This window comes from Microvirga sp. KLBC 81, from assembly GCF_003075415.1.
Classification (GTDB): Bacteria; Pseudomonadota; Alphaproteobacteria; order Rhizobiales; family Beijerinckiaceae; genus Microvirga.
In genome coordinates, this window is the sequence record NZ_QDAH01000023.1 from 1 (window position 1) to 57167 (window position 57167).

The following is a 57167-nucleotide window of genomic DNA, read 5'->3' on the forward strand; positions in this document are numbered from 1 at the left end:
CGGCTGGCGGCTCGACATCGTCAGCCCCCGGGGCACCCTTCTGCACTCGCTCCCCCTCAGCAAATCCCTCCATTGATAAAGACCAGATGCGAGAGCCCCTCGGCTCCGATCTCTTCTGGAGTTACTCGGCCTCACGCGAGGATTTCAGAGCGCGAGACTTGAGCCGGGTGAGGATGGCGCGAACATGCTCTCTGACCCGTGCGGCTTGTGCATCCTGGACGACGCTCCCAGCGCTCTGAATGTCGAGTGAAGGGCTGTCCTTCTTCTCCTCCATCGCCGCTGCTCTCAGATTGTAAGCACCAGTAAAAGGTGCAGGCAGGACGTTTAGCTCGGCTTAACCCGAGGCGTACGTCCCGTTAGGACCATCGGATGCTGGCCATTAGCGTCGGGCTCATCTGGCATGATAAGAATGGAGACGGCGTGCCCTTGAGAGGCCAAAGCGTCTGCGGCATCAAAGGCCGAGGTCTCAGCTTCCTCTCGCGTCGAGTAGGACATCTGTGTCCGATCTCTGTATGTGACCAACCACTCATTCTGCACCTGGAACACGACGAAACGCTCTACGGGCGTTAAGTGCATTGTTGCCTCCGGTGTTGCCTCCGGTTCGGGCCGGTGATTGCGACATTAGCATGCCACTCCACCGAGGCAGGCGGCTGAATGGGATAGCTTGCCGACTACTAATAACAAGGTGGTTATGCTGAAGGGAGTAGTTCTCCTAGAGCATCGTGCGGAACCGAAAGGGCCGCGTCAGCGAAAAGGGGACCCGATTTTTCGCAATCAACGATGGGCTCATCAAAGAAGAGAGCATCGGATCGGTCCCAAAAGTGCAAGTCCACTTTTCACGTCCGAGGCTCTAGCGTTGCAAGTGCCTTCACGCTGAGTTCAGGAAAGGCTCGGGTGGCTCGGCGAACACCTTCACTGAAGTGTTGCGCTCGCTGAAGCCAAGGGCGAGCCAGGTCGGGCGTTTCCTGCGCGAGGCCGGTTTACCACGTACTCCTGTACATTCTTGTCGGATGTGCCTCTCCTGGCAGTGAACCATCCTGACGTTCAGATGTCTGTTGAGCGCTACGGCCTCAAGTTAGGTTGCGCCTTATGGTACAAACGACATGGGAGCGTCCTCGGCTCGGATGCCGCTGTCCTGATCAAGTGGTACAGCAACACCAGTCTGACCCGAGAGGGGCTCCCCGAGCAGTTCATCAGCTTGCGAAGCCAAATGAGGGCGTGTCTTATAGACCATCTCACCCGTTCCCTTGCGGCGCTAGAAGGGCGGGCGCGATCGGACTGCCGCGGAGAACCTCTGGCCTATGCTCGCTGGTGCTCATGATAGGCACCGCAACACCCTGAAGCAGAGGCATTGCAACGATGCCCGCGACGAGGACAAGCACCGTAATGATGAGCTCAGCCCGTCCATATGCTGCCCTTCTGGTGTGGAAAGCGACGGTGCTTTTCGCGTGTCTCGACTGAACGTCGTTGTCGTTCACTGCGTCTAGCGGCCGGAGCTTCAGGCGAGCCAAAGGTATTGGTCCGTACGAGAATACCTTGTTGGTACAGGCGGAAATCACGACACTCATTCGTCAGCCTCCCTGTGAGGTTTTTCGTGAGTGTACGTTCCTTGTCCAATTCAGGCTCTTGCCCGAAGGGGTAACTCTGGCGCTCCAATGGGGTATAGTTTCTCAGAGCGTCAGCAGGAATGGTGCGGGCAGAGGGAATCGAACCCCACGACTTGCGTCGCTGGTACCTAAATCCAGTGCGTCTATCAGCTCCGCCCGCCCTGGCTCGGGATTGGAACTCGACTCGATAAGGAAAAATATCCAGGACGGATGTTGGTCTTAGAGCATCGTGCGGAAAAGTGGATCCGGTTTTCGCTGACGCGGACCTCCGGTTCCGCTCTCAACGATGCTCTGCTTGAAAGAGGAAGCATCGGATGGGTCCCAAAAGTGCAAATCCACTTTTGGGACCGATGCTGTAAGCAACTTGGAACACTTGGCGAACTCTCTCCCGGCTCTCATCCAACTCCTCGAGGGGTAAACATTCCGGAGTGATATCCTGACGGCAAGGAGGTCCCCGGACCTTTTGAGCACCAAACTTGGCGCAGTATGAGCATTCCCTGTCGGGCTGAGAGCGAAGCCTCATCCCGTCCGCGTGAGCGGATGGCGAGGCGTGGTGGAGCGGTGTTGTTGGACTACCCGGCCATCTTCTCTTGCGTGGCCGTGACCTGGAACAAATAGAAGCCGTTATACCGCACACCCGCATATGCCGCTCTGTCGTGGAAACCTGGCGGCCGCACATTCGACGGACGTAGAGGACGTTCAAAAGTCCACTGCCCAGCGTCGAGGAATTTAGGTACCGGGCGGTCCTCCGGCACGGCACAGAGGATTGCAGGCAGCTGCTTGTTCCTGAACAGGTTGTAGGTGCAATCGCGTGCGGACGACCTGGCGAGAGCCAGTTGCTGAACGGACGTCATGATGTCCCCTCCCACGGCTGCGCTGCTTTGGTTGTTGGTGCGCAGCGTCTTTGAAGCAAGGCTTACAATACGCCGACGTGATTTTGCATCACCCTGACGAGGTATTCGGGAGCAGGCTGCATCCCCGCCGGCGTCAGCGAAGGCCGGTGTGGGAAGCAACCCGATCCAAGGCTGACGGAGTTTGGCAACCGTGGAATTAGGGTGTGACGGTAGCGAGCACCTCTCCCAGAGTGATTTCAGGCTCTCCGTCGACCACGTCGATCAAACTTGCCCCGATCCAGGCGAGTGCCTTCTCGTTCGCCGCAAAGGCGGCCTCCTGACACTCGAACAGGGTCACCGATCCGCCCACGCCATCACCTGGGCCAGATATCCCTGCTCCGCCGCAACCTGACCTCCCAGCACCAGACCCTGAGCCTGGATTACGACCGCCAGAGCCCTCCGAACCGCCTGGCGATGATGTTCCGAAGGTTGGCTAGAAGAACCGCATCCCTGCCTGCGCCAGCAATGGCAGGGTGTGGTGTAGCGGTGCGGCTCAATTGCGCCGGGATTTCTCCCCGCGATGAAGTCGACAAGCTCACTGGTCCTTTCACTGTTGAACTATTGAGCTTCTCCTTCTCGGCCTCGTCGATGTTCTCCATGGCCCTCGCGAGTGCTCATGGACCATCTCGCGGCGCTCGCCTGAACTCGGGATCCATGAGTGAAAAGTGGATTCCACTTTTGGGACCCATCCGATGCTTTCTCTTTCAAGCAGAGCATCGTGCGGAAAACCGGATCCACTTTTCCGCACGATGCTCTAACCCCGTTAAGCGTAGATTTGCCTCATGGAGCAGAGGTATGGTGTCTGTTCGCCGACACTTACTCTGCTCGATCAGCGAACTGGCTTCTGACTTCCGGTCGCTGCGTTCGTGGTTCCTAACACCACAGGTATGATGCACAACGAAAGCCCCGCGAAGCTCTTGCAACGCGGGGCAGACAAACTGCAGGGCTGAATTCACGCCTCTGGCTTACCGTTCGATCACCGTGACGACGCGGCGGCTGCTGCCTTCGACGATGTAGTACCGGTCGCCCACCAGCACGACCTTGCAGTCACGCACGCCGGTAATCAGGCTCTCCAGTGTGGTCGGGCAATCGACCAGCTGGGTCACTGTGGTCGGCAGAGTCTGGCCCACCGAGATGCTGATGTTCTCGCGCACCGGACTAATGTTCACGCTGCGGAGTGTCTCAACAGCTCGGGTGCGCTGCTCGCCCGTAATGTTGACGGTCGTCGAGCTGCTTGCACCCGCCGCCGCGCCACCACTCGTGCCCGCCGTGCCTCCAGTCGTACCGGAGGCAGTGCCGCCGGAAGTCGTCCCGCTCGCCGCGCCTGCCGCTCCACCGGCGGCGCCACTGGACGTGCTACCCGCAGCCCCGCCCGATGTGCCAGACGTCGTCCCACCGGAAGTGCCGCCGCTTGTTCCACCCGAGGCTCCTCCAGAGGTGCTCGGCGCAACGGTTGTACCGCCCGACGAACCACCTGACGTGCCGCCGCCCGTCTGCGCCACTGCCGCAAGGCTCAAGGAGAGAGCAGCAGCGGTAACCGTTGTCAGCAATGCTACACGCATTCGTAACCTCCTATACATGACCGAGCTCACTTGAGCCCGCGTCAGCGGGGATTAACGGCAAGTATAAGGACAATGTTCCGTAGCGGCTCATGCTGGCGAGAGAGAAAAAATGATCAAAATGATAGAGAGCCCGGCTCGGGTCAGGGCTCTCATGAAAGGTCTCAATGTGTGTAGCCTGACAGACTTCATCGATCGGAGAGGCGAGAACGCAGCCTGCCAGCATGAACAACTGTTCATAATCGGGCTCGCTCCGGATGTTTGCCAGGAAAGCTGTTCGGGATGTTCCCTTCAGAACCCTGCTGCATTCTCCGTCCGCCGATGATGCTCTGTCCGTCGCTCGCGACCTTGCGGCCCTTGGTCCGTGAGAGGCGCGATATGCAGCACCGTGAAGAACTCGCGCTCTGCCCTTCTTCGACAACCTGGCGCATCGTGTGGAACCGAAGGGCCACGCCAGCGACCCGAAGGGCCGCGTCAGCGAAAAGTGGACCCGGCTTTCCGCCCTGAAAGATGGGCTCATCAAGGAAGGGAGTCTCGGATCAATCCCAAAAGTGCAAGGCCACTTTTCTCGTCCGAGGCTCTAGCGCGTGGGCAGGTTCTGCATCCAATGATGGATGAGGCGTGGACGCCTCATCCTCACCCCCGGGGAGTTCGCTGTCATCGATACGGAAGACCGCATCCCGGCCAAAGGCGAGTTGTTTCCGATCGAATGGATGGCGACCGCCGCAGAATTGTTGAGGCCTGCCTACGCACGTCATGAGCTCGGCCTGACGGTTCGATTCCCTGGTGGTGCGGGTAAGGCAACAGCCTGTTTACCCCCTTCTGCCAACACAAGGCAGACTGAGTCGTGTATCTGGCCTTCAAAGACAGGACCCCGTTTGGCTCTACCCGGGCGGGGTTTCTCTTTGCTGCCGTTGCCGTGCGCCTTGAGAACATGTGAGAGCCGGGATGTGACAACCCGGTGCGGTTCGATGGGCACCTCTTCTCCCGTCATAGGATTGCAGCCTGTCTATCTAAAGCATCGGACCCACAAGTGGATTTGCACTTTTGGGACCCATCCGATGCTTTCTCCTTGAATGAGAGCATCGTTGAGAGCGGAAAACCGGATCCACTTTTCACGGGCGTGGCCCTTCGGGTCGCTGACGCGGACCTTCGGTTCCGCACGATGCTCTAATAGACTGTTCGTCCTAATTGACTTCCTGCGATGGCGATGAATGCTGGCCCAGTAGCCCTTCGGATGGCGCAGGTTTTGCTGGGAGCGACCATGATTGAGAGACGTTTCATAGCCAACGATGGGGACGCTTGCCAAGTTTACCGCGCTTACCTGGTCAATGCTGAGGGCCACTTCATAAGTGTCCACGAACTTTATTGCAGGAACGATGATGAGGCAATTGAGCAGGCTCGTCGTCTTTCAGGCGAGAGTGCAGTGGAACTCTGGGCCCGAGACCGGAAAGTTGGGTTCATTCCGGCACCATAACCTGTTCACCCTCTCTGATCAGGGCGCTATGCGCGTCGGGATTACGCGTCGTCCGGAGGGTTGTCTCGCCCTCCCTGGCAAGATGTCCAAGAGACACGGGAAGCCGATAAGCGCCATTGGTACGGGCAGGAGAACAAGCCAATTCATCCTGGTGCTGCGCATCAGCATGTCCGGGTGCATCTCTAGAACGCAATCCTATTTTTGGAGAAAGAACCTATAGGCACCCAAAGCATTCCTATTCTAGCGTAGGTAATTCTTCAGAGGTATAACAGGAAACTACCAGGAGTTCTTGGCTGGAACGAGAGTCTTTTGAGGAGGCAGCACATGGCACGCTCGGAAAGCTGCGGATTGGCGATAGCTGCGCTGCTGCTCGCCACGCTCGAGCATTCATGTTCGGCTCAGGCGATGGCAAAATCCGAGAAGGTGTCGCGATCCTCGCACGTCGTCTTGACGGCGCAGCGCCTGGCCGTGCTGCGGCAGGTCAATCAGCATGTGAACAGCACGATTACGGAAGTGTCCGATCTGGAGCAGTATGGCCGAGAGGACGTATGGACCCTTCCCGCGAGTGGCAAGGGGGACTGCGAGGATTTTGCTCTGCTCAAGCGCAAGCTGCTGGCAGAAAGTGGCTGGCCCACCTCTACGCTTCTCGTGACTGCCGTGCAAACTGCAGCGGGAGAACCGCACGCGGTTCTCATCGCCCGAACAGACAAGGGCGATTACGCTCTGGACAACAAGACGAGCGCAATTCGCCCTCTTGCAGCAACAGGTTATGTGATCCTGTCGCAGCAGTCGCAGAAGTCCCCCGGCAAATGGATCTCGGCGGGCACAGGCGAGAAGACGGATGGGCCGGTTGCTGATTTCCCGGTGCGGTAGAGGGTTCTCTTCTCGTGACAAGACGACAGAAACTCATGGGCAGCCCGCAACAGATTCCGGTAGCCGATCGTCTGGTTTGCCGCATGCCAAGTGCTGGGCAATATATTTAGAGACCGAGGATTACTATGCTCTTTCGTGCCATTCCGATTTTCTTCCTGTCGTCCACCGTTTTCGCTGCTGATCTATCGCGAGTTCCAGCTGACCAACCGCCGATGGCTGAGGTCGAAACCTTCTCGGGCGGCACGATCACGATGGCGCCGGGCATCACCAATATCCTGCGCATCACACATGCGGTGCGCACAGTCCTGATCGGCAATCCCGGAGTTCTCGACACCACCCTGGTCGATGACAAAACACTCGCTCTGACCGCAAAGGCCGCCGGCACGACCAATTTGATCCTTCTCGATGAGAAGAATGCCGAGATTCTGCAGGCTACAGTGCACGTTGGGCTCCGCCCGCACCAGATCCAGGCGTTCTATGGAGAACAAGTGCAGACCTACTCTTGCACTCCAGGATGCATCGGAGATCCAAGGCCTGTGCCGACCAGTCAGTATGTAACGACTTACGAGACCCGTGACGCTCAGGGCAACGTCGTCAACACCACGCGATCCAGCACCAACGTCACTCCTCCGCTACCTGGTATGCCACCTGCCTCGCCCCCGGCGCCGGGAGTTCCCGCTAGGTGATCGATAGGACCGGCCTGCCGAACTGCTGCGGGGTGTATCCGAAGTTGGACCCATCCCTCAAGTGCGGAGCAATCGCCATGGGAGGCACCGCTATGTGGGGCACGGGCGCAGATCCGCACGACACGCGGCGATGTTGGTGAGATCCTAACAGCTGAAGGCCTCGCCTTCCCCTGGCAGGATAGCCGGGAAGCAGGGAAGAGCGCGGGCATCATTGGTGCAGGTGGCATCCTGAAAACACCACGCCCAGTTAAGGACTCATTCACTATCGAGTGCAGCCTCCGTCTCACGGTATCCGTTGCGTCACCCTCGCCGAGTCTAATTCGAGGTGCTGCAATCATGTCGAAGCCTGACAGAACCAACCTGACTAGCAGCAAGCGCATCGTTTGAGGCAAACCGGAGGGCCGCGTCAGCGAAAAGGGGACCCGGCTTTCCGCACGATGCTCTGCTTGAAAGAGGAAGCCTCGGGCGTGAAAAGTGGAATCCACTTTTCACGCCTGAGGCTCTAAGTGCTTGAAAGGTTTGGTAAACGCACGGGGGCTCGAACCCGAGACCCTCTGAAAAGTTAGATGCTATCAGTCTGCTGCGCTGCCACGCTCGGCAGGCCTGTTCGGGTGAGCACTGTAGGGAGCCTGTTTCTCGCCATCACGTTCTCCAGTGACTTCCTGTTTTTCGGTCGGCTTCCCATGTCGCACCCGCTGCCTCACAATCTGGCGCATGCGAGCGAGAGCCTCCTGGACCTCAGGACGATCAGACACATCCCTGGACGAGAATTCGTGCCGGCATAGCCGGCAAACAAGATCGGCCCCGAATTGTAGCTTCCGAAGCCGGACCTTGAACAACTGCTGGCAGTGGGGACAGGCCAGATCGATCCGTGTGCTTCCGTGATCCTCGAACAAGCTGCGTCCTCCGTATAAGGTTCGCCCGGCAACCCTGAAGCATCGCAGTACGGCGATAGAGAGGCGTCACCGGTGCGGGCAGGCGGGCTCTAATGACGCCCTGATGCGACAGTCGAGAGCCCGGTCACAAAAGATGGTAAACTGGCCCTCGGTGTCGGGGTAGACATCGACCTCGACAATATTGGCGCCAGCGGGAACGGGAGAGGTCGATCAGTCGCGAAGCACCTTTGTGGTAACTGGTCCGAATCTCTACTCCAGCGTCCACCCAAGAGAAGATCCCGAAGTATATCCGACCTGCCGTTCTCCGCTCTATAGCCCTGTGACGACCGGGTGAAGCGGGTCGCCTTTCACGAAGGCTTTAAGGAGTGCGCTCAGTTTCTTGTTATCTCGCAGATACGGGAATGTTCCGTGATCAGAGTTCAACGCAATAACTTCTGCAGGCGTTAGCGCAGCGATCCCCTCGGCCATTGAGACATCAAAAAGATTTCTTGATCCTACGAGAACCGTGATCTGACTTTGAGTATTCTGCGCCAGTATCTTGCTCAAGTCGCCGCATTGGATGCTGATCTCGCTCATGTGGCGGGCGCTGAGGCTGCCTGGACGCTTCAGAATGTACTCGGGAACAGATGCCAGGATTCGGTCGGCCCCAATATGAAGGCCAAAGCCCAGCGCTGCAAAGCCACCCATAGAGTGACCGAGACAGAGAATCTTATGGTCCGGGTGTGCTGCTTTGACATCGACTAGGAGTGCCGCAAGTTCGGCGTAGCTTGACGCAATACCAGGGACTCCTGTCTGGTACCAGGCGTTTTGACCTGGGTTGAGGAACAGCTTCTTGCAATCTATCTCGTTCAGAAACGACGAGTGTGAACGCGTCCCAACTTTTTGATTGATATACGCAAACACGATGAGCAGAGTCTTCGTTGAAGATGCTCCCTCATAAATCAGGTGCCCCTCCTCCGATCTCAGAGCCCGGATAAGGTTCAAATGACGATTCAAAGCAGAGTCGGAGACGTTCATATGATCGTGCGCTTGTGTAAGGATAATGGAGATAGTTGAGCTGAATTATCTGACGCCTAATGCAGCTCGGATCAGTCGTCCAAGCAGTCTTTTAGAGTGACTTGCTGGGAACGCTATTCATCGATCAACGCCTCTCCATATCGCACGGCGTTGCTCCATGCCTTCTCGAGCCGCATCAGCGTCTGAAAGGTGATTTCCAAATCCCGAGTCTCCTCTTCACTGCGCGTAACAAGTTGGTGGTACGTCCTGTCGATCCTCTTGATCGTCTCGCAAAGAGCAATGCCTTTTTCCGACAGGCGAACACGGGCGGAGCGTCGATCCCTCTCAGACGTTGTTCGAACAATGTATTCACCTTCGACAAGTCGCTTCAGGATGTAAGAAGCATTCGACCCGAGGTAGTAACCGCGCTCGATCAGTTCACGGACCGATAGATCCGCATTCCCGATCGTGAACAGCATCATCACCTGAGATGGGCTTAGATCAATAATTCCTGCCTTGATGAGGTCGGTTCGCATGAGATCGAGCGAGCGCCGGTGCAGCCGTTCGACGACCCTGACGATATCGAGGTGCGTAGTCCCTGCCTTGAGTTCTGGCTCAGGCGGCAGTTGATCTTCCTGCCAATCGGACGGTGACATAGCCATCCTTTGAATGGCTGGTAGCGGAGTGGTGACGTCGAAGTCCAGCTCGTCATGAATGGGATTCCTAGATTGCGAATTCGAGTTGCCTTGCATTGTCGTTCCCGATTTTCGAGGAGATGAAATAGTTCGAATTTCGAACTACTTTCGGGTGAAATCATTTTTCGCATAATTAAACAGTTTCACCTCAGGGTTCTGTCGCCCTTCTTTACTCGGGATTTTCCTCCGCGACATTTTTTGTTGTTTTTCGAATCATACTTTGTGGGTAGACGCTCCGTTATTCATTGCTCATATTTCTCCTGTAAGAACTTTAGGGCCAAATTTAGGTTTTGCCCAGTGATAGCCACTTTGGAGCCATTCCTGTATGCAACAGACGGCCACGAAAAATCCCGCGGAAATCATCCATCAAGGTAGGAAGGCGTTTGTTTCAGGGCTCGTCTATGCAGCCATTCTCAGTGCCATCATCAATGTCCTTCAGCTCACCGTGCCTTTGTTCATGCTTCAGGTGCATGACAGGGTCGTAAACAGCCAGAGCACTGACACGTTGACGATGCTCGTCATCATCGCGGTTATCGCGCTTACGATCTACTGCATCCTCGATTACGTGCGCGCGCTGACCTATCAGGTCATGGCGAGCAAGCTCGTTCGGAAACTCAATCTACCGGTTCTTCAGGCTGCCGTGTCCGCTTCGGTCACGAAGGGTGTCTCGCAGTCCGGGCAGGCTATTCGAGAACTCAATGACATTCGGACATTTGTCACCGGAAATGCCATCAGCGTTCCTCTAGAAGCCCTGTGGTCACCCATTTTCCTTGTGGTCCTGTTCGCCCTTCACTGGCTTTATGGGTTGGTCGCATTGGTCTCGGCCCTCATCATCATCTCTCTCAGCTTGTTTTCGGACTTTCTGATCCGCAGGGGCATGAAGCGCGCCAATGAAACTGCCGTTCGGAACATTGGTGAAATTAGCGGCAGTTTGCGCCATGCAGAGGCAATTGAGGCCATGGGTATGCTGCCGGCTCTTGCCCGCAGGTGGCGTCAGTCGCAGCTGCATACGCAGGACCTTCTGGACATCACAACCCGCCGTAGTCGTGCTTTGACGTCGGTTACACGTACCTGTCGTTATGCGATGCAGATCGCTGTCCTTTCCACGGGTGCTGTCCTGGTCATCAGGCAGGAGGTCAGTGCCGGTTCGATGGTCGCTTCGAGCATCATCATGGGGCGCATGCTCCTGCCATTCGACTCCATGGTGGACGGCTGGCGGCAATGGGTTCTTGCAGCCACAGCATGGAGCAATGTCCGAGACCTTCTTGAGAACCAGTCTCCCAAACGTGAGACCAAGCCAACGCCCCGGACACAGGGTGATCTTACCGTCGACCGGCTGGTCTATGCGCCGCCTGGATCGGATGTTCCGGTACTCAAGGGCCTCTCCTTCACTCTCTCTCCCGGTGAAGTTCTTGGGATTGTCGGTCCCTCGGCCGCCGGCAAGTCGACGCTGGCCCGGCATCTCATCGGTGTGACCAGGCCAACGGCCGGCGGTGTCTACCTGGACGGGAACAACGTCTATCTCTGGGAGCGCGGCTCGTTCGGGGACATGGTTGGATACCTGCCTCAAAGTGTGTCGCTGCTTGATGGAACGATCCGGGACAACATCGCGCGCATGCGGGACGTCGATCCGCGTCTCGTGCTTGATGCAGCTCGCCTCGCCGATGTCCATGACATGATCGGGCGCTTGCCCCTTGGCTATGATACCCATCTTGGCGAAGGCGGTTATATGCTGTCTGGTGGTCAACGGCAGCGGATCGGGCTGGCGCGAGCGCTTTATGGCAGGCCGCGCTTTATCGTGCTCGATGAGCCTAACGCGAACCTTGATGCGGATGGCGAGCGAGCTCTCATCCATGCGATCGAAGTTATGCGGGCTGACGGCGCAATCGTCATTCTCATTGCCCATCGCCCATCTATCATGCAGACCGCCGACAAGCTCATGGTGCTGCAGGACGGCAAAATCAGCCAATTCGGGCCACGCACATCCGTTGTCGGCGCAATCGCTCCTGGTGAAAAGGTCATTACTACAACAAGGGGGAAGGCATGAAGAAGGCCGTTGCCGCCATCAGCCGCTCGCCATCCGCTCCGGTGAGATATGAACCTGCTGAGCTCAAGGATTGGACCGAACAATATCGAGACGAGGATTCGACCGAGCCTTCCTACCGAGTTCCCCTGGTCGCCGGGCTGGCTACGATTTTCCTGGGTCTAGGTGGGTTCACGGCGTGGGGATATACGGCCCACCTCGACAGCGCCGCCATTGCGACAGCAACCGTCGTGGTCGATTCCAAGCGCAAGACAATCAGCCATTTGGAAGGCGGCATTCTCAAGACCTTGCTGGCTCATGAGGGCGAGATCGTAAAGGCCAACCAGCCCTTGTTGCGTCTGGATGATACCCGAGCCAAGGCGGAACTTGAGCAGCTTCGCTCCAGACGCATTGGACTTGAGGCTCGCCTCGCTCGCCTTCGTGCCGAACAGGCTGGTTTGAGAGAGCTGACTTTCCCCGAGGATCTGCGGCGTGCGGGGGGGCCCACGACAGCGGAGATCCTCAATGCGGAACAAAATTTCTTTCATGCTCGACGCGAGATGTACGAGCGAAAAATCGATATTCAGCGGAAGGTGATTGCACAGCAGGTGGCGGAGCTGGATGCTGTCAAATCTCAAACCGACGCCAATGCCCGCCAATCCGAACTGCTGGACCGGGAGCTCAAGGCAATTGCCAGCCTCGTCGAGAAGGGGTATGCACCCCGTCCACGGCTCACTGAAATGCAGACGCGTGAAAGCGTTCTTATTGGTCAGGCCGGCGAACTCGCCTCCAGAAAAGCTAAAGCTGAGCAAGCAATGGCTGCGGCGGAGCTCGAGATTCTCTCTATCGGCACAGATTTTCAGCAGCAGGTGGCGGCGGATCTCCAGGCTGCACAGCTCGAGTTGGCCGACACGACGGAACGCATGACCGCGGCAGCCGATATTTTGCGCCGGCTCGTGGTGACCTCTCCGGAGAGCGGCGTCGTCACGAACATCCGATCACATACTCCGGGAAGTGTCGTTGCAGCAGGTCAGCCGATCCTCGACATCGTTCCGGAAAATGAGCCGCTGATCGTCGAGGCGAAGGTTGGCTTGCGCGATATTGATTCTGTTCACGTCGGGGCTCCGGTTCAGATCAGGCTCACGGCTTACAACCATCGCAGCACGGCTCCGCTCTCGGGAAAGCTGACCTATCTATCCGCCGATCAGCAGATGGATGAACGAAACGATTATGCCTATTTCGTTGCCAGAGCTGAGATCAATTCGGAGAGTCTCAAGGCAAATCCGAGCACGACGCTCTATCCCGGTATGCCGGCTGAGATCCTCATCCTCAATAAGCCCAGGCGTGCCATCGACTACCTTTTGGATCCGATTACTGAAAGCTTCGCTCGCGCATTCCGCGAAGAATAGCCGGAATATGCCTCTGTTCTACTAAACTTCTTAAGGCACGCTCTCAGCGCCAGCTTCCTGGCGGGACGACAGCGATACTTTCAAATGAATTTACTTCGAAAATAAAAGTAAAATATAATAGTCTTCGAACCTAAATTTATTGAATACGTCATAATTAGTAGATGGCGCAAAAATGTGCGACAGGAGTGCAGCTTTTATACAAGCCAATATTTACAAACTACGATTCGACATCTACCACTCTGTTGCCGTGCGCGGCCTAGGGCATTTGGAGCCACGCATGGTTTTCCTCCCTGCGCAATCAGCGCTTCAAACGGTTCGAAACAGCGACCAGACGCGCGGCCGCTCGTTCGGTCGAAACATGAGAGGTAGACGACATGGCGACAATTGGAGGCGGAGCGTACAACGACTCCTTACAAGGCACTTCCGATGCGGACGTGATCTTCGGGAATGGTGGCGACGACCTGATCTTCGGTGGCGCGAACAGCGACCTGCTTTCCGGTGGCGACGGCAGCGACGTTTTGTTCGGAGGCAATGACGATGACTGGCTGTCTGGCAGTGAAGGCCAAGACCTCCTGTTCGGAGGCAACGGCACGGACGTCCTGCAAGGTGGCGACGCTGGCGATGTCCTCTTCGGCAACAATGGTGAGGATGTTCTGCAGGGCAATGCAGGCGATGACTACCTCCGCGGGGGTAACAGTGCCGACGTCCAGATGGGTGGCGCTGGCGACGATATCCTCGACGGCAACAGCGACAATGACATCCTTCAGGGTGGCGCTGGCGACGACGTTCTCCGGGGCGGCACTGGCAGCGATATCCTGAACGGTGGCGAGGGTGACGACGTGCTGCATGGCGGCTCAGGCGGCGACACATTCGTCTTCACCGGTGGTGGCGGCAACGACGTCATCCTCGATTTCAAAGTCGGTGAGGACATCCTGCAAGTTTCGAAGGGAATCAACGGCACCGACGTCGAGTCAGCCGACGATCTTGCTGCTCGCGTACAGCAGGTCGGGCAGGACGCAGTCGTCGATCTTGGAAACGGCGATACGATCACGCTTCGCAACGTGAATGCCGACGAAGTCAGCAGCAACCCGTCGGACTATTTCTCCGTCCAATAAAGTCCGCGGTTTGGCTGAAGGAACAACCGATGCCGCGGCTCACAACCGCGGCGTCGTCATTTTGAAGGATAGCTTGGCATTAAGAGCATGTCAGAGGTTGCTGAATACACACCATCGAAGGAAGCGTCTCGCAATCTCCAAGTGTCGCATCTTGGTCGAGATGTCATTCTCATCATGTGGGATGTGCCGGAGATCCTGCGCCTCTCCTCGCCCAAGCTGACGTCTGATACGGACGTCATTTCTCCTCTGGCGTCGCTGCGTCTGCCACATTCCGGTGGCGGTTCCCGTCTTCTTTGGGTTTTGTCCAGACCCGAAGGAAAGCCACTCGATGTCGAGTTATCCACCGGCCTGCTCGGCCTTCGAGCGCATGTGGTAATCGATCCCGAGACAATCGTTTCGATCCTTGATCCGAAGGCTTTGTTCGAGGGCATCGATAGCTCAGGACGTCTCGCACTGATCTCTGCGCTGTTCAATGTGTGGGGCGTGATGTTTCATCTGCAGAGAAATCGGACATTTATTCGGATCCTTCGCGATGTCCTTGCCTATGTCACCCCACATCCTGGACTGGCGACCGCAGTCGCTCAGGTCGCTAATGATCTTCTTCTACTGCGGACACCCATATCCGCATCTTTCGACAAGATCGACGCTATCTATGTTCTGGGCGATGGTGGTCCTGCTCGGGTCTCTACCAGACCTTACAAGGTCACAATGGGCAATGGCGAACGCGAGATCATTCATTTTCTCGTTTCGTACTCGGAAGTCCCGTCCGGAGAGTCTCATCTCGTTCTCATCGGGCCCAGTGGATTATCAATACGCAAGCTCCTGCTCCCACGCGCTGCGCTGCCGCCCATCGAGCGTTGGCTTAGCAAGAATGCTCAGTCGGCTCCGGGCCTGCGCGAGCATATTCTGATTGACGTCGCTGACCGCTTGCCGTCCGGACAGGCTCTTGCGCTCGAAGCCCAATTACGATCGCCATTGCCTTTTAAGCGTGCGGTAAGCAGCCTTGGCACTCCATCCGCGGAAATCGTATCTGCTCTTTCGACGCCAGCCGGTACGCTGGTGACGGGATGGTATCGTGACTCCGTCGATCTTCTTTCCGGAATCGACGCGCTCGGGCCTGGAAACGACATCAGAGATCTTACGTCCGATCTGCACCGCTTTCCTGTTGAGGTCGCTGGTCCAAAGAAGCGAACGCGCCTTCCCGCAACCGGATTCGCCGTATTGACGCCAGCCGTGGGCGTGTCCACGCCAATTCTTCAGCCGCGCTTTCGCATGCGCCTGAAATCCGGTGCCTATCATCTCTTAGTGCCGCAACTACAGCCCGCTGATCCCGTGGAAGCACGCGCCGCCGCCTTACGGGCGGTTCCGCCGCAGCATGTCGACGACACATTGCTGGCGAACGTCCTTGCACCTGTGATCGCCAATCTTCACGAGCAATCGCGCGCAAGAATAGGTCGGCCAACCGTGTGCGTGATCGGGACACCCATACAGCGCCCTAAAGTCTCAGTGATTGTTCCGCTCTACAAGGCGCTCGACTTCCTGCGCTTCCAGATTGCTGCCTTCGCGGCGGATAACTGGTTCAGATCCTATGCGGAACTGATCTATGTTCTGGACTCCCCAGAACAGGCGCAAGAGGTCGAGCACCTTCTGAGAGGTCTTCATCTGATCTATGCGCTTCCTATGACTCTGGTGACCATGGAGCGCAACGGCGGCTACGCACGTGCGAACAACGCTGGTGTGGCGCTGGCCCGTGGAGATTCTCTGGCGCTCGTCAATTCGGACATCATCCCCATATCGAGCGGGTGGCTTGCGAAGCTCGTCGCGCGTCTGGGAGGGCGCCGCCGAATTGGGGCCATTGGGCCTAAGCTCTTGTTCGAGGACGGCTCAATCCAACATGCGGGGATGTACTTCTCGAAAGATCATCGCGGACGTTGGCTTAACCAACATTTCCACAAAGGCATGCCCCGAGATTATGCACCTGCCTGCGAAGAGCGGCTCGTTCCCGCCGTCACCGGTGCTTGTCTCGTCACATCAAGGACGGTGTTTGAATCTGTCGGAGGATTCACTGAAGACTATGTGGTCGGTGATTACGAAGACAGCGATCTCTGCCTCAAAATCACCATGACAGATCGTAGGATCGCATATTCCCCGGACATCGAGCTCTATCATCTGGAGCGGAAGTCGATGTCCCTCAACGCCGAATACATGCGCGGCATCGCCTGGCAGTACAACTGCGCTCTCCATGCGGAACGCTGGGGAGATCTCATGTCCGCGACGATGCAAACGTGTGCACGCCCACGCAAGATAAGGAACGCCGCCATATGAATGCTCAGTTCGATCTCAATGCCGACTCCACCGGGATCTCACTCGAGGCATCGGACAACGCACATCTGTCCTGGCTGATGGGCGAGATCGCGCGGAATGAAGCCCTGCCGGCTCCTGCGCCTGAGAATGTGTTCGTCGGTGACGGTGACTACCGGGCGATTGGTCTTGAGTATCTTGGACACTTCGTCCGGATCGGCGGGCTCAAGCCAACCCATCGTGTTCTCGACATCGGCTGCGGAATTGGCCGCATGGCTGTTCCTTTGACCCAGTACCTCGATCCGAAGACCGGAAGTTATGAGGGCGTTGATCCGGTCAATGAAGGGATTGAATGGTGCGTTCAGAACATCACGTCGGCTCATCCAAATTTCCGCTTCTGTCGGCTTGATGTCGCACATGAGCTTTATAATCCTGGTGGAACCATGGCCGGCCGTGAGGTCGCGCTTCCTTTCGCAGGCAACAACTTCGACTTTGTCACGATGGTGTCCGTCGCGACGCACCTGCCGGCAAGGGAAATCACCGCCTATGCCCGTGAAGTCATGCGGCTGCTCGTTCCCGGCGGGCGACTGTTCCTGACGGCATTCCTGGTGGAGGCAGACGATCTGTCCCGTCCGACGGCTCGCCCACGCTTCATCAAGGGAGAGGAAGACGGCACGTGGATTGCCGATCCCACTGCTCCCCTTGGAGCCATCGGCTTCGACAATGGTATCGTCCAGGACATTCTCAAGAGCTCCGGTCTTGAGATCCAGCGGGTCAGCTTTGGACATTGGCGAGGCCTCGGGAGCATGCACTATCAGGACATCATCATCGCCGCAAAGCCGGAGTAAGTCGCTTGACCACGCGCGTCCTCGTTGTTGCTCACAATCATCCAGACTTTCATCCCGGCGGCACGGAAATCTTCGCGCACGATCTGTTCCGTGCGTATCGATTACGACCCGATGTGGAGGCCCTGTTCCTCGCCGCCACAAATCATCTCCACCGCGAGCAGCGTCCTGGAACCAGTTTCCAGTCCGTTGGCGATGCTCCCGATGAAGTGATCATGTGGAGTGGGCACTTCGACCGTTTCTATCTGAGCCAGATCGACAGCTATGGAACCGTTCCTCATCTCGTGAGCCTGCTTGAGGAGTTCCGTCCTGACGTCGTGCACATTCATCACGTGCTTCTCATCGGGATCGAGTTCATCGCACTTGTGCGCCGGATCCTGCCGCATGCCAGTATCGTGATGACCCTTCACGACTATTATGCAATCTGCGCCCATGACGGTCTGATGATGCGGACCATAGGACGAGAGCGGTGCAATCGAGCAAGTCCCGGGCGCTGCAACAGCTGCTTCCCGGACATCTCAGCCGATCGATTCCTGCTGCGCGAGCAGTTCGTCAAGACCTTGTTTGGACAGGTCGACCGCTTCATCGCGCCAAGTCAGTTCATCAAGGACCGCTTCGTCGCCTGGGGGCTTCCGGCGTCCTCGATCGAGGTTGTGTCCAACGGACGTCCGCCCGTTGAGGCCGCTCCGCATCGCGTGTCCGCAGATGGCCGTCGTCCTGTTTTCGGCTACTTCGGCAATCTCAATCCCTGGAAGGGCGTTCCAGGCCTCTTGAAGGCGGCGCAGCGGCTCATTTCCAGCGGCATGGATGATTTTGAGCTGCGTCTCCACGGAGGTGCCCCGTTCCAGGCCAAAGAATTCGTCGAGGAGGTTGAGAGCCTTCTCGATCAGACGGATCCGCAGATCGTTCGCCTCGGCGCATATCGGCGTGATGAGCTGCCAGCTCTGATTGCGGCGGTCGACTGGGTCGTCATGCCGTCGATCTGGTGGGAGAACGCGCCTCTCGTGATTCAGGAGGCGTTCCTGCACCGGCGCCCGGTGATCGCCAGCAATATCGGCGGCATGGCTGAGGCTGTTCGTGACGGGATCGATGGTCTGCATGTGCGCCCGGACGATCCCATTTCCCTCGCAAATGCCATGCGCAAGGCCATGGATACTCCAGGTCTTTGGGACACGCTGGTGGCTGGGATCAACCCTCCACCGGACATCACAGCCGTAGCGGAGCGACATCTCGCCGTTTACCGCGGCATCCGTGAATCGGCCGAAATCATCGAGCTGAAAGTGAATGCCGCATGAGCACATCCCCATCAAAGAACGCAGTCGCCATCACAGAAATCCCTCAGACCACGCAGATCCAAGGGCGTCTGGATGCGATCGAAGGGCGCCGGGTGTTCGGTTGGGTCTGGGATCGTTCCCGGCCGAACGAGCGTCTCTTGATCCGCATTCTTCTGGAAGGGCGGATGGTCGCCTCTGCTACGGCCGACATGCCACGCGTCGACCTTCGGCGGGCAGGCATTGGCGATGGCGGTCACGCCTTCGAGGTCGAGCTTCCGGAGGCTGTGGCGAGCTTGTCGGACAATCTCACGGTGGTGGCGGTTTTGCCATCGACAGGGGAAGAAGCTGTCCTGCAATCGCCCAGCCAGGACGAACGGATGGCCGAGGCAGCGCTGAGCGGCCCGTTGAATCGTGTTCTCGACCGCCTCGAACTTCTTATCGAGGCTCAACGTCGATCTCAGCTCATGCAACGTGAGGCAGCCGAAACGCTGCGGAGCACATCCAGGCAGATCGATGAGATCGTCGGTCAAGAGGATGGCATCGGTGCGGCACTCGAGCTCGTTCGAGCCAATCAGACCGAGCTTTCCGAGAGGGTCTCCGGCATCGAAGTCTTTCATCTTCGGTTCGACAAGGTCTTGGCCGATTTCGATAAGCGCATCGAAGAATTGACTGCGGCGGCCGACAGACCCGTGCGCCGGGCAGTGGCACTCCTCACCCTCTTTGGTGGTCTGTCCGCTGCTTCGGCTATCGCGACATTGGTGATCGTCCTGCGTCAGGGCCTTTCGTGATGCGATCTGTCTTTCGATGATCCCATCATGATCCTGAAAAGAGGCTCAAAAGCAAATTTCGACGGGGCAGATATAGTGAAAGAACATCCTCCTCTTCCGGTTGACGGCGAGACCGCTCTAGCGACCCCGATCGGGGACGATCTGGCGCTCATCAGCGGCGTTGCCGACGCAATGCCCGACACCATTGAGGTCCTCCTCAATGGCGATCCATCGATGACCATGAGGGCAGGGATCGTCAGTTGGCGGCGCAGTGGCGCTCCGGCAGAAGCAGCCATCGGTTTCGTCGCCGTGGTCCCGATCAGGCTCGCCTCGAAGGTGCGCCTGCGCTCGATCGTCATGCGTCGAAACGGACAGCCGCTGCGCTATACCCTCCCTCGGCCCGCCATCACGGCCTCCAACCTGGTGCAAGTCCTCTCAGTCGATGCCGGTGAGCAGTTTGCCGAAGTTGCCGACAGGATCGCTCAAGCGCTTGTCAGTGGAAAGACCACCTCGGCACGATCGACGGCTGCCCTTGCAGTCTTGACGGCTGCAGCCAGGAACGATGGCTGGATCGAGGTCATTGGCCAGATCGATACTGGCGAGATCTTCCTGCAGGGATGGGCCCTTGGGCTGCCGCCGGATCACGTGCGCGTCATCGTTTCACAAGACGGCTTTCTCGTCGGTGAGTTCAAAGCCGCTACGGTCGACCGCGAGGATCTCGCCGGAAGAGGCAAAGGGTTCATCGGCATGCTCGATACGGGCAAAGCCACCATCGACCCCGAGAAGCTCCAAAAACTGTTCTTCCGGGGCAAGGACGGATGGCGAACGCTCGACATATATGAGCGACGTGTCCTTCTGCCCACGACCGATGTTCCGGCGCATATTCGTGACGGATTGGTTCGCGCGACAGCCAACTCAGACACGCTCCGAGCGCTTCGCCGCGCCGGAGAGAGGTTCGATGGCCGGGACACGGTCTCGCACCTGATGGAGCCGGTCCGTCTCGGCATGGACATGGTGGTCGAGGTTCCGGGTGGGGGCATGCTCATTGCGGGCTGGATGCTTGACCCTGAAGGTCTCACCGACTCCGTCATCCTGCGAGCCGGGGGAGAATGTGCGAGGGTGGATGACGCCTGGACCCGGCTCCCGCGGCCCGATGTTTCGGCGGCATTCCAGCAGAATGAGCTGTTCGCCGGACGTCTCGATCCGCGGCGGATCGATCATGGCTTCTTGGCCTTCGTGCCGGGGCTGTCCGGTTCTGGCGACGCTCCGGTATACTTCGAGCTCACGATCGGTGACACCGTGGTGTTCTACCCCCTGAAACCCATGCGGCACCTGTCCCGTCAGGCTCTCGAGCGGCTTGTCGCGCCCCTGGATCCGAGAACAGCCGCAGCTGGAACGGCCATCGAGTGTCACATCGGCCCGATGATGCAGGCTCTTGCGGCTCCCGCTCCTCGGATCGTCGAGACCCGCAACTTCGGCTTCGACGATACAGGAGCCTCAAAGATCCTTGTGGTTGGAGCGGGCCTTGATGCCGAGGAGCTGACCGTTGCTCTGGTTCTTCTGGCGCTCGATCCGGAAACCCGTGACGTACCTATGATCGTCTCCGCGCCCATCGAGGCATTCGGCAGGATTGCTCCCGAGGCGGAGCGTCTTGCATGCTTCTACGGTCTCAAGATCCGCGTGATCGGGTCTGAAGGTGTGCAGGATTCCTGCGATGCTTTCGATGCCGCCGTTCAGGCAACGGAAGCCGATGCCCTGGTGTTCCTTTCGGCCAGTGTCCTGCCGCGACAGGCCGGCTGGTTCTCCATAATGGAGCGTGCCTATCGCGCCCGCAACGGGAAGGCGCTGGTGAGCCCAACCATCGTCTTTGAAGACGATTCCATCCGCTTTGCCGGGACTTGGCTCGACACCGAGGAGCCGAAGCTGGTCGACCGCTATATCGGGTACCCGAGAGACGTGGTGCATGGATCAAAGCCAACGGAGGTCATGGCAGGTTCCACTGAATGCTGCATCGTCTCCAGATGCGCTATCGAGGCGGCTGGCGGCTTCACACGCTCATATCTGGGGCCGAGCGACAAGGGGCGTGATCTTTGCCTCAAGCTGCGGCTCGCGGGAACACCCTCGGTATGGTTGCCGGAGGTCGAGATGATCTCCGCAGAGAGCGACAGCGGCGGATCACATCTCCCCATGAGACGCCTGGCCCAACGAATTGATCGCTGGAGCTTCCACCGCAAGTGGTCCCTTCTCGTCAACAACATGGGATGATGACAATGTCCAAGCATTCCCCTCGCGTTCTTATCGTTTCCCATGGCCACCCGAGCTTCTCTCTCGGAGGCGCCGAAATCGCAGCCTACAATCTCCACAAGGGGCTCAATAAGATTGGCGGCGCGGAATCCCGCTTCCTTGCCCGCGTCGGCTATCCGGTCGTGCGGCATAGTGGAACCGCCCTGATGAGTCTGCGCCAGAAGGGCGGCGACATCCTCTACCATGCGGACGAGTACGATCACTTCCTGATCTCTAATCGCGGCACGGAGGAACTCGAACGGGACTTCATCCGCGTATTGCGCGATTTGAAGCCGGACGTCGTTCACTTCCATCACTTCATCGGCCTGGGACTGGAGACGATTTACTCGGTCCGCAGCGCTCTGCCGGATTGCGTGATCGTGGTGACGTTCCATGAATTCCTCTCCATCTGCCATCATCACGGCCAGATGGTAAAGACAGGCGGAACCAAGCTCTGCCATCGAGCGTCGCCCTCGGATTGCAATGCATGCTTTCCTGAGATCTCGCCGGCTCGCTTTCTGCGCAGAGAGCATTTCGTCCGCGGGTTGCTGGAAGTTGCCGACTTCTTCGTCTCGCCTAGCCAGTTCCTCGTTGACCGCTATGTGGATTGGGGGCTTGATCCTTCTCGGTTCATTGTGATCGAGAATGGCCTCGACATCGATCAGCCCACGCCAGTGCGGGAACTGGTTGCGTCAGGACGCAACAAGCGGCTCCGGAGGTCTCGCTTCGGCTATTTCGGGCAGATTACCCAGTTCAAGGGCGTTGATGTTCTTCTGGATGCCGTAACACGCATTCCGGAATCCGTATGGGGCGAAGACGCTCAACTGATGATCTTTGGCGGTAATCTCGAGCGGCAGCCGAAGCCGTTCCAGGACAAGATCGAGAAGCTCGTGGAGCGCGCCGGAAACCGAGTTCGTTTCTATGGGTCCTACCAGAACAGCGAAATGCCGCGCCTCATGAGATCTATCGACTGGACCATCATCCCCTCCATCTGGTGGGAAAACTCGCCCATTGTCATACAGGAATCGTTCTTCCACGGCCGACCGATGATCTGCAGCAATATCGGGGGCATGGCGGAGAAAATCACCGATGGTGTCGACGGACTTCACTTCCGCGTCGGGTCATCGGAAGACCTCGTCGACCGTATGACGGAAGCCCTCACGAATCCCGGGCTCTGGGAACGTCTTCGCGCCGGGATCAAGCGTCCCATCACTTACGAGGAATGCGCCCGGCAGCACCTCGATCTCTATCGATCCATCGCGTCCGAGAAAGCCCCCAGAGCACCAGTTGCCGCCCTGACTGCATGAGATGGTTCAGCAGACACCTAAAAATTGGAAATCCAGGAGCCACCCCCCAATGAAACGTATTCTTGTCATCAGCCCGTCGGGTGAGGTCTATGATCACGACAACGTGCGCTGGTACAATTACAAAGACATTCAGCGCAGCATCAATCACTATCACAATATTGGTGACGCATTTGTTTTCGACTCCTCTCTCAAGCTGCTGAATTACGACAAGCTCGATGCGCTCGAGATCGCCAACCCGAACCTTGCCGATATCGATCGGATCAACGCGGAATACGATTATGTCTTCCTACGGGGATCGAACTACATCCACAAGGATATGAAGTGGGAGCGTGCCATTGATGTCCTGAGAAAGCTCAAGATCCCGGTGATTGCCTGGGGCATCGGCGCCCAGGCTCCGGTCAAGGGAATGATCGAGATCTCCGATGAGACCAAGACCGTGCTCCGCCTGATGGCGGATTCAACGACTTCTATCGGTGTGCGGGGAGCCTACTCGGCGCAGGTCCTCTGGGATCTCGGAATTAAGAATGTGAGGATTGTCGGTTGCCCCACCGCCTTTCGTCGCAACAATCCGGATCTGGAAATCAAACTTCGGGCGCTCGACAAGGTCAAGACGGCCGGCATTACACTTCGCCGCGAAGTTTCGCCAACCTATGCGCAGGATATCAAGCAATATCTCACCTTCCATAGGGATCTCGTGAAGAGCCTTGCGGCGCGCTTTGACGTCGTCCTGATGGCGCAAGGTGAGGTCGAGGAAAAGAAAATTGTTTTCGGTACGCCGGACCAGAAGGAAGAGGCTTTTGCCGCCCTGAAGGCTAATCCGTGGGTCAAGGACTGGTATCTCGATGAGACCATGGAGAAGCTGCACCGGGAGCGACTGTTCTATTCCGATGTCGTTGCGTCCTACGAGGATCTTGTACAGCAGAAGGACATGGTTCTCGGGTATCGGCTGCATGGCAATCTAATGGCTCTCGCGAATGGCGTGCCGTCCATCTACTTCACATATGATAGCCGAACGGTTGAGTTCGCCGAGACATATCAGATCCCGAGCTTCGATGTGTTCTCGGGCAAGAAATTCTCGCTTGAGGAATATTGGGATCAGTCGCTCTTCGACAAGTTCAACCGCGCATATCGGTTCATGTATCGCGAGATGCGCCAGTTCCTGGTCGAGAATGGGGCTGAAACGAAGATGGTCGACGTGATGAAGAAGCCGGAGAAGGTTCAGCTGAAGGCGGCCTGACAGCCTTCGCGTCCGAGGGAGGATGCTCGCACGCAGTCGAATTCACAAGGCGATCGTCCCCCTGTCCACCATGCATCATGAACAGGAGCAAAAGGTAAGAACATGACGGTATTGGTAACCGGCGGCGCCGGCTATATCGGCAGTCATATGGTGTTGGCTCTGGTCGATGCCGGACAGGATGTCGTCGTACTCGACAACTTGAGCACGGGATTTGCATGGATGGTCCATCCCAAGGCTCAGTTCGTGCAAGGAGATTGCGGAGACGAGGAGCTTGTATCCGGGATCATCCGCCATCATGGGATCGACGCCATCGTCCATTTTGCAGGCTCGATCGTGGTCCCCGATTCTGTTGTTGACCCTCTGGGATACTACTTCAACAACACCGTGAAAGCCCACGCTCTGATCCGCGCTGCTGTCAAAAATAAGGTGAGCCGTTTCATCTTCTCCTCAACGGCGGCAGTCTATGGAGATGCCGAGGACTCTCCGATCTCCGAGACGACTGCCGTGAGACCTGTATCGCCCTATGGCACTTCGAAGCTGATGACCGAGATGATGCTGAAGGATACGTCCGTGGCACACCCTTTCCGGTATGTGGCCCTTCGCTACTTCAATGTGGCCGGAGCAGACCCCCGATGCCGAAGCGGTCAGTCCAGCCAGCGGGCTACGCATCTCATCAAGGTCGCGACGCAGGCAGCCCTCGGCGAACGGTCGCATCTTGCGATCTTCGGGTCGGACTATCCGACCCCGGACGGCACCTGCTTGCGCGACTACATTCATGTTTCGGATCTTGCGCATGCACACGTGCTGGCTCTCGATTATCTCGGTTCCGGGGGCGAAAGCGTCGTTCTCAACTGCGGCTATGGCCGTGGCTATTCCGTGCTTGAGGTTATCGAGGCGGTGAGGCGGGTCTCCGGTGTTGATTTTGCGGTTCGGCCGGAAGGGCGCAGGGCGGGAGATCCCGCGACCTTGATTGCGGGGGCGGACCGCATCCGCCACACTCTGGGATGGAAACCGGTTTTGGATGATCTTGAGACGATCATCGCTCATGCTCTGGCCTGGGAGACGCACCTCAAGAAGCAAAGTGTTGCGGCCGCCTGATAGCGCATCGCGCTGACAACCGAAGCGATCTCCGCCGTTGCCGTTGATCGACCGATCACCCACCGAAGCGAAGAGTTATTTCAAATGCTCGATACCATCATTCAAGAAGCGTCTTCCGAGCCTCAGGTGCAAGTGAGGCGGCAGGGTTCTCAACCGTCGAGAGTGGCGATTCTGTGGAAGTACCCATCCCTGGGCCTCTACTCCAATTCCGAGTTCGATACGCTTTATAACGCGATCGGGCATAACAACGGGAACTTGGCCTTCGTCTATGCAATCGCGAGCCATATCACGAATCCCGTCAAGTTCTTCGGCTGGAGCACCACCGCAGATGAGCTGAAGGAGAATGCCGATATCATCGTCATTCCCTGCGCCAATCAGCTCGGCCGACATACCAATTACGGCACCATGGCGGAGAACCTGGAGAAGTCCGGTCTTCCCATTGTGGCGATCGGTCTCGGCGCTCAGGCAGACAGCTATGAGCATGACATCGAGTTGACCGAAGGGACCTTACGCTGGGCTCAAGTGATCGGGCAGGCGAGAGCGTCGTCCACCGCCTCCAATATCTACACGCGCGGTGCCTACACCAGTTCTCAGCTTGACAAGCTCGGGATCACCGGATCGCTGCCCGGAGGCTGCCCGTCCTATTTCACGAATCAGGAGCCGGGTCTCGGGCACAAGATTCATAAGAACTGGACCGAGATCGATCTGCCTCGCTCCATCTCGGTCGCGGCAGGTCACCAGGCATGGATGAAGACGCGGGAAATCGAGCATCAGCTTGTCAGCCTGATGATGGATCCTGTTGCGCCTGGGCAATACGTCGTTCAGTCCATGGGTGAGATGGTCAAGGTATCCCGTGGAGTCTTCGATGGTATCGAAGAGCATGCCTTGAAGGGAATTCACAACCACACGGTTCCTCACTACTCCTTTGAGGAGTTCAAGACATGGTGCCGCAACTATGTCCGGTCGTTCTATGATGTACCTGCCTGGATGGATTCCTTGCGCCGACACGATCTAACGATCGGGTCTCGTTATCATGGCGTTGCTCTTGCCTTGCAGGCCGAACGGATGGGTCTTACCGTCACTATCGACTCTCGGACCCGGGAATTGTGCGAGAATACGAGCGTTCCCCATATCTCAGCTGCCGAGCTTACAGCTCCTATCACGCGCTTCAGTCTCAAGAAGCTGATCAAGTTCGATCCTGTCGTTTATGACAGGCATCGCAGCGAAGCTGCCTCCAGGTATCTTGAGTTCCTCACGACGAACAAGCTCGAGCCCGCGGCATTCCTGAAACGGATCGCAGCTGGGAAGTAGGCCCACTACATCATTCGTTATCCAGCGTGGGAGGCCAATCGCCGGCGGCTCCGTCGTCAAGGTCTCGGCCGCTACATGCCCTCTAAGCAGATGCATCAGATGGGCGAACTGAAAGGGACTGGATATGAAAAGTCTCGCGAAGTCGGACCGGAAAAATGCATTCCTGAGCCCTTTAGCATGGTCGGCAACCCTGATGGCCATGGTCAGCACTGCTGTGGTCGCGAAGGAGCCTGTCACATTTTCCGTCTCGTCCGAGCCTGAGGTTGTTTATCACTATCAAACGCAGCGTTGCGACTGGCGCTCAATCCCCGATTCACCAGCGAGAGCCTATCGGCGAGAGGATGGGTCAATTGTCCTCATCGCCGCTCACTTCCGCAACAGAATCTTCGAAGGCAGCAGTTTTGATGGCCTTCGGCCGAACTGCACCGTCTTGTCTCAGGGTAGTGAATCGGCAAACCCTGAGGACTACGATGATCGCTTCTGGGTTCAGAGCCTCATACCTCTCGGTGACGGGCGAATTCTCGGCCTGGCCAGCCAGGAATATTCCGGGATTCGTCACGATGGCGTTTGCAAAATGGACTTCAACAAGCCCGACTGCTGGTATCTTGCACTTGTGGGGCTCGAAGCAAACGACCGAGATTTTTCGTTCAAGCTCCTGCCCCGCCATGAAAGACTGATTGCAGGATCCAACAAGCGATTTGGCCCTTCGGTCGACGCTGCGGGTTTCCTAACCCTTACCAACACGGTTTTCGATGGAGACTATGCTTATTTCATAGCATGGACTGAAGATGCGGCAGAACCGGGAGGGCGCGGGAACTGCCTGTTTCGAGCTCACCGCAGCAATCTGGAGACAGGTTGGCGGATGTTGAGCGGTGGCGAATTTGTCTCTCCGCCAAAGCCATATCAGGTTAAGGGTGAACCTCCTGTTCAAGCCAAGTGCGATCGGCTTGGCGGATCTCATATGCTTGGCAAGATCCGGTCCCTTGTCTGGCTCGAGACCAGGAACGTTTGGCTGGTGGTCTGGTCCACGCGAGTGAACGGAGCCGGGGGTATCTATTACTCGACTTCGCACGACCTCAGGAACTGGTCGTCTGCTGCCCTGCTCACTCCTCTCGAGCCCCCGTGGGGGTCGGATGGGATCGGCACCTTCTACGATTACCCTTCAGTCATCGATCACAACAGCGAGTCCCCCATTTTTCAGACGGTCGGAGACAGCTTCCATCTGTACCTTACACGTCTGAACTGGGAACAGGACCACAGGCGGATGGACAGAGACCTGGTGCGGTTCGAAGTGACAGTGGACTGAGAGGCCATGACTGCAAAGCCATCACCGACTTTGTCTTCTACCGTCACGCCCGATGAATCACAGAACAAGTCCCTTACGGGAACGCTGTACAGCAACTGGCTTCACAGCGGAGAGGGAATCGTTATGATCCAGAGGTCGGCTGGATCGGGTGATATCCACGGCAGCAGTGGCGACGACCTGCTTCTCGGAGGCTCGGGAGACGGTCACCTCCTTGCATATGCTGGCTCGGACACATTGCTCGGCGCCTCAGGCGATGACCAGCTCCGGAGCGGAGACGGAGGCGATTGGCTTGCTGCCGGTGAAGGGAGTGATCTGCTCATCGCCGGAACCGGGAACGACTGGCTCGCCGGTGGTGCCGACGATGACATCCTCCACGGCGATGACGGAAACGATTTCCTCAGTGGCGGGAACGGCAATGATATTCTTTCTGGAGGCACGGGCGCCGATATTATCGATGGCGGCAAAGGAAATGACCTGATCGACGCCGAGGGACAGAACATCATCGCCGGAGGAGACGGCACGGATCGGTATCGTGTGAGCAACTTTCATGCCGCAATCGACGATCCGGATATCTTCCGGGATTTCGAGACTGGCTACGGCGGGGACATCCTCGACCTCGCGTGGGCCATCGAAACTGTGGATCCTCGCAATAACACACCGTATCCCTCGGGGGCTGCATTTCCAAAGACCGCCCGAGCCGCAGGTCAAGTTGGTCCGCGTTCTCAATCAACGCGAAGATCCGATGAATGCTGGCCTTCGTGGCTCCGATCGCCGCACGGAGCTTCTTCATACCTCGCCAGAGCGGCACCCGATCACATCCCGTTGATGTGACGACGCCCTCAAGGATTGGCTGTGGCGTCCTGTTTGCACCATCTGAAGCTATCCCTAACAAAGTGGCATCAATCTTGTGGCCGAAGTGAGATCCCAGCCGGTACCTTGAGCTCGCCCTCCCCATCTTCAAGATCGATGAAGCGATTATCCCTAGGAATGACCAATCCCTCCCCGATCCGCGGAAGCTTGGTCAATCCCGTGCAGGAGATGGAAGATTGGACTCCTGACGCAGTCTCGGTGCCCATCAGCTGAGCCTTGGCCTGTCCCGGGGCGGTGATGGCGCCTGCAATCCGCATGTTCTGGTCGGGAAAGCTCCAGGTGAAGCGCCGCCCTGTTTGATCCCAGCGCCCAGGCCACTCGCCCTCTTTGATGCGCGAGGCATCGAAGATGTAGGGGCTGACCTCCCCATCGTGCAGTTCGCCTCCGCCCACCCCTCCTCCAGGATAGAAGGTGATCACAAACCGAGACTGGTCCGATGCTCGGGTGCACCGCCACAAGGAGCCCGCCAGGCTCGTGCTGTCGGCCGAAGCTCCTGCCGACAAAAGGACGAGCGCGGCGCCCGTGCCAAGAAGTGCTCTCATGTTCCGGACCTCGTCATCGCAGGTGACGGAAGCAATGCTGATAGCTCAAAGACATTACCGAACCGCTGTCGCGGATCACACAATTAGGTGGAGATTTCCTGATCCATCCTGACCGATGCCCGACCGCTGGTGATGTCCGTGATCATCCTGGCGATGTGCTGGGCTTGGGCTTCGGGCAAGTCCACTGTGAGCATTGCCCCTGCCTCGGTGAAGCTCTCCTGGCGGATCCGAACGCCCGCCGCGCCGGCCAATCGCGCCTTCACCAAAGCAAGATCGGAGAAGGTCACAGTGATGATAGCTTCCTGAACGGCAATGATCTCGACCATCTTCCCTGCGTGCAGGCAGGCAGCTGCGGCACCGCCATAGGCGCGGACAAGACCGCCGCCACCAAGGAGAACGCCTCCAAACCAGCGGGTTACAATAACAGCGACATTGTCGAGGAGCAGCCGATCAATGGCCTGCAGGATCGGCTTGCCGGCAGTGCCGCTTGGCTCACCGTCATCGCTGCACCGATAGCTCTGACCCACCCGCCAAGCCCAGCAGTTATGGTTGGCGCCTCCGTCCGAGTGCGCGGCGATGAAGTTCTTAGCGTCCGGCTCGCTTGCAATCGGGCCAGCCGTCGCGACAAACCGGCTCTTCTTGATGACCTGTTCGAGCGAGGTGGAGCTTTCCAAGGTAAACATGGGGTGCGTTGAGGCCAATTGAATTGCGGTGTCAGCGGTAGACCTGATTGTTTGTAAACACCAATACCGGCCCCACGTCCGAATGCCTTTTTAATGATCAAGCCGCGGACAGGAGCGCGTACATACAATCGGCAAACATCACACGATGCCCCAGGCGCGGTAGCGGGTTCGGCCGGTGAGCTCGCGCGGGAGCGCGCCGCCGAGCTGCGCCAGCATCAGGTCCACGGCCTTGGGCGTGACCTGCAGCAGCTTGGCCCCGAGCGGCACCGTCACCAGCGGCCGCGACAGGAACAGCTCGACCAGCTCCGGCAGCTTCGAGTTGCTGCGGCACTTGGAGGTCACGCGCTGCATCAGCTCGCGGGCGAGGATGAGCCGGTCGAGATCCTTGTGGGCAATCGCCAGCGCCTCCTCGAGCACCTGGCAGAAGCCCTCCAGCCTCTCCCGCGCCCCTTCCCGGCCCTGCGGCCGGAACCTGGATTGCTTGAACCCGGCGGCGAGCGGCAGCAGGTGACTGGTCAGGCCTCTCGCGCGCAGGATGGATGCAGCCATGATCAGCCCAAGCCACGGCAGACGGGTGTAGAGGTTGAGATCGAGCCACGCATTCCATGCCACCGCTGCCGCCGCTATGGCCGGCCAATGGGCAGTGCGCTTGACCACCTCGAGCCACAGGTCCTCGGCCTCCGCCTCGTCCTGGTCCGGATCGTAGACCAGAGGCGAGCGGCGCTTCGGCAGCGGGGTCTCACCGGCGAGCACCTTGCTGGTGCGGTCGAGCAGGGCATCGATCTCGGCAAAGTGCGCCTTCCATGGATCGGCATCATTGGCGTAGGGCGGGTAGGCCTCGTCATCCTCCGGATCCGGTGGCTTGAGCTTGGACCGAACCGGTGCCTCCCCTGCACTAAAACCGCCGATGCCCCGCAGGGCTGCCAGGCCGTCAATCGACAGCGGCCAGGGCGCCTTGCGGGCCAAGGCCGTGCGTCGGGCCCGCAGGGCGGCCGCGGCCCGGGTGAGCTCGTGGGAGGGATGGCGCACGTCCATGCCGGCATCGTGCAGCACCAGATCGCCGACATCGACCAGGTGGCCGTCGAGCATGAGAGCGCGGATCGCCTCGGTCATGTCACAGCGCGACTGCCAGCCGGCCGCGAGGCCGGAGGCCTCCAGGCGGGCGTCGAAGCGCAGGATGCCAATCGTGATTGACTCCAGGCGACCGACGATCTGCTCCCACGGCAGCCCCGGCAGGTCGTAAGTGCGGGGCGTCAGGAACCGCTCGCCGTCGAAGTTCTCTCCCCTGCCTTCGAACGCCACGCTTGCACCCTACAGCTAAGTTGTTGATGTAGCAGAGCATAGCTTCTTGGTGCGAAGCAAAGCAAGCTCTAGCTACGATGGGAGGATGGACGGTGCGTCACTCTCTCAAGCAGCATCGGTATGGATCAGGCGCGTTGCTGCCTATGAGTGGTTCTGGGCCGCGCTCCGACACGCTTTGAGGGTGCCGAAGCCTCAAGTGCGTTAAGTGCGTTGATTTCAAGCCGTTTTGGCTTCCTTGTGGAAAGACCTCGCCTTTCCGGCTGGTTGACAGAATGACTTGGGAAACACCTGCAAGCAATCAGTTTAATACGATCTAGTCGATGGACAAGCGCTGCAATTTGTTGGGAGCAGAAGCGTATGCCCGGGAGGTCTTGCTCCCCCATCCACATAGGTCATCACGAACTGGGGCAGATCATTTTGCTCTACGAGCCTCGCACCCGATAGCCGCGGCGCTGCTTGCGGCGGAGCCAGGATTCCAGAGCCTCGGCTGCCCTTTCTTGTGTTTGATGAACTTCGATCCGTTGGCGATCGTGTTGGCCGATCCGACCCCGCTCCCGGACCAAGATTGGGTCGCCGAAGAGCGACGGCTCGATGCGCAGGACGTAAAAGCGCGAAACGTTCTGCGATGGATCACAGCGGTCCAGGACGACGACATTGAGCTTGCCAGACATGAGCCCAAGTGTCGTGATCCGCAGACTCGAGGTCCAATGAAAAGCAGGAATCTTTCACAAGCCGACGGATTCACGGCCGTGATGGATTGTGTCCATTGCACTGTGTGCACACGACCGGCAGAGCCTGCCTAAAGCGCGAGGCCTACTCCCCCAAACTCAATAGCCGCGCGAGCTTTGACTTCCATCCTCTCCCGTCTCCGCAATATGAGCCTCCGGCATGGCGGTTCTGTATCAGCTTTGACATCGCATCCGTATGAACGAGACTGAGGGATCATCCTGGAGGTTCATGAGGGGACATGAGCCATGGAGAGCCTTCCTTCAGGATGCCATGCGCGTGTTTCAGACGCGCTTTCCCCAGTCCCTGCAGTTGCGTCATGCTGATTTTCTCTCACCACTCACAGCGACGCGAAGGAGAGCCATGACCATGGGCCCGACCGAGAACTTACCCTCCCGCGCCCGGTTCGTCAGGTTTCGCAGGTAACCACTGGCGCTCACGATCATCTCGGACCGCTGCAGCATTGCAGCAACCACAATGGCGGCGTCTTCATCGCCCATGACGGCACAGGCGTCTTTCCAGGCGGAGGGACTGATCCCTAACGCACCTCTCACCACACCGGCCGCGGTAACGAGCTCGCCCCAGGTTGAGATCCCCTGTCCTCCCTTCGTGTACATTGCGATATCCGGGCAGGCCTGCAGGACCAGGCTCAGAGAGAAGGCCCGGATGGGAGGCTGCCTAGCCTCAGGTTGTGGCGCCGAAGTTTCTTCCAGCCTTCCTTGAAGGCCTTGTTCAGAATCTAAAAGAGGGTTTGGTTTTGAACTCTGATAGTGGCGCTCACTATGAGACTCAGTGGCGCTCATATCATCAATTTTAAGCTGCGATTTCAGCGCGTTGTCCACATCAGCCCAAAGAGCCCTCAAATCGGCTGCAATCGCCTCCAGAACCGCTGTCTCAGCGCTGCGCGGCGGTGTCTCGTTGAGGGCATCAAAACGCGCCAGGAGATCATTCCAGGGACCGGCGAGATCCTCCTCCTGCGCAACAGCGATGGTCTTGGAGATGTCGCGACGGAGCAGCGTGATTTCTTCACGCAACAGGTATCGTGCCTTTCTCTCGGCTCGCGCCTCCTCGGCCAAGCTCTCGAATTCCGCGGCCCGTGCGACGAGCGGTGAGAGATCGAACCCGAAGGCCTGCTCGATCGAGCCCCCCTCCCCTTTCCGGGCGTAGCGCTTGCCGTTCGGGCTGTCGCGCCTGATCACCAAGCCCGCTTGCACGAGAGCGGCCAAATGGCGCCGCAGTGTCGCCGGCGACATGCCGTTGGCCCGGAATGTCAGGGCTTTGTTGGACGGGAAGACGATCAGGTCCGACCCGAGCTGCAGGGTGGTGTCCTGGTGGAAGGTCAGGAGAGCGTTGAGGACGCTCAGAGCCCGGTCCGAGATGCCGAGGGCCGTTTTGGCTTCACGGAGGTTGTCAAAGACCTTCCACTTCTCGGCCATAGTGTCCTTTGGGCCGGCCTCAGAAGCCGCTCGCGCGGCCAACATAGCCAGCGACAGAGACCGCCGGCCGAAAGGTGTTGTCGATTGATGCACCGTCATGGCGTTGACCTTTTCCAGGCCAAGCGTGTCCGTTCCCAAAAGCCGTGAGGCTCTTGAGTCGATAGGCAAAGCTCAGATGTCCGGAGAAATTGGCGTTTCCCCGTTGACACCGGATTCGCTGTATGGGACTTTGAAGTTGTTCGGGTCTTCTAAGTCCCACTGATTTCTACGGCCTCCGAAGTTGGCGCTTCGGGGGCCGTTGCTTTTCCTACGTCGTCACGCCGTGGCACTTCTCCTCTGCTTGGTTCCCTGTGCGACCTGACCGGCTGGCTCATCGCTGCGCGCGAGAATCGGCCGATAGGACCTCATCCATGCCTCCACAAAGTCATCGAGGAGGCAAGAACGATAAAATCGCTGAAATTCCTCAGAAATTCGGAGCGGAAAATCGAAAATCCGGCCCGGGCTCGGTTTGCGGAAAATCGCGACCAGACTTCCTGAGGTATCGTGCGACGGTATTGCCGGCAGAGAGGCGTGCGAGATCGCTGATGCATCGGACCCAAAAGTGGCCTTGCACTTTTGGGGCCATCCGATGCTTCCTCTTTCAAGCAGGGCATCGTTCGGGGCGAACCGGAGGCCCGCGTCAGCGAATAACCGGGACCACTTTTCGCTGACGCGGACCTTCGGGTCCGCACGATGCTCTAGCCTGGCGTCGCGCCAGCTGACGGCTGCATTTCCGCTCGGAGAGCTGCCCGCATTCCTGCTGTCAGCTCTTATGATGTGCGCTGGAAGAGCCCAGCTCTTGAACGATGCTGTGAACACCGCACCCTCCTTGCGAGGGCAAAGCAAGAGCGTTCACCGGAAGCCGATGTTCATTGACTTCGGATTGTCGGGGTGGCATAAAGATTGTCGCTAAACGATCCTAGCTGCCGTCCCTCGGTAGCTCCAAGGGCCTCAGAGTTACCAGCTCTGGGGCCCTTTGCTTTGCCTGGTTACATCACTCTCTTCGTGGCATCTCCCGAAAAGACCATACGAATTGCGGCAGACATTGCTGCCTGCCGCGACGGATAAAGCCCACGCTCGACGGCCTGGTCGATTGCGGACGTAACGGACTGATCGACCCACACCGTAGCCTCTTTCAGCCCTTGGGCTCGCCGGGATTGGCGGTGGCGCTGAATGCGTTCACGGTTCGTTGGGTCGGACATGGATTGCTCCATTTCTTGTAACGACCCAACGCTGCCCGATTCTGCTTCGACGTTGGAGTCAAAATGCAAGAGTGAATCAGAATCACGTTGGAAAACTTCAAAGGCAATTTCCCGGCGTCTCTGAATCAGCCCGGTACCAGGCCTCCCCTCTGGCTACAGCCTCGGACGTGAAAAGTGGATTTGCACTTTTGGGACCGATCCGATGCTTTCTCCTTGAATGAGAGCATCGTTGAGAGCGGAAAACCGGATCCACTTTTCGCTGACGCGGACCTTCGGTTCCGCACGATGCTCTAAAGCTTCGTGCGGAATGCGTTATAGAGCTCGTCTAACTGCTCTGCGACGAAATCCGCGAACCCAGGATCCGACTTCGTGTCGAAGAGGATCTCAACGCCTCTACTGGAGCGCGTCACAGTCGCACTGGCTGGTCCCCATTCGCTCTTCCACGTTTTCCGTTGAACCTTCTGGGCTCTTGGTTGAGGTCCGGAAGCCGCATTGAGCACTCGGATAAAGCGCTCGTCACTGTCGACCGAGGCAAAGTCGTCTTCCGCTAGGGCCTTCTCAACGCGCTTCGCGGCAGCCTTATCTTCAAGGCATTTGGAGAGCTTGATCCACCGATCCCGGCCTGCTTTTGGGGCTGGGCCGATTGCTTCGATAATGGGCTCAGGGACACCTTTTGCGACGGAGATAAGCTTCGAGAGTTCCGTCTTGTCGGTTGAAAGCGCCTGCATGATTACGCTGCGATCAAAGCCACGAGCTTCGATCCGCGCTGCAAAAAGCGCTCGTTCGATATAGCTGAGATCTTGCCTCTCTGAGTTCTCGACGCCCTGCGCAACGATCAGTTCTTCGTCAGAAAGATCGCGGACGAATGCTTTGATTTTACGACCGAGTGCCGCAACCGCCTTGAGGCGGCGGTGGCCATACGCAATCTGGTAGTGTCCACTCTTAGACGGATGAGGGCGAACAAGTATCGGGACCTCCTGCCCCTTCTCCTCGATCGACCTCACCAAGCTACCAACCTCAAGGCTCTCTAGAGAGCCCAAGCGGTCGCGAATGACAGAACCCTCAATGAGGGATGGATCCAATTCCACAATCGTCAGACCAGTTGCCAAAGCCTTCTGCAGCGCCTTGGTCTCTTCCTCAATCCGACCGAGAGCAAAGCCCATGGACCGCACTGGACCCGCTGGGATGCGCTCCTGCCCAACGTTTGGCGCCGCAGGGTTTCTGACTGCATCCGGACGGGCGTCGCCCACAGGCAGTTTCATGTGCTGCTTGTCAGGCGATCGCTCCGTTAAGGTTTGTGCTGGAGCATTGACCAGTGCTGCTTTCTCTTCTGCTGATGGAATCGAGTACAGATCTTTGATGCGGTCGCGCCTGCTCATTATGCCCTCCCCCAAGCTTTGTGCACGAGACCGAGAACTTCACGATTAACGGCATCGAGGCTCTCGATTGCTCTATCAAAGGTCGCCCGAGATACTGCGCCGCGCTCGAGCTCATAGAGGCTTTGTTTAGTCAGACCCGCGTCGGCAATTGCGGTCGACTTCCAGACGCTGGCTGCCAGGACGTCTTCGCCGAAAAGGCCGCGGAGTAGTGCGACGATCTGCGATTGTGGTCCGTCATGAGGCTCGTGTCGGGTGATGACGTAGCGGATGAAATCGTGCTGCATGTTACCGCCGGCGCGACGCAGAACGGCAAGCAGATCGGCGGCCATGAGGAGGAACTGCGACATCGAGGCGATATCGACCATCTGCGGATGGACAGTGATCAGAAGAGAGGTCGCCGCCAGCAAAGCGCCGAGGGTCAGATAACCCAGCTGCGGTGGGCAGTCGATCACGACGATGTCGTAGCGGTCCTCAATATCGCTAAGAGCGTCAGCGATCCGGCGATAGAAGTATCGCCCCTCCCCTCCCCCGCTATTAATAGCCTGGGGCGTCTCATGCTCAAACTCCATAAGCTCGAGATTGCCAGGAACGAGATCGATGCCGTCGAAATAAGTCGGCCTCACGATTTCGGCGAGAGACCGGCGATCGCTGTCATACCGGATTGCGCCATATAGCGTGTCGTTTGGCTCGAGATCGAACTCCGGCTGAATGCTGAACATCGAAGTCAGCGACGCCTGCGGATCCAGATCGACGGCAAGGACCCGGTAGCCCTGCAGTGCCAGATACTGCGCGAGATACAGCGTGGTTGTAGTCTTTGCGGACCCACCTTTGAAGTTCGTGACGGCGATTGCCTGCAGCTTCTCGCCCGGACGCCTATGCGGAAGATAAAGATGCGCGTCTTTCGGTTTCAGGTCCGCGAGGTAATGACGGAGCTCGTTGATCTGTTTGAGGGTATATGAACGGCGGCCGCTTGGGGTTGTGTCAGGCTTCGGACCGGCTCCTTCTAAGGATAGCTGCCGGAGATAGCTGTCGCTGACACCAATCAATTTCGCTGCCTCACCAGACGTGAATGTCCGCAACTCTTTTGATGCCTCTGGGGGGAAGAGCTTTTCCCGCAACTGCTGGAGTTGACTGGAAAGCAGACGGGCGTGAGCGGAAATTCTATCGTCCGTCGTAAAAGATTCGTCGGAACGAATTACCTGCGCTGTCACGGTGAGATCTCCTAAAACGGTTCAGCTTGCCCTTTTGGACGAAAACCGTTTTAGAGCGCAACTGCTTTCCAATTGGTAAACAAGAATTAATAATAAGCTGTTGCACAATTGCACATGAATTCTTGTCTCAACGTGAGCGCCCGCAATGCAGCCCTCTCCGGCATAGGAAGTTGGCTGATGCCAACTTCCTATGCCGATTCAGAGATAGAGCCTCTCATCGGAGACCTCTCAACGAGGCGCAGGAGCCGTCATGCATCAGAGTAGCGTTATCTGGACCCGTCCCTAGCCGTGACGATGCTGGTTGGCGGAAGGATTGGCGACGCCAACTCCGCGATTCGTGGTGAGGTGAGTTGGTGCCGGCACGTCGCACGGCGACAACCACGTCACCTCCTGGGATCGATTTTTGGCCTCGCCCGGAGGCTTTCATCCAGATCGCAAGCGGAATTGGCTGCTAACTTTGCCTCTTGCCGCCACACGCGACCTACCCGTCCGATTGTCGCCTCAACGACATGCTTGCCCTTGCGGCAGGTGCGGGTGAAATCCGGGTCGCGAACTGGTATCGGAAGCTGCAATACGGACCGCCCATCATGTAGGTCCGAGCAAAAAGCCTGTGGTGATTTGCTCACAGGGCGAGTGTTGGCTGGGGAAGAGGCCCCAGCCAGGCAAGTTGGCGGCCGCCAACTCACCGTTCCCGATGATTCAAGCCTGGAAAACAGGCGCTACAGCCTCGGACGTGAAAAGAGGATTTGCACTTTTGGGACCCATCCGATGCTTTCTCCTTGAATGAGAGCATCGTTCAGGCGACCCGAAGGGCCGCGCCAGCGAATAACCGGGTCCCCTATTCGCTGACGCGGCCCTTCGGGTCACTGGCGTGGCCCTTCGGGTCGCTGACGCGGACCTTCGGTTCCACACGATGCTCTCGTCCACGATCCGTGCGATTACCTCGGACCGGAGGGCAGGGGTTGGACGGATATCGCCTGCCAGCACGAGCACATTGGCCTCGATGCCATTCGATAACAACGAACTGCTATAAACCGGGAACATATCTTCAGGCGTGCAGAGGAGTGAACGGTCTTCGCTCTCCTCGAGGTGGAAATCGGAAAATATATGTGGTGCGCACCATGAGCTAATCTCTCCTCACCAAAGTTTCGTGTCTAGGTGGGACGAGGGCCATAGGAAGGCTGCATCTGCGTCCGAACAGGAAAGTTGGCGGCCGTCAACTTTCCTGTCGCCTCGGAAGAGGGAGTTGGGCCACGGGCCGCGAGGACATGCCCGTAGAGAGGACATGCCCGTAGAGATGCATGGCGCGACGCCCAAGCCCGAGAGACCATTAGAACCTGTCGCGGGACATACATGACCCGATCGCCTACGGACGGTGGAGGGAGGGTTGGCTGTCGCCAACTGTCCGACAAACGTTGGCGGCAGCCAGCCTCAAACTCGTGATGGAGATTTGCCGCTTCGTCGAACGTGCCGTTCACAGGGATTGATTGTCGAGCGGCACAGCAACAGCTCAGACAACCGCCACTCCTGGACATGGATCATACCGATCACCACCCGCCGACCCGAAAATATCTATTTCCGGCGGATTGCTGAGCGGGGGCACGCGGAGAGCCAATCGTTCGGCGCTCTCATACCCTGCTGTATTGAGTTGGCGGCCGCCAACTCTGATGAAGCGCCACTGTGCTACGTTCTTTTATTGCGTCCTCTCAGCTCGCGGCGTAGCAGCCCTCCGAGGATGCCTTTTTTCATCGGACGAATCCCAGCCTCTTTGCCTAGTCGAGCTGCTGCTTAACCCAAGGGCGTTCCATCCCGTGCCGCCCCGCGGGGGCCGCTCCCGCATGCGTTCGAGTTGTGCCGCGATGTCACGAGGCGATACATCCCGGCCGGCCATGGCAATGCCCGCGATCAAAGTCATAAGGCGATCGTCCCTTGAGCGGGGAGGGGCCTTCCTGAGAACGGCTTCGTCAGCCATCCTTTGGGAGACAGGCTTCCGCACCGCCCGACGCAGGCGCTCGACCGTCCAATCCTGCCCACGGGCATTCAGAACACGGACAACGTCATCCCGCGTGTGGGCCGGCCGCCTCCGTTTCGCGGTGGACATCCACTGGTCAAGTCGACGCTATCAGGATCGAGGTAACGCTTCTCACGGGCAAGTATCAGTCGCCGGATGGTGTTTGGGCGACGCTCACGCACACCAGGGTTCCCCAGGACCTTGCCGCGAGCTTTGGCCGCCCGCACGCCTCCCTTCGTGTGCTCGCAGATCAGGGAGCGCCCCAGCTGAGCGACGACGGCGAGGACCTGCAGCGAGACCATGCCCTGCGGTGTTGAGATGTCGATCAGATCCCGCAGCGATCGGAAGTGAGCTCCGCGTTCTTCCGGAGCTTCGAGGATCTTGAGGAGATGGCTCGCCGAGCGTGCCAAAGCGGTCGAGGCGAACCACGGTCAAAACATCGCCGGGCCTGATCTCCTTGAGAAGGCGTGTAGCACGGGGCGAGAGCGGGGGCGCCGGACCGATGCTCCTGGTGGATCACCTCGCAGCCGGCATCCTTCAGATCAAATATCTGGGCATCTGCCACCTGATCTTCGGTGGAAACCCGCGCACAGCCGTTCAGGCGCCTCCGCGAGGAAGGGGGGGCAGTCAGACATCGGTATCGGGCGGAGTGTTGTCCCGTTCGCTTGCCTCTTCCAGGTCGAGCTCGAATCGGGCAGGAAGGAGTTTTCTGAAATGGTGGAGGTGTCTCAGAGCCCCTTCGTTCCTAGTCTCTCCATTGAGTTCACCCAGATCCTGGCTCTTCTCAGGAGAGGGGATCACGCGCCGGCAGGCATCCTCTGGTCGTCCTGTTTTGCCGACATTCCTTCCTCCGTGCCTCGTGCCCGCTATCACGGCACGGCGAGCCGACACCAATTATGCCCTAAACCTTCGGATCAGGGTCCGGAACCCCATGGGTTCGACACCTTTTGTATAATTCCATAAGAATCTACCAACGATCGTTTGCAGACGTTTCTCAAGTCATTCTGTTAACCAGTCGGAGAGGGGAGGGCTTTCCTGGAGCCCGGCAAAATGGCTTAAAACAACGGCTTCTGCGGCCATTCAGCACTTCACCCGCCATCAGAGAACGAGCCGGAACCGCTCACCGGCCGCACTGTGGTTGATCCATCCTGATGTTGCTGTAGCGAGCGGCGGATCGTCTGTCCCTCCATCGTAGAGATGCCTTGCTTTGCTTCTTCTCGCTAAGCTATAGCTCGCAGCATCAATAACTTAGCCGTGGAGCTGAAGCGTGGCTTTCGGGAGCAGGGGAGGGGACTTCGACGACGAGCGGTTCCTGACGCCTCGCAATTACAACCTGCCGGAGCTGCCGTGGAAGGCCATCGAGTGCCGCAGCAACTCCAGGCTGCCGGAGCTGGTCGAGCTGTTCCTGTCGCGGCCGCTGGTGACGGTGCCGCTCGGGGCCAAGCTGCTGCAGGTCACGCCCAAGGCCGTGGACCTGATGCTGGCGCGGCTCGGCGGCGCGCTCCCGCGCGAGCTCACCGGCCCAACCCGCTGCCGCGCCTGGGGCATCGTGTGAAGGGCATGCCTTCTAGGCTTTCGCCGCCTCGATCGCCTCCGGGATCATCACTTGGATGGCCTCAATCCGGTCCTGCGGTGCCGGATGGGTGGACAGGATGGCCGGGATGCCATCACCCTGCTGATCCATGCGCCGCCATAGCTCTACCGCCTCACGCGGGTCATAGCCCGCCTTGGCCATCATGAACAGGCCGAGTCTGTCGGCCTCTAGCTCCTGAGCGCGGCCATAAGGCCGCACGAGGCCGAACTCCACACCAACACCAAGCAGAGCCGCGATTTCGCGGGCAAACGCCACGTCGTTGACTTGAAGCAGAAAGCTGATCAGCCGCAATCCCCACTGCCGCAGGGTCTCGGCGGAGACCCGTTCCCGCGAATGGTCGGCCTGGAGATGCCCGATCTCGTGCCCGATGACAGCCGCAAGCTGGTTCTCAGTTCTGGCGATCCGGAGCATGCCCTCAAGCACGCCGATCTTGCGGCCGGGCAGGACGAAAGCGTTCGCCTGTGGCTCGGCGAAGGTCCGAACCTCCCAGCGGCTTGGCTCCTCACCTGCAGCCACGAGGAGCCGCCTTGCAATCTCAGCCACCCGACGCTGGGCTCCACCGTCCCGTGACACTGGCATCCGCTGGCGCAGCCTGGCCCAGGTATCGAGCCCGAGCTGCTCCACAGTCTCGTCTGACACGATGAAGGGAGCGACTCGCTCGCATCCCGCCACAGCGGCGGGCGCAAGCGTCACGCTCATGAGCAGGTGCAGGGCCTTGCGCCGGGTCAGGCCGACCGGTGCAGAGGAAGGGCTGTACGGCAGCTTGCAGGTGCACATCGTCCTCGACAACTCATCAGCCAGGGGTGGGGTGCCATTGCACCAAGCAGATACGGTGCGGCTGCTGTTCCAGAAGCGGCTTCAAACCTTGACCGACCAGACAGGAGCCGCGCACCGCAGCGGGACCAGTCATTGCGATCCGGGCATGCCGGGCCCATGTCATTGGGCAGATGAATGACAGTGCCATAGCGGCTGAGGCGCTCAGCCGTCCCATCCTGCTTGCAGCGAATGGAACGCTGCGGCGGGTCGGTGGCGAGATCGAGTTCCTGGGCCCGAGCGCCCGTGTCGCGGCGGAGGCTCTTGCCCGTGATCTGGGTGGATCTTGCGAGGCTGAGGATCCACATGCGTTCCGGATCCGCAGCACCCGCTTTAGCGAGATGATGATCGAGACCGACCTGCGGCACGTTCAACCCCGAACGGTACCCGGAGCTCGGCCTGAGACTGGATCGCCGCGTGGCGGCATGGCTCGGCACGGTGGTGTCACCCTTTGTCCTGCGGGAACTCATTACCGCACCCATGCCGCTCGCTCAGCTTCCGGAGATGAACATGGTGATCGGAAGCCTGCGGGCTGCGGGTGCATACGGCCGCGGGGCCGTGCTGTGGGACTCTTTGGGGCTCCACTTCAACATCGATCCGCCGCGTCTTGATGCCGAGACCGTGGTGGCCTTTCTGAAGGCCTTCCTCGTGCTCAGTGATCGGCTCCGGCGCGAGACCACCCGTGGGAGCTTGCGTCGGACTCTCGTTCTTCCGCCCGACTACCCGCAGGCCTACAAGCGACGTGTGCTCGATCCGGATTATTGGCCTGACCTGACGGTTCTGACGGAGGATTATCTCGCGGCCAACCCGACCCGGAGGCGGGCGCTCGATCTGCTGCCGCTGCTTGCCTACTTCGATGAGGAGCGGGTGCGCTCGGTGCTGCCACATGAGAAGATCGGCTCACGGCCGGTGTTTCACTACCGCCTGCCGCAAGCTCATTTGAGCGATCCCACTTGGAGCATTATGGCGGGCTGGGAGCGTTGGCTGAGCGTGGAGCGTCTGGCGGCGAGCCCGGACCAGCTTGCTGCAATGGGACAGATTGCCCGGAGCCAGGATCCATCTTAATCATCATCATCCTCGGCTCTGTGCCACTGACGCTTGGAACGATAGCCCTCAGGCACGCGCTCGCGCACGATGCGACGCTCGTAGATCGTTCGACCGCGGTGATCATCCGTGATGACCGTGTCAACACGGGTATGAACCCCATTTGAGGAGTTCGAGCTTGAATTCGACGAGGTATTGCCAGCCTGAGCGACCGGGGTGAGCGCCAAGACAAACAAGCTTGAAAGTGCGAGCAGACCTTTCATGAGCGGCTTCACATTCTGATCCAGGAGGCTCCAGCCTAGTAACGCACGCTGAACCGACGCTGAAGGACAATACAGTGGAAGGCAGCGTGTTTCCGCTGCCCTATGGAAGGACAAACCGATCTCCACGCTCAGAATTCGCAACAGTCCGTGCTATTTTGCCGTAGACGAAGAGGACCGTGCCACGGAGGATTGCGATGGCACGTCGGCGGAAACTCCGTTCAGTCATTGCTGCGATTGGAACGCTCGGATGCGTGGCAACTGCTCCAGTTCCGTTGAGGGCTCAGGAGCTGGTTGCCATCGACGCCGATGACATCGGTGGCGTGGTCACCGGACCGCACGGACCGGAAGCAGGCGTCCGGGTCATTGCCGAAACAACCGACCTGCCGACCAAGTTCGCCAAGATGGTCGTCACCGATGGTCAGGGGCGCTATGTCGTGCCCGATCTTCCGAAAGCCACCTACAAGGTCTGGGTGCGCGGCTATGGCCTCGTCGACTCACCCAAGACGACCAGCGCGCCTGGCAGGCAGCTCGATCTGCAGGCGGTGCCGGCACCCAGCGACAGGGAGGCGGCGCAGTATTACCCGGCCATCTACTGGTACGCGATGCTCAAGATCCCGGATGCAGGCCAGTTCGGCGGCACGAGCGACATCCCCGACCCCATCACGCAGATCGACTGGCTCAAGCAGGTCAAGAACATCGGCTGCATCGGCTGCCATCAGCTTGGCCAGCAATCCACCCGCACGATCCCGAAGCAACTCGGCGAGTTCAGCTCGTCGGAGGAGGCCTGGATCCGCCGTGTGTCCTCGGGCCAGTCGGGCGAGACGATGGTGAACCAGCTCGCCGGGCGCTTCGGCGGCGTGCCATTCCGATACTACGCCGACTGGACGGACCGCATTGCCAAAGGCGAGCTACCGCATGCCAAGCCGAAGCGCCCGGAAGGTATCGAGCGCAATATCGTGGTGACCACCTGGGAGTGGCTCAATGAGAAGAAGTACCTGCACGACCTGATCGCCTCGGATCGCCGCAACCCGACCGTCAATGCCTATGGCCCGCTGTTCGGCTCGGCGGAGTACTCGACCGACGTAATCCCCATCCTCAATCCGAAGACGCACACCGTCACCGAATTCGTGGCGCCGGTGCGCGATCCCGACACGCCGGAGGCGCTTGGGCCCGGACATGCCGCAAGCGACAAGGTGCTGGCGCCGTCACCCTACTGGGGTGAGGAAAAGATCTGGGACACAAAGGCCAACAACCACAATGGCATGGTCGACCGCCAAGGACGGGTGTGGTTTGCCGCGACCGTGCGCGGGCCCAACAACCCGGACTTCTGCAGGCGAGGCTCCGACCATCCCTCGGCCAAGCTGTTTCCGCTGGAGCGGACAACCCGCTCCATCACGCGGCTCGATCCCAAGACAATGGAGTACACCTTCGTGGATATGTGCTTCGGGACCCATCACCTGCAGTTCGGCTATGACGCAAACGATACCTTGTGGACCAGCGGCGGCGGCCCGGTGGTCGGCTGGATCAACACCAGGCTGTTCGATGAGACCGGCGACGCGGCGAAGGCGCAGGGCTGGACAGCGCTGGTGCTCGACACGAATGGCAACCGCCAACGGGATGAGTATGTCGAGCCTGATCAGGCGCTCGATCCGACGAAGGACAAGCGCATTGCCGGAGGCTTTTATGCCGTGAGCCCGAGCCCGGTGGATGGCTCCATCTGGGGATCGGTAGGGGTGTTCAGCGGGACGCCCGCCGTAGTCCGCCTGAGTCCTGGACCGAATCCACCTGAAACCGCCCTGGCGGAGATCTATCACGTGCCGCGGCCCGGCTTCGGCATCCGCGGGGCGGATATCGATCGGCAGGGGGTGGTGTGGGCCTCGCTGTCGAGTGGCCATCTGGCCAGCTTCGACCGGCGCAAATGCAAGGGGCCGCTCAACGGCCCACAGGCAACCGGCGATCACTGCCCGGAGGGCTGGTCCTTCCATCAGTACCCCGGTCCGGGCTTCCAGGGGATTGGCGAGAACAGCGCCGAGGCGAGCTACTACACCTGGGTCGACCAGCACAACACATTTGGGCTCGGCGAGGATGTGCCGATGTCCACCGCGAACCTGATGGATGGCTTGGTCGCATTCAAGGACGGTCGGATGATCTCGCTGCGGGTGCCGTATCCGCTGGGCTTCTACGCCAAGGGCTTTGATGGGCGCATTGATGATCCAAATGCCGGCTGGAAGGGGCGTGGTCTGTGGACCACCAGCGGCGACCGGACGCCCTGGCTGCGGGAGGGCGGCAAAGGCAGCAAGCCGATCGCTGTGCACTTCCAGCTCCGCCCTGATCCCCTGGCCAAGTAGTGTGAAGCGCAGCATCCCGTGAGGCGCTGAGAGGATGGGAGAGGGTGCTATTCTGGCTCTGATCTCGGCTCAGGCTGGATTTTGGGAGCGTGCCATGGATCGACGCAGCTTTCTGGCATTGACTGTTCTGATCGCCATTCCTGACCCAGCGAGGGCACAGGAACGGATCGTGCAGACCTCCTCAGGTCAAGTCAGGGTCGAGACGATCGCGCGGGGTCTGGTTCACCCGTGGGGTCTGGCCTTCCTGCCGGATGGACAGATGCTGGTGACCGAGCGTCCCGGTCGCTTGCGGCTGGTGTCCCGGGATAGGGGTGTTTCCGCACCGCTGGCGGGTGTCCCGCGCGTGTTCGCGCGAGGGCAGGGCGGACTGCTCGATGTGGCGCTCGCCCCGGACTTCGCCTCCAGCCGCTGGGTCTATCTCTCCTATGCCGAGCCTGGACCCGGCGGTGCCGGCACCGCCGTGGCGCGCGGGCGCCTTGGCGCCACTGGTCTCCAGGATGTTCAGGTGCTCTTCCGGCAAGTGCCGAAGGTGGATGGCGCCAGCCATTTTGGTTCGCGGCTGGTGTTCTCCCGGGATGGCAGGCTCTTCGTGACGCTGGGCGACCGCTTCAAGTTCAGTCCGGCGCAGGATCTGGCGTCGCATCTGGGCAAGATCGTGCGCATCAATCCGGACGGGACGGTTCCGGCCGACAACCCCTTTGTCCGCGGCCAGGCAGCCCGGCCGGAGATCTGGTCCTATGGGCACCGCAACGTGCAGGGCGCGGCGCTGCATCCAAAGACTGGGGATCTGTGGGTGCACGAGATGGGGCCGCGCGGCGGGGACGAGCTCACCATCCCGCAAGCCGGGCGCAACTACGGCTGGCCTCTCGTGAGCTGGGGCCGGCACTATGACGGGCGGGCGATCCCGAGCCCGGCAACCCGTCCGGATCTGTCCGGATCGCTGCGGCAGTGGACGCCGGTGATCGCCCCATCCGGGATGACGTTCTACACGGGGAATCTGTTTCCGGGGTGGCGCGGCAGCCTGCTCATCGGCGGCTTGGTGGCCCGAGGCGTCATCCGGCTGACGCTGCAGGGGCAGCAGGTCACGGGCGAGGAGCGCATCTCCCTCGGCCAGCGGATCCGCGACGTGCGGCAAGGCCCGGACGGGGCGGTGTACATGCTGACGGACGAGGCCAATGGCGAGATCCTGCGTCTGATGCCAGCTGGGTGAGACGGATAGCGAGAAACTGCCAGACTTGCGCGGTGCCCCGATGGTGACAAAGCTCGGCAGACTCGGGTTGCCCACCGGCGGCATTCATCGGCTGTCCATCAACAAAAAGCCCCGGCTTTGCGGCCGGGGCTTTCAGATCATGCGATCCGCTCAGCTTTACTCGTTGCGGTTGCCCAGCAGCGAGAGGAGGAACTGGAACATGTTGATGAAGTCCAGATACAGCTGCAGCGCGCCATAGACCGACACCTTGGCCGCGGCCTCGGTGTCGAAGTTGCCGTACAGGTACATCTCCTTCAGCTTCTGCGTATCGTAGGCCGTGAGGCCCGCGAAGATCAGAACGCCGATCACGGAAATGCCGAACTGCATCGCGCTCGACGCAACGAAGATGTTCACGATCGAGGCGATGATCAGGCCGAACAGGCCCATGATCAGGAACGAGCCCATGCCCGACAGGCTCCGGCGGGCATTGCCGCTTGAACACTCATGCCGCCAGCCAGGTCTCATGGCGTCCAATGGGAGTTAACGTGACAAGCTCGTTGCTTCCCGGCGGGTCTGGAGTCTTGGTGGGCAAAGCCATCGTCACCTAAGGTGCCAAGCCAACTCCATAAGGTTCAGCCAAGTCCCAGAACCAGTCCTCATCAAGACTGGTTTCCCGGTACTCTTCCTCCACAGCCGGAGGTCCATGGTCATAGAGCGCGTAGCAAAGGGCCTCGTCATCATGACGGGCGTAGTAGGCGATCCCACTCGCTCGTACCGGGTGCTCGCGAAGCGCTGCGGACCAGGTCTGAGGAGCATCGTATGGCAAGCCACCATGCACCACCTCAGCCGTCGCTCCTAAACGAGCAAGGCCGGGGCCACCAAGCTTGATCAGCACAAGCGGGCGGGTCACACGCAGCTGCACATAGGCCTTCTTTGCGAGCAGATCAGACGGGATGAGAGTGCGTCCGGGTATGCGGAGAAACGATTCGGCGAAGGCCCCCCGCGCTTCCTTGGCGGTGTAGAGCACGCCATACGATCCATCCGGCGCGTTCAAACGTCCATCGCGGCCACGATCGAAATGGATCGGATCGTATGCTGCCGTGAAGAACCGGTGGAGGATCTCGCCGGCCTCCACTGTGATAAGCACCGGATCCCGCGAAGCAAGATCCGGTGGAGGTAAGGGGGCACTCACGATCCCTGCTGACCCATTCGCCGGGCAGCATCCACGACCAAGTCGATCTCGCCAGCTTTGAGAACATCAAGGGGCTTGCGGCCGTTCAGGCGCGGGTCAGGATGAACAAGGAAGTTCAGGATTGCCCAAGGGTTGTCAGTTGGAAGGGCTTCACGCACGGCCTTCAGGCCGGGAACGACTGTACCATCAGGCGTGAACTGCATGGTCGGATATGCACGCCGGTTGCTTGGACCAGGCACAGCCAACAAGCTGCCTTCTCGCACCTTCCGATCGATCATCTGCCGTGAGATGCCGTTCATCAGGATACGGACTTGATCCAGATCGTAGGCGCCACCGGCTTTCTTCAGATCGTTCTGCGCAATCTGTACGCCTTTCAGGAGGGCTTTGGCGCGCGAGCTCGGCTCAAACGCTGCCGCGTCGATAGCCGCTTTCTTTGTGACTGAACCAGGCTTGACCCGCCTCCACACATTACGGCGACCTTCGGGCTTGATCACCAAACCAGGAAGACGCTGGATTCGTCCGGACCCAAGCCGCTGCAGTTCCTTTTCAACGGAAGCGTCAGACGGAATGAGAGCCACCGAGACACCCGCCGGCAGGTTCTTCATTTCAGTGATGGCCTGCGCGGGATCACCCACCACCTTATATGGGTGGATCGGAGACCGGGCCGCGGACTTTGAGTACCGCCGGACCCGCGAGTGACTTTTCCGCTGGGCATTACGGATCTGGGCCATTGGCTCCTCCTGCCAATAAGATGAGTTCGCCTCTCAGCCATGTCAACTTGGTAAACTTTGGAAACTGCGGAAATATTCGTTCTTGGCTTGGTCGTTGAGAGATCTCTCAGGGAAGAAGCCTATTGTGCGCTCAGCAAAACCAATCCAATCCCTCTGCAATGAAAGGGAGCGCCTTGAATCTGGCGAACACCTACTCGATCGGGTTCAGGTCGGGCGAGTACGGCGGCAGGGAGAGCAGACTCGCCCCGGCGGCGCGGATCGTCTCCCGGACACCCGCCACCTTGTGAGCCGCCAGATTGTCGAGCACCACCACGTCACCGGGCGAGAGCTCTGGGATCAGCACCTGCTCGACATAGACGCGGAACACCTCGCCGGTCATGGGCCCATCCAGCACCATCGGGGCAATCAGATCATTCTCCGCTAGCGGGGGGCGATGGCCTGCATGGACGCGACGGGATCGACCGCCGCGACCTCGACCCGACTGGGCGCGAGTTCCTGCACGATCACGTTGCAGGGCAGCATCGTGCCGACCTTGTCCTCGATCTGAAGCGACTTATAAGCTCGCGCCGTGTTCAAGCCCTGAGGATGCGATAGGGGCGGAAGTCCACGTCGATCTTGTGCTTGGGCCTACCCCTGTGTCGATCTCCGTAATAATGCCGAAGCCCTCCTGCTTCAGGGCTTCGGCCGTGCGGGCAACCGCCTCGTCGAACGGCATCCCAACGGTCTTGGCCAGGTAGTAGCTCATCGTGCTCCTCGGTCATCGGCTGTCGCGGATCCGCTGCTGGCGGCTGCCTCGAGCTGGGGCCTCAAAGCCTCCAGATTGTAGCCCGCCTCCGAAGCCGTCCGCAGGATCTCGTTCGGCGAGAGCCTGTCGCTGGCGGCCAGCGCCCAAAGGGTGATCGAGCGCGTGCCGGTGCGGCAGAAGGCGAGGGCCGGCTTCTCCGCCTCCGTAACGGCCGTCCTGAACGCCTGAACCTGATCGTTCGACAGCTGGCCCGGCACGACTGGGATGTGCCGGTAGGCCACGCCCAAGCGCTCGGCGGCCGCCGCCAGTTCATCGCTGCGTGGCTGATCCGGGGCCTCACCGTCGGGGCGGTTGTTGATGATAGTCTTGAAGCCCGCCGCTGCGGCCTTCTCAAGATCCTGTTCGGTCAGCCGCGGGGCGACCGAGAGGTTAGGCGTCAGCCTGACGGCTTTCATGCGAGATCTCCTCTTCAGCGGGATGAGAATTGCCGGACCCAGTTCTGCAGGGTGGCGAGATTGACCAGCCCGGCCTGCCGGGCCACGACTGAACCGTGCTTGAGCACGAACAGAGCTGGAATGCCCTGAACGCCAAGTCTGCCGGCCAGTTCCGGCTCATTGTCCACGTTGACCTTCACGAACCGCGCCTTGGGCTCAAGCTCCTGCGCCGCGCGCTCGAAGATCGGCGCCATGACCCGGCAAGGACCGCACCAGGGCGCCCAGAAATCCGCGATGACCGGAATGTCGCTGCGATCGGCGTGGCGCTGGAAGCGAGAGCCGTCGAGCTCGACTGGATGGCCATCGAACAGCTTCGCCTTGCAGCTGCCACAGACCGCCTGTTCGGCGGACCGGTCCTCAGGAATGCGGTTGACCGCATCGCAGCGGGGACAAACCACATGGAAAGAGTTCGCCATGGAGCACCTCCTGTGTCTCAGGCTCAGACGAGACTTAGGCTTTTGACCAGCATGTAGACGGCGACCACGAAGATTAGGCTGGCGAATACCGTGTTGAGTGCGCCCTTCTTGGTGGACAGATATTTCGCCGAAGAGGCGCCGAGAAGTCCTCCCAGCACGCCGCCGCCGATGAACAACGCGGCCAGAGTCCAATCGACCAGACCGGAGAAGGCGTAGTTCGCCGAGGTGGTTAGGCCGAACCCGGTGACCGCTACGAGAGAAGAGCCGACTGCATAGAGGATCGGCATGCCGGTCGCTAGGATCAGGCCCGGGACGATCAGAAAGCCGCCGCCAATGCCGAAGAAGCCCGACAGGGTCCCCGTCGCTAGACCAATGCCGACTAGCTTGAGGAAGTTTTCCCGGCCGAGGCGAACGCTCTCGTCGCCTTCGCCGGAGCGCTTGCGCAGCATCAGGGCGCCGACCACCATCATCAGCACGGCGAAGAGGGCGAGCAGCTTCTGGCCATCGACCATCTTGCCGAGCGTCGAGCCGCCGAAGGCGCCGATGATGCCAGCTACGGTGAAGACCAAGGCGCAGCGCCACTTCACGTTTCTCGCGCGGGCATGATTGGTGAGGTTGGCGGCAGCGTTGGCCGCTACCGCCACCGCGCTCGTGCCGATGGCCACGTGCGGGTTCGTCACGCCCACCACATAGACCAGCAGCGGCACCGCCAGGATAGAGCCGCCGCCGCCCACGAGGCCCAGCGTGAAGCCGACGAGCGAGCCGGAGGCGAGGCCGAGGGCGCTCTGGGTGAGGGACAGTATCATGATGGTCTCCTTACACGGTTTGAGCCCAGTTCGGTTGGGCGTAGACTGCCCGGTTCCAGGGCGCCCGCATCAGGATCCGAGCCATGCCGCAGAAGCCGGTGATCCCGGCCACCGTCAGGCCCGCTCCGACGAAGGCCGGAACGATGAGGAACCAGGGCGAGACGAGAAGGCCCAGCAGGGTGCCGAGAAACGCCAGGCTGCCGGTGCCGATCTGCACATGCCGCCGTCAGCCATCGAGGCTACCCTCGATGAGGAAGGGCTCGCAGCGTCCGACAACCTTGCCGGCAAGCCGGGCGGCATTGCCCTTCGTGCGGGTGCCGCTCTTGCAGTGGAAGATGACCGGCTTTCCCTCGCGCAGGGCAAGGTCCGCCTCGTCGAGCTTGGACAGAGACATCTGGCGGGCGCCGGAGATCTCCTCGCGGGCGTGCTCATCCGCCTCGCGGAAGTCGACCAGGATCGCGCGCTGGTCGAGCAGGCGCTTGGCCTGATCAGGGGTGAGGGTCGGAAGCGACATGGGTACTCTCCAAGACTGGTTGGCCGCTCATGCCGGGCGGCAGTAGAGGGTGTTGAGCGTGGCATGGAGCTGCGCGACCCGCGGATCGGCGATGCGGTGCCAGAGCGTCTGGCTCTCGCGCCGGAAGGTGACGAGGCCCTCATCGCGCATCTTCGCCAGATGCCGCGACAGGGCCGACTGCGACAATCCCACCGCCTCGGCCAGCGAGGCCACGTTGGCCTCGCCCCATCCCACCGGCTTGCACAGGATCATCAGCCGGCGCTCGTTCGCGAGCGCCCGCAGGATGCCAGCGAGCTGCGCCGGCAACATCCCGACGGTTTCTGAACTCGTGGCCTGGGAAGCCATATTGCCACACATTTATTTAGTTATTGCTAATTTAGATATAGTTTATATATTGTCAACCACAACGGCAGACGAACCGTCAAGGAGGTTCAGATCATGTCAGGCCAACCCATCATCCGGGCGTTCTTCGACGAGCCCACAAACACCGTCAGCTATCTGGTCGCGGATCCGACGACGAAGAAGGCGGCGATCATCGACCCGGTCTTCGACTACGACCACAACTCCGGCACGGTGGACACGCGCTCCGTCGAGGCGATGCTGAAGACAGCCGAGGGTGCGGGCTACACCGTCGAGTGGGCGCTGGAGACTCATGCCCATGCCGATCACCTGTCCGGCGCGCCCTACATCAAGGCGAAGACCGGGGCCAAGATCGGCACCGGCGAGCACATCACCGAGGTGCAGCGGATCTTCCGCCCGATCTTCAACGCCACCGACCTCGATACGGAAGGCAAGGACTTCGACCGTCTGTTCAAGGACGGTGAGCGCTTCAAGATCGGCGAGCTCGACGTGGAGGTGCTGCACACGCCCGGCCACACCCCGGCGGACGTCTCCTACAAGGTCGAGGACGCGGTGTTCGTGGGCGACACGATGTTCATGCCCGATTACGGCACGGCGCGGGCCGACTTCCCAGGCGGCGACGCGCATCAGCTGTATCGCTCGATCCGGCGCCTGACCGCATTGCCTCCCGAGACGCGGCTGTTCATGTGCCACGACTACAAGGCTCCTGGGCGAGATGAGTACGCCTGGGAAACGACGGTCGCGGAGCAGCGCGAGAAGAACGTGCATGTGAAGGAGGGCGTCAGCGAGGACGAGTTCGTGGCCATGCGCACCGCCCGCGATGCCAAACTCGCAGCACCGCGGCTGCTGCTGCCATCGATCCAGACGAACATCCGGGCCGGCAAGTTCCCGCCCGCCGAGGCGAACGGCGTCCGATACCTGATGATCCCGGTGAAGCTGAGAGGCGGCGCCGAAGAGGTCGTCTAGGCCAACTTGGCGCAGGCCCGTCAAAGCCGGCGTTCCTTCACCTGAGCTTGCGAGGAGGCTCTCCCCGCCGGAACTGTTGCATGAACCCCGGCCGTATAACGAGGAGCGGTTCGTCAAGGAGCCGCCCTGAAGGAGCCGCCTCGTTGTCTTTGTTCAAGCGCCGCCGCTTTCCGGTTGAGATCATCCTGTTGTGCGTGCGCTGGAACTGCACATACGGCATCGGCTGCCGTGATCTCGCCGAAATGATGCAGGAGCGCGGCGTCGCCGTCGACCCGTCCACCCTCTGCCGCTGGGTGCAGCACCAGGCTCCGGAAGTCGACAAACGGATCCGCCCGTACCAAGGGCATCGCTCTGCCTCCTGGCGTGTGGGCGAGACATACGTTCGTGTGGGTGGCAAATGGAAATATCTGTTCCGAGCTGTCGGCAAGCACGGTCAGCTGATCGACTTCATGCTGTCAGACAGACGAGATACCGGAGCCGCCTATCGCTTCCTACGCAAGGCTCTCAAAACGATGAGCAATTATTCTCCTTCCTCGATCACGACCGACAAACTGGCCTCTTATCCAAAGGCGACCTGACGTCTGAAGCGAGAAGGCTACTTGGCACATCACGTGGAGCACCGGACGTCGAAATACCTCAACAACGTCATTGAGGCCAATCACGGCGCACTCAAGCGCGTGATCCGGCCAACCCGCCGGTTCCAGAGGATGCAAACGGCCCGTACCACGTTGAAGGGCTTCGAGGTCATGCGCATGATCCGTCGCGGCCGCTGCGTCCTGCCGCAGCCAGGAGCGGCAGGCGAAGTGCGTCTTGTGAACCAACTCTTCGGTCTTGCCGCCTGACGAAGCACGCGGGACTAGGATTGCTGTGCCTTATCCAAGTTACTGCAACGGAGCCGTAACCCGCTCTTTCGTTTGACATGTGTCAAGGAGGCCTCTCAGAGTAAGTGCTCTAATTCCTTCCATTCCATCAAGTGCTATAATTTCCTCCCTTCCATAAAGGAGGGAACGATGGGTGAGGCTCATTACACCGCAAGGCTCGTGTGGAGTGGCAGTGCGCTCGGCCCGACCCGATCCGTCGAGAGCTATTCGCGCGAGTTCCGGGCCGAGTTCGAAGGCAAGCCGCCGTTGCGCGGCTCGGCCGATCCGGCCTTTCACGGCGATCCCGCGCTCTACAATCCCGAAGACTTGCTCGTGACCGCGCTCTCCGCCTGCCACATGCTGAGCTACTTGGCGGTTTGCGCCCATGCCGGCATTGCCGTTCGCTCGTATGAGGACGCGGTCGTTGGAACGGTCGCGCGCAAGGACGGACGGGTCAGGTTCGTCGACGTGCTGCTGCGCCCCAAGGTTCTCTTGGAGCCCGGGAGTGACATCGAGACGGCCAAGGCACTGCACAGGAAGGCGCACGACATCTGCGTCACCGTCAATTCGGTGAACTTCCCGGTGCGTCACGAGGCCGAGGTCGCAATCGCCAGCGACAGCCTGGCCAGCATCTAGGCGCGGACGGGCCTGCCCGGTTCCGAATTCGGCGCTGCGCTCCCGGATCGAAGCCGTCGCCGCTGATTTCGAATGAGCTCCACGGAGCCCCTGAAGGCAAGGAGAATCCTATGACATTGATTGCACTGCCCCGCGCCGCCTTCGCTGCCATGATTATCGCCAGCCTGCCCGCGACAGCCGCCGCACAGGGGACGCCGCCCTCCGGTACCATGGGGCCGGGCATGATGGGCCAGAGTCCGGGAGCGCAGCCCGGTCAACCGGGCATGATGCAACCCCGTATGATGGGTCAGGGCATGATGGGCATGCACGGGCCCATGATGAAGATCTTCTTTGCGATTGCCGATGCGAACGGCGACGGCGGGCTCTCCTTCGACGAGGTGACGGCCATCCACAAGCGGATCTTCGACCGCGCCGATGCCAACAAGGATGGCAAGGTGACACCCGAGGAAATGCAGGCATTCATGCGGGAGTAGCCGCGCTCGCTGATCGGCTCTTGCGCGGCAGCCTCCTGGGATTCCGTGGCCATGCCATGCTGATCCACAATGGAGTGAGCCAATGCAAAAGATTTTGACTCCGGGTTCCGCCGCGGCGAGCGCCGCCCTGATCCTGGTGCCCGCATCGGTGTGGGCCCAGGCCCCGTCGGATGCCACCCGGTATCCTTATGGGCCCCACATGATGGGGTGGGGTGGAGGCTACCCCATGATGATCTTCGGTCCGCTGTTCATGGTCCTCTTCCTCGCGGTGCTGATCGCAGCCGTGATCCTCATCGTCCGTTGGGCCAGCGGGACATGGCCGGGATTGGCTGGGCCACACCACGCGCCGCCTGGCCGCACCCCGCTCGACATTCTCAAGGAGCGCTTTGCGCGCGGCGAGATCGACAAGGACGAGTTCGAGGAGCGGCGCCGCGTGCTCGGCGAATGAGCCGTCAATGTCGCCAGTTTCGGATCAATACACAGCCAACTAGAGCATCGTGCGGAACCGCAGGTCCGCGTCAGCGAGAAGTGGATCCGGTTCCGCTCTCAACGATGCTCTGCTTGAAAGAGGAAGCATCGGATGGGTCCCAAAAGTGCAAATCCACTTTTCACGTCCGATGCTGTAGGGGGATGTTTAGTCCCGGCATTTGGTGGAGCGGATCGAGCCTGACGCGCCCGGGCTCGGTTGTCCAGATTTTGCAGATGGACTCGTAAGGCGTGAGGCCGCGCAGGGTCTTGAGCCTTCGGGCGAAGTTGTAGGCGGTCAGGAAGTCGCCCAGGTGGCCTCGCAGCTGGTCGTGGGTGTCGTAGTAGCGGCGCCTGATGGTGGCATCCTTGAGGGTGCGGTTCATGCGTTCCACCGGCCCGTTCGTCCAGGGATGGCGCGGCTTGGTCAGGTGATGATCGATGTCGTTCTGGGCACAGACGTACTCAAAGGCGTGAGCCCGGAAGAGCTCGCCTCGTTCCAGGGCCTCTTTGATCAGAGGAGCGGCGGAACTGCTATTGCCGGGCGTGGTGAAGTGGGGGCCGTTGTCGGTGAGCACCGGGTGCACCTTGTACGGCACGGCGGCAATCAGCGCCCGCAGGAAATCGCCTGCCTCACGGCGTGTGGCTTTCTCATGCAGCTGGGCAAAGGCGAACCTGGACGTGCGGTCGATGGCCACGAACAGATACAGCCGCCCCTCTGCCGTGTGCACCTCGGCGAGGCGGATATGGAAGTGGCCGATCGGGTAGGCCTTGAACTTCTTCTTGGCCGGCTTGTCGCCGGTCACCTCGGGCAAGCGGCTGATGCCCTGGCGCGGCAGGCAGCGATGCAGGGATGAGCGGGTCAGGTGCGGGCTGAAGGGCGTAGAGGCCGTCGTCCAGGGGCAGCAAGGTGTGCTTGCGGAAGGCCGCGATGATGGCCTCTTCCGTGACCGACAGCACCGTGGACCTGGCGTCCTTGGGGCCGGTGGGCCGGTCGTCACCGAGCTGCGCTGCTTCCACTTGGCAACGGTCTTCGGGTTGATGCCGTAGCGCTTCGAAAGCTCTCTCAGGCTCGTTTGACTATGCTGGATCGCTCGACGGATTGCCTCTGTCGAGGTGGCGCTCCCATGGAGAACCTGGCCCATAGCGCATCCCTCCATTCCGGCGAAAAGAGTGCACCATCAAACCCTGGGATCAAACATTTTTTTAATGAGGCAGAAGAGGGTCTGGGTGTGTGCCCTGTAATCCGCTTTTAACGCAACCCGTGTTTCCTTCTGTCCAACCGAACACGGGTGGTCGGGGGCCCAGGATACATAGGAGAGACTTCATGCTGACCCGAAGCGAGGATGCGGCCCTGCTCGTTGGCCGTGTGCTTATCGCGGCTCTTTTCTTGCCCTCTGGGTACAGCAAGCTGATGGCTTTCTCAGCATTCTCGGCCTCGCTTGCAGCCAAGGGGCTGCCTTATCCGACTGTCATCGCTGGCGTCTTGGTTGCTGCGGAGTTCCTCGGCCCGTTGGCCTTGGTCATCGGTTTGTGGCCCCGCTGGACTGCGTCGGCACTCATCGGCTTTGTCGCGGCCACACTCTGGATGACATACGGCCCATTTGCGACAGGGTTGATCCTCCGCCCTCGGCAGAATGTTGAGTTCTTCCAGAATCTCGCACTCATCGGCGGATTGCTGTTCTATTTTGCCAGTGGTCCAGGAGGGTGGAGCCGGACACGCCTTCGATGAGTTCCGAAGACCTCGACGGTCTTTGAGACGGCTGTCACGGCCAGACTGCTTGAAGAATTCTTCCTGCCATACATCGCGATCCGCAACCGGATCCCGGGCTACGCGGCCGGCATCGTGAAAGCGGGCGCGCGGGTGGTCGGCCGTTCGGCTGGTCCTGTCCGTGCTCC

At 59.6% G+C, this 57167-nt stretch carries 53 protein-coding genes and 4 pseudogenes (1 of these 57 running past the window's edge); 27 read left to right on the top strand and 30 right to left on the bottom strand.

Annotated elements, in window-relative coordinates; all coding sequences use genetic code 11:
- Nucleotides 1-121: 121 nt before the first annotated feature.
- From DC522_RS34830 to DC522_RS15575, 4 genes are all read right to left on the bottom strand, one after another.
- The gene (locus DC522_RS34830; RefSeq protein WP_165820174.1) at nt 122-274 is read right to left on the bottom strand and encodes a hypothetical protein; all 153 of its coding nucleotides are present in this window, start codon (nt 272-274) and stop codon (nt 122-124) included.
- A 1905-nt stretch (nt 275-2179) separates the two neighbouring features.
- Entirely contained in the window at nt 2180-2461 is a 282-nt protein-coding gene (locus DC522_RS15565) for a hypothetical protein (protein WP_116529597.1), read from the bottom strand.
- 196 nt (nt 2462-2657) lie between these two features.
- Complete coding sequence (locus DC522_RS34835) at nt 2658-2810, bottom strand: hypothetical protein (protein WP_165820175.1); 153 nt, start codon at nt 2808-2810, stop codon at nt 2658-2660.
- Nucleotides 2811-3465: 655 nt separating this feature from the next.
- Nucleotides 3466-4062, bottom strand: coding sequence for a DUF1236 domain-containing protein (locus tag DC522_RS15575; RefSeq protein WP_116529599.1), 597 nt, complete (start codon nt 4060-4062; stop codon nt 3466-3468).
- A gap of 1798 nt (nt 4063-5860) precedes the next feature.
- Between DC522_RS15575 and DC522_RS15585 the strand changes: the two genes are divergently transcribed.
- Both DC522_RS15585 and DC522_RS15590 read left to right on the top strand, forming a co-directional pair.
- The gene (locus DC522_RS15585) at nt 5861-6409 is read left to right on the top strand and encodes a transglutaminase-like cysteine peptidase (protein ID WP_116529601.1); all 549 of its coding nucleotides are present in this window, start codon (nt 5861-5863) and stop codon (nt 6407-6409) included.
- A 212-nt stretch (nt 6410-6621) separates the two neighbouring features.
- On the top strand, nt 6622-7095 hold the full coding sequence (locus tag DC522_RS15590) for a pilus assembly protein N-terminal domain-containing protein (RefSeq protein ID WP_165820176.1): 474 nt from the start codon (nt 6622-6624) through the stop codon (nt 7093-7095).
- Nucleotides 7096-8300: 1205 nt separating this feature from the next.
- On the opposite strand, the gene DC522_RS15600 is transcribed toward DC522_RS15590, so the two are convergent.
- Nucleotides 8301-9008, bottom strand: a complete 708-nt coding sequence (locus tag DC522_RS15600) for an alpha/beta fold hydrolase (protein WP_133239294.1) — start codon at nt 9006-9008, stop codon at nt 8301-8303.
- Between the two features lie 113 nt (nt 9009-9121).
- Nucleotides 9122-9739: a MarR family transcriptional regulator gene (locus tag DC522_RS15605; RefSeq protein ID WP_245444194.1), complete on the bottom strand. Its 618-nt coding sequence runs from the start codon at nt 9737-9739 to the stop codon at nt 9122-9124.
- 268 nt (nt 9740-10007) lie between these two features.
- On the opposite strand from DC522_RS15605, the gene DC522_RS15610 reads away from it, so the two are divergent.
- From DC522_RS15610 to DC522_RS37285, 14 genes are all read left to right on the top strand, one after another.
- Nucleotides 10008-11729 carry a type I secretion system permease/ATPase gene (locus DC522_RS15610; protein ID WP_116529605.1) on the top strand — a complete coding sequence of 574 codons (1722 nt, stop codon included), beginning with the start codon at nt 10008-10010 and terminating at the stop codon, nt 11727-11729.
- Entirely contained in the window at nt 11726-13114 is a 1389-nt protein-coding gene (locus DC522_RS15615; protein WP_116529606.1) for an HlyD family type I secretion periplasmic adaptor subunit, read from the top strand. The genes DC522_RS15610 and DC522_RS15615 overlap by 4 nt, the downstream gene beginning before the upstream one ends.
- Before the next feature lie 374 nt (nt 13115-13488).
- Nucleotides 13489-14229 (top strand): calcium-binding protein, encoded by a 741-nt coding sequence (locus DC522_RS15620; protein ID WP_116529607.1) that lies wholly within the window; start codon nt 13489-13491, stop codon nt 14227-14229.
- 174 nt (nt 14230-14403) lie between these two features.
- Nucleotides 14404-16554 (top strand): glycosyltransferase, encoded by a 2151-nt coding sequence (locus tag DC522_RS15625; RefSeq protein ID WP_245444217.1) that lies wholly within the window; start codon nt 14404-14406, stop codon nt 16552-16554.
- Entirely contained in the window at nt 16551-17378 is an 828-nt protein-coding gene (locus DC522_RS15630) for a class I SAM-dependent methyltransferase (RefSeq protein ID WP_116529609.1), read from the top strand. The genes DC522_RS15625 and DC522_RS15630 overlap by 4 nt, the downstream gene beginning before the upstream one ends.
- 5 nt (nt 17379-17383) lie before the next feature.
- The gene (locus tag DC522_RS15635) at nt 17384-18670 is read left to right on the top strand and encodes a glycosyltransferase family 4 protein (RefSeq protein ID WP_116529610.1); all 1287 of its coding nucleotides are present in this window, start codon (nt 17384-17386) and stop codon (nt 18668-18670) included.
- On the top strand, nt 18667-19437 hold the full coding sequence (locus tag DC522_RS15640) for a hypothetical protein (RefSeq protein WP_116529611.1): 771 nt from the start codon (nt 18667-18669) through the stop codon (nt 19435-19437). Before DC522_RS15635 ends, DC522_RS15640 begins: the two co-directional genes overlap by 4 nt.
- Before the next feature lie 75 nt (nt 19438-19512).
- The gene (locus tag DC522_RS15645) at nt 19513-21681 is read left to right on the top strand and encodes a glycosyltransferase family 2 protein (RefSeq protein ID WP_116529654.1); all 2169 of its coding nucleotides are present in this window, start codon (nt 19513-19515) and stop codon (nt 21679-21681) included.
- Nucleotides 21682-21686: 5 nt separating this feature from the next.
- Nucleotides 21687-23006 carry a glycosyltransferase family 4 protein gene (locus tag DC522_RS15650; RefSeq protein ID WP_116529612.1) on the top strand — a complete coding sequence of 440 codons (1320 nt, stop codon included), beginning with the start codon at nt 21687-21689 and terminating at the stop codon, nt 23004-23006.
- Nucleotides 23007-23055: 49 nt separating this feature from the next.
- The gene (locus DC522_RS15655; RefSeq protein ID WP_116529613.1) at nt 23056-24243 is read left to right on the top strand and encodes a polysaccharide pyruvyl transferase family protein; all 1188 of its coding nucleotides are present in this window, start codon (nt 23056-23058) and stop codon (nt 24241-24243) included.
- A 102-nt stretch (nt 24244-24345) separates the two neighbouring features.
- Nucleotides 24346-25341 carry a UDP-glucose 4-epimerase GalE gene (gene galE / locus DC522_RS15660; protein WP_116529614.1) on the top strand — a complete coding sequence of 332 codons (996 nt, stop codon included), beginning with the start codon at nt 24346-24348 and terminating at the stop codon, nt 25339-25341.
- Between the two features lie 84 nt (nt 25342-25425).
- Complete coding sequence (locus DC522_RS15665; protein WP_116529615.1) at nt 25426-26652, top strand: polysaccharide pyruvyl transferase family protein; 1227 nt, start codon at nt 25426-25428, stop codon at nt 26650-26652.
- 124 nt (nt 26653-26776) lie between these two features.
- A complete protein-coding gene (locus DC522_RS15670; RefSeq protein ID WP_116529616.1) occupies nt 26777-27958 on the top strand; it encodes a hypothetical protein in 1182 nt (393 codons plus the stop codon).
- A 123-nt stretch (nt 27959-28081) separates the two neighbouring features.
- Nucleotides 28082-28789: a calcium-binding protein gene (locus DC522_RS37285; RefSeq protein ID WP_165820177.1), complete on the top strand. Its 708-nt coding sequence runs from the start codon at nt 28082-28084 to the stop codon at nt 28787-28789.
- Nucleotides 28790-28857: 68 nt separating this feature from the next.
- Here DC522_RS37285 and DC522_RS15680 read toward each other — a convergent pair whose 3' ends face one another.
- The 9 genes from DC522_RS15680 to DC522_RS37290 all read right to left on the bottom strand — a co-directional run bounded on the left by DC522_RS15680 (nt 28858) and on the right by DC522_RS37290 (nt 39769).
- Nucleotides 28858-29370, bottom strand: coding sequence for a hypothetical protein (locus tag DC522_RS15680; protein WP_116529618.1), 513 nt, complete (start codon nt 29368-29370; stop codon nt 28858-28860).
- An 83-nt stretch (nt 29371-29453) separates the two neighbouring features.
- Nucleotides 29454-30053, bottom strand: a complete 600-nt coding sequence (locus DC522_RS15685; protein WP_116529619.1) for a YigZ family protein — start codon at nt 30051-30053, stop codon at nt 29454-29456.
- 138 nt (nt 30054-30191) lie between these two features.
- A complete protein-coding gene (locus DC522_RS15690; protein ID WP_245444197.1) occupies nt 30192-31355 on the bottom strand; it encodes an RHE_PE00001 family protein in 1164 nt (387 codons plus the stop codon).
- A gap of 422 nt (nt 31356-31777) precedes the next feature.
- On the bottom strand, nt 31778-32026 hold the full coding sequence (locus tag DC522_RS15695) for a WGR domain-containing protein (protein WP_116529620.1): 249 nt from the start codon (nt 32024-32026) through the stop codon (nt 31778-31780).
- A gap of 372 nt (nt 32027-32398) precedes the next feature.
- Nucleotides 32399-33616 (bottom strand): plasmid replication protein RepC, encoded by a 1218-nt coding sequence (gene repC / locus DC522_RS15700; protein ID WP_116529621.1) that lies wholly within the window; start codon nt 33614-33616, stop codon nt 32399-32401.
- Nucleotides 33617-34545: 929 nt separating this feature from the next.
- The gene (locus DC522_RS15710) at nt 34546-34758 is read right to left on the bottom strand and encodes an antitoxin MazE-like protein (RefSeq protein WP_116529656.1); all 213 of its coding nucleotides are present in this window, start codon (nt 34756-34758) and stop codon (nt 34546-34548) included.
- Between the two features lie 290 nt (nt 34759-35048).
- The gene (repB, locus tag DC522_RS15715) at nt 35049-36137 is read right to left on the bottom strand and encodes a plasmid partitioning protein RepB (RefSeq protein WP_245444198.1); all 1089 of its coding nucleotides are present in this window, start codon (nt 36135-36137) and stop codon (nt 35049-35051) included.
- On the bottom strand, nt 36137-37348 hold the full coding sequence (gene repA / locus DC522_RS15720; protein ID WP_245444200.1) for a plasmid partitioning protein RepA: 1212 nt from the start codon (nt 37346-37348) through the stop codon (nt 36137-36139). The genes repB and repA overlap by 1 nt, the downstream gene beginning before the upstream one ends.
- A 2040-nt stretch (nt 37349-39388) precedes the next feature.
- Nucleotides 39389-39769 carry a recombinase family protein gene (locus tag DC522_RS37290; protein ID WP_371679705.1) on the bottom strand — a complete coding sequence of 127 codons (381 nt, stop codon included), beginning with the start codon at nt 39767-39769 and terminating at the stop codon, nt 39389-39391.
- Nucleotides 39770-40626: 857 nt separating this feature from the next.
- Between DC522_RS37290 and DC522_RS15730 the strand changes: the two genes are divergently transcribed.
- On the top strand, nt 40627-40914 hold the full coding sequence (locus tag DC522_RS15730) for a helix-turn-helix domain-containing protein (RefSeq protein ID WP_245444202.1): 288 nt from the start codon (nt 40627-40629) through the stop codon (nt 40912-40914).
- Between the two features lie 12 nt (nt 40915-40926).
- Here DC522_RS15730 and DC522_RS15735 read toward each other — a convergent pair whose 3' ends face one another.
- Nucleotides 40927-41730, bottom strand: a complete 804-nt coding sequence (locus DC522_RS15735) for a M48 family metallopeptidase (protein WP_116529623.1) — start codon at nt 41728-41730, stop codon at nt 40927-40929.
- A 453-nt stretch (nt 41731-42183) separates the two neighbouring features.
- On the opposite strand from DC522_RS15735, the gene DC522_RS15745 reads away from it, so the two are divergent.
- Nucleotides 42184-42831 (top strand): amidoligase family protein, encoded by a 648-nt coding sequence (locus DC522_RS15745; protein WP_245444204.1) that lies wholly within the window; start codon nt 42184-42186, stop codon nt 42829-42831.
- Here the strand turns inward: DC522_RS15745 and DC522_RS15750 are convergent.
- Nucleotides 42828-43073, bottom strand: a complete 246-nt coding sequence (locus tag DC522_RS15750; RefSeq protein ID WP_116529626.1) for a hypothetical protein — start codon at nt 43071-43073, stop codon at nt 42828-42830. The two genes, DC522_RS15745 and DC522_RS15750, sit on opposite strands and share 4 nt — an antisense overlap.
- A gap of 194 nt (nt 43074-43267) precedes the next feature.
- Here DC522_RS15750 and DC522_RS15755 point away from each other — a divergent pair, with 194 nt between their 5' ends.
- Complete coding sequence (locus DC522_RS15755; RefSeq protein ID WP_116529627.1) at nt 43268-45421, top strand: carboxypeptidase-like regulatory domain-containing protein; 2154 nt, start codon at nt 43268-43270, stop codon at nt 45419-45421.
- Nucleotides 45422-45515: 94 nt separating this feature from the next.
- The gene (locus tag DC522_RS15760; RefSeq protein WP_116529659.1) at nt 45516-46631 is read left to right on the top strand and encodes a PQQ-dependent sugar dehydrogenase; all 1116 of its coding nucleotides are present in this window, start codon (nt 45516-45518) and stop codon (nt 46629-46631) included.
- Nucleotides 46632-46787: 156 nt separating this feature from the next.
- Here the strand turns inward: DC522_RS15760 and DC522_RS15765 are convergent.
- From DC522_RS15765 to DC522_RS15810, 12 genes and pseudogenes are all read right to left on the bottom strand, one after another.
- Nucleotides 46788-47093: pseudogene (locus DC522_RS15765) on the bottom strand (Bax inhibitor-1/YccA family protein); the annotation flags it as partial.
- Nucleotides 47094-47214: 121 nt separating this feature from the next.
- Nucleotides 47215-47757 (bottom strand): RES family NAD+ phosphorylase, encoded by a 543-nt coding sequence (locus DC522_RS15770; protein WP_245444205.1) that lies wholly within the window; start codon nt 47755-47757, stop codon nt 47215-47217.
- A gap of 41 nt (nt 47758-47798) precedes the next feature.
- Nucleotides 47799-48533: a hypothetical protein gene (locus tag DC522_RS15775; protein ID WP_245444206.1), complete on the bottom strand. Its 735-nt coding sequence runs from the start codon at nt 48531-48533 to the stop codon at nt 47799-47801.
- Nucleotides 48534-48726: 193 nt separating this feature from the next.
- A pseudogene (locus tag DC522_RS15780) lies at nt 48727-48936 on the bottom strand (transposase); the annotation flags it as partial.
- A 17-nt stretch (nt 48937-48953) separates the two neighbouring features.
- Nucleotides 48954-49109: a DUF302 domain-containing protein gene (locus DC522_RS35945; RefSeq protein WP_245444207.1), complete on the bottom strand. Its 156-nt coding sequence runs from the start codon at nt 49107-49109 to the stop codon at nt 48954-48956.
- Nucleotides 49087-49278, bottom strand: coding sequence for a hypothetical protein (locus DC522_RS35950; RefSeq protein WP_245444209.1), 192 nt, complete (start codon nt 49276-49278; stop codon nt 49087-49089). The genes DC522_RS35945 and DC522_RS35950 overlap by 23 nt, the downstream gene beginning before the upstream one ends.
- Nucleotides 49275-49733 (bottom strand): TIGR01244 family sulfur transferase, encoded by a 459-nt coding sequence (locus DC522_RS15790; protein WP_116529629.1) that lies wholly within the window; start codon nt 49731-49733, stop codon nt 49275-49277. The genes DC522_RS35950 and DC522_RS15790 overlap by 4 nt, the downstream gene beginning before the upstream one ends.
- A 14-nt stretch (nt 49734-49747) precedes the next feature.
- Entirely contained in the window at nt 49748-50188 is a 441-nt protein-coding gene (gene trxC / locus DC522_RS15795; RefSeq protein ID WP_116529630.1) for a thioredoxin TrxC, read from the bottom strand.
- A 23-nt stretch (nt 50189-50211) separates the two neighbouring features.
- On the bottom strand, nt 50212-50994 hold the full coding sequence (locus tag DC522_RS15800) for a sulfite exporter TauE/SafE family protein (RefSeq protein ID WP_116529631.1): 783 nt from the start codon (nt 50992-50994) through the stop codon (nt 50212-50214).
- 10 nt (nt 50995-51004) lie between these two features.
- On the bottom strand, nt 51005-51211 hold the full coding sequence (locus DC522_RS35955) for a YgaP-like transmembrane domain (protein WP_245444211.1): 207 nt from the start codon (nt 51209-51211) through the stop codon (nt 51005-51007).
- 9 nt (nt 51212-51220) lie between these two features.
- The gene (locus DC522_RS35960; protein ID WP_245444213.1) at nt 51221-51508 is read right to left on the bottom strand and encodes a rhodanese-like domain-containing protein; all 288 of its coding nucleotides are present in this window, start codon (nt 51506-51508) and stop codon (nt 51221-51223) included.
- Nucleotides 51509-51535: 27 nt separating this feature from the next.
- Nucleotides 51536-51817 (bottom strand): ArsR/SmtB family transcription factor, encoded by a 282-nt coding sequence (locus DC522_RS15810; protein WP_371679713.1) that lies wholly within the window; start codon nt 51815-51817, stop codon nt 51536-51538.
- Between the two features lie 129 nt (nt 51818-51946).
- Here DC522_RS15810 and DC522_RS15815 point away from each other — a divergent pair, with 129 nt between their 5' ends.
- The 5 genes and pseudogenes from DC522_RS15815 to DC522_RS15835 all read left to right on the top strand — a co-directional run bounded on the left by DC522_RS15815 (nt 51947) and on the right by DC522_RS15835 (nt 55251).
- Nucleotides 51947-52834 carry an MBL fold metallo-hydrolase gene (locus DC522_RS15815; protein WP_116529633.1) on the top strand — a complete coding sequence of 296 codons (888 nt, stop codon included), beginning with the start codon at nt 51947-51949 and terminating at the stop codon, nt 52832-52834.
- Nucleotides 52835-52977: 143 nt separating this feature from the next.
- Nucleotides 52978-53676, top strand: a pseudogene (locus DC522_RS15820) (IS6 family transposase).
- Between the two features lie 168 nt (nt 53677-53844).
- The gene (locus tag DC522_RS15825) at nt 53845-54330 is read left to right on the top strand and encodes an OsmC family protein (protein ID WP_116529634.1); all 486 of its coding nucleotides are present in this window, start codon (nt 53845-53847) and stop codon (nt 54328-54330) included.
- A 110-nt stretch (nt 54331-54440) separates the two neighbouring features.
- Complete coding sequence (locus tag DC522_RS15830) at nt 54441-54803, top strand: EF-hand domain-containing protein (RefSeq protein WP_116529635.1); 363 nt, start codon at nt 54441-54443, stop codon at nt 54801-54803.
- Between the two features lie 82 nt (nt 54804-54885).
- Nucleotides 54886-55251 carry an SHOCT domain-containing protein gene (locus DC522_RS15835; RefSeq protein WP_116529636.1) on the top strand — a complete coding sequence of 122 codons (366 nt, stop codon included), beginning with the start codon at nt 54886-54888 and terminating at the stop codon, nt 55249-55251.
- Between the two features lie 160 nt (nt 55252-55411).
- Here DC522_RS15835 and DC522_RS15840 read toward each other — a convergent pair.
- A pseudogene (locus tag DC522_RS15840) lies at nt 55412-56413 on the bottom strand (IS481 family transposase).
- 182 nt (nt 56414-56595) lie between these two features.
- Between DC522_RS15840 and DC522_RS15845 the strand changes: the two are divergent.
- Together DC522_RS15845 and DC522_RS36890 are read left to right on the top strand one after the other, a co-directional pair.
- The gene (locus DC522_RS15845; protein ID WP_116529637.1) at nt 56596-57000 is read left to right on the top strand and encodes a DoxX family protein; all 405 of its coding nucleotides are present in this window, start codon (nt 56596-56598) and stop codon (nt 56998-57000) included.
- A gap of 114 nt (nt 57001-57114) precedes the next feature.
- Nucleotides 57115-57167 carry the start of a hypothetical protein gene (locus DC522_RS36890; RefSeq protein ID WP_256369864.1) on the top strand. 73 nt of this gene lie beyond the right edge of the window, so only the first 53 of its 126 coding nucleotides appear in the window; the start codon lies at nt 57115-57117; its stop codon lies beyond the right edge, outside the window.

What these genes read in the sequence shown, in the direction of transcription:
- DC522_RS34830 (WP_165820174.1), bottom strand. Translation starts at nt 274, where the DNA reads ATGGAGGAGAAGAAGGACAGCCCTTCACTCGACATTCAGAGCGCTGGG.
- DC522_RS15565 (WP_116529597.1), bottom strand. Translation starts at nt 2,461, where the DNA reads ATGACGTCCGTTCAGCAACTGGCTCTCGCCAGGTCGTCCGCACGCGAT.
- DC522_RS15575 (WP_116529599.1), bottom strand. Translation starts at nt 4,062, where the DNA reads ATGCGTGTAGCATTGCTGACAACGGTTACCGCTGCTGCTCTCTCCTTG.
- DC522_RS15585 (WP_116529601.1), top strand. Translation starts at nt 5,861, where the DNA reads ATGGCACGCTCGGAAAGCTGCGGATTGGCGATAGCTGCGCTGCTGCTC.
- DC522_RS15590 (WP_165820176.1), top strand. Translation starts at nt 6,622, where the DNA reads ATGGCTGAGGTCGAAACCTTCTCGGGCGGCACGATCACGATGGCGCCG.
- DC522_RS15600 (WP_133239294.1), bottom strand. Translation starts at nt 9,008, where the DNA reads ATGAACGTCTCCGACTCTGCTTTGAATCGTCATTTGAACCTTATCCGG.
- DC522_RS15605 (WP_245444194.1), bottom strand. Translation starts at nt 9,739, where the DNA reads ATGCAAGGCAACTCGAATTCGCAATCTAGGAATCCCATTCATGACGAG.
- DC522_RS15610 (WP_116529605.1), top strand. Translation starts at nt 10,008, where the DNA reads ATGCAACAGACGGCCACGAAAAATCCCGCGGAAATCATCCATCAAGGT.
- DC522_RS15615 (WP_116529606.1), top strand. Translation starts at nt 11,726, where the DNA reads ATGAAGAAGGCCGTTGCCGCCATCAGCCGCTCGCCATCCGCTCCGGTG.
- DC522_RS15620 (WP_116529607.1), top strand. Translation starts at nt 13,489, where the DNA reads ATGGCGACAATTGGAGGCGGAGCGTACAACGACTCCTTACAAGGCACT.
- DC522_RS15625 (WP_245444217.1), top strand. Translation starts at nt 14,404, where the DNA reads ATGTGGGATGTGCCGGAGATCCTGCGCCTCTCCTCGCCCAAGCTGACG.
- DC522_RS15630 (WP_116529609.1), top strand. Translation starts at nt 16,551, where the DNA reads ATGAATGCTCAGTTCGATCTCAATGCCGACTCCACCGGGATCTCACTC.
- DC522_RS15640 (WP_116529611.1), top strand. Translation starts at nt 18,667, where the DNA reads ATGAGCACATCCCCATCAAAGAACGCAGTCGCCATCACAGAAATCCCT.
- DC522_RS15650 (WP_116529612.1), top strand. Translation starts at nt 21,687, where the DNA reads ATGTCCAAGCATTCCCCTCGCGTTCTTATCGTTTCCCATGGCCACCCG.
- DC522_RS15655 (WP_116529613.1), top strand. Translation starts at nt 23,056, where the DNA reads ATGAAACGTATTCTTGTCATCAGCCCGTCGGGTGAGGTCTATGATCAC.
- galE (WP_116529614.1), top strand. Translation starts at nt 24,346, where the DNA reads ATGACGGTATTGGTAACCGGCGGCGCCGGCTATATCGGCAGTCATATG.
- DC522_RS15665 (WP_116529615.1), top strand. Translation starts at nt 25,426, where the DNA reads ATGCTCGATACCATCATTCAAGAAGCGTCTTCCGAGCCTCAGGTGCAA.
- DC522_RS15670 (WP_116529616.1), top strand. Translation starts at nt 26,777, where the DNA reads ATGAAAAGTCTCGCGAAGTCGGACCGGAAAAATGCATTCCTGAGCCCT.
- DC522_RS37285 (WP_165820177.1), top strand. Translation starts at nt 28,082, where the DNA reads ATGATCCAGAGGTCGGCTGGATCGGGTGATATCCACGGCAGCAGTGGC.
- DC522_RS15680 (WP_116529618.1), bottom strand. Translation starts at nt 29,370, where the DNA reads ATGAGAGCACTTCTTGGCACGGGCGCCGCGCTCGTCCTTTTGTCGGCA.
- DC522_RS15685 (WP_116529619.1), bottom strand. Translation starts at nt 30,053, where the DNA reads ATGTTTACCTTGGAAAGCTCCACCTCGCTCGAACAGGTCATCAAGAAG.
- DC522_RS15695 (WP_116529620.1), bottom strand. Translation starts at nt 32,026, where the DNA reads ATGTCTGGCAAGCTCAATGTCGTCGTCCTGGACCGCTGTGATCCATCG.
- repC (WP_116529621.1), bottom strand. Translation starts at nt 33,616, where the DNA reads ATGACGGTGCATCAATCGACAACACCTTTCGGCCGGCGGTCTCTGTCG.
- DC522_RS15710 (WP_116529656.1), bottom strand. Translation starts at nt 34,758, where the DNA reads ATGTCCGACCCAACGAACCGTGAACGCATTCAGCGCCACCGCCAATCC.
- repB (WP_245444198.1), bottom strand. Translation starts at nt 36,137, where the DNA reads ATGAGCAGGCGCGACCGCATCAAAGATCTGTACTCGATTCCATCAGCA.
- DC522_RS15735 (WP_116529623.1), bottom strand. Translation starts at nt 41,730, where the DNA reads ATGTGCACCTGCAAGCTGCCGTACAGCCCTTCCTCTGCACCGGTCGGC.
- DC522_RS15750 (WP_116529626.1), bottom strand. Translation starts at nt 43,073, where the DNA reads ATGAAAGGTCTGCTCGCACTTTCAAGCTTGTTTGTCTTGGCGCTCACC.
- DC522_RS15755 (WP_116529627.1), top strand. Translation starts at nt 43,268, where the DNA reads ATGGCACGTCGGCGGAAACTCCGTTCAGTCATTGCTGCGATTGGAACG.
- DC522_RS15760 (WP_116529659.1), top strand. Translation starts at nt 45,516, where the DNA reads ATGGATCGACGCAGCTTTCTGGCATTGACTGTTCTGATCGCCATTCCT.
- DC522_RS15775 (WP_245444206.1), bottom strand. Translation starts at nt 48,533, where the DNA reads ATGGCCCAGATCCGTAATGCCCAGCGGAAAAGTCACTCGCGGGTCCGG.
- DC522_RS35950 (WP_245444209.1), bottom strand. Translation starts at nt 49,278, where the DNA reads ATGAGCTACTACCTGGCCAAGACCGTTGGGATGCCGTTCGACGAGGCG.
- DC522_RS15790 (WP_116529629.1), bottom strand. Translation starts at nt 49,733, where the DNA reads ATGAAAGCCGTCAGGCTGACGCCTAACCTCTCGGTCGCCCCGCGGCTG.
- trxC (WP_116529630.1), bottom strand. Translation starts at nt 50,188, where the DNA reads ATGGCGAACTCTTTCCATGTGGTTTGTCCCCGCTGCGATGCGGTCAAC.
- DC522_RS15800 (WP_116529631.1), bottom strand. Translation starts at nt 50,994, where the DNA reads ATGATACTGTCCCTCACCCAGAGCGCCCTCGGCCTCGCCTCCGGCTCG.
- DC522_RS35960 (WP_245444213.1), bottom strand. Translation starts at nt 51,508, where the DNA reads ATGTCGCTTCCGACCCTCACCCCTGATCAGGCCAAGCGCCTGCTCGAC.
- DC522_RS15810 (WP_371679713.1), bottom strand. Translation starts at nt 51,817, where the DNA reads ATGTTGCCGGCGCAGCTCGCTGGCATCCTGCGGGCGCTCGCGAACGAG.
- DC522_RS15815 (WP_116529633.1), top strand. Translation starts at nt 51,947, where the DNA reads ATGTCAGGCCAACCCATCATCCGGGCGTTCTTCGACGAGCCCACAAAC.
- DC522_RS15825 (WP_116529634.1), top strand. Translation starts at nt 53,845, where the DNA reads ATGGGTGAGGCTCATTACACCGCAAGGCTCGTGTGGAGTGGCAGTGCG.
- DC522_RS15830 (WP_116529635.1), top strand. Translation starts at nt 54,441, where the DNA reads ATGACATTGATTGCACTGCCCCGCGCCGCCTTCGCTGCCATGATTATC.
- DC522_RS15835 (WP_116529636.1), top strand. Translation starts at nt 54,886, where the DNA reads ATGCAAAAGATTTTGACTCCGGGTTCCGCCGCGGCGAGCGCCGCCCTG.
- DC522_RS15845 (WP_116529637.1), top strand. Translation starts at nt 56,596, where the DNA reads ATGCTGACCCGAAGCGAGGATGCGGCCCTGCTCGTTGGCCGTGTGCTT.